Annotated in this window: 55 protein-coding genes, 8 pseudogenes and 1 riboswitch (1 of these 64 cut by a window edge); of the genes and pseudogenes, 29 read left to right on the top strand and 34 right to left on the bottom strand. The window is 65.1% G+C overall.

Annotated elements, in window-relative coordinates:
- Positions 1–740: 740 nt before the first annotated feature.
- Positions 741–1214: a hypothetical protein gene (locus NMI01S_RS32670; protein ID WP_063002608.1), complete on the bottom strand. Its 474-nt coding sequence runs from the start codon at positions 1212–1214 to the stop codon at positions 741–743.
- Between the two features lie 445 nt (positions 1215–1659).
- On the opposite strand from NMI01S_RS32670, the gene NMI01S_RS32675 reads away from it, so the two are divergent.
- Positions 1660–2538 carry a pentapeptide repeat-containing protein gene (locus NMI01S_RS32675; RefSeq protein ID WP_167669980.1) on the top strand — a complete coding sequence of 293 codons (879 nt, stop codon included), beginning with the start codon at positions 1660–1662 and terminating at the stop codon, positions 2536–2538.
- Between the two features lie 150 nt (positions 2539–2688).
- Here NMI01S_RS32675 and NMI01S_RS32680 read toward each other — a convergent pair whose 3' ends face one another.
- From NMI01S_RS32680 to NMI01S_RS35225, 8 genes and pseudogenes are all read right to left on the bottom strand, one after another.
- A complete protein-coding gene (locus NMI01S_RS32680; protein ID WP_157126490.1) occupies positions 2689–3234 on the bottom strand; it encodes a hypothetical protein in 546 nt (181 codons plus the stop codon).
- A gap of 96 nt (positions 3235–3330) precedes the next feature.
- Positions 3331–3835: pseudogene (locus tag NMI01S_RS32685) on the bottom strand (recombinase family protein); the annotation flags it as partial.
- Between the two features lie 156 nt (positions 3836–3991).
- Positions 3992–5209 carry a PucR family transcriptional regulator gene (locus NMI01S_RS32690; RefSeq protein ID WP_157126491.1) on the bottom strand — a complete coding sequence of 406 codons (1218 nt, stop codon included), beginning with the start codon at positions 5207–5209 and terminating at the stop codon, positions 3992–3994.
- An 85-nt stretch (positions 5210–5294) separates the two neighbouring features.
- The gene (locus NMI01S_RS32695; protein ID WP_157126492.1) at positions 5295–6347 is read right to left on the bottom strand and encodes an NAD(P)H-dependent amine dehydrogenase family protein; all 1053 of its coding nucleotides are present in this window, start codon (positions 6345–6347) and stop codon (positions 5295–5297) included.
- The gene (locus NMI01S_RS32700; protein ID WP_063002613.1) at positions 6344–7237 is read right to left on the bottom strand and encodes a phytanoyl-CoA dioxygenase family protein; all 894 of its coding nucleotides are present in this window, start codon (positions 7235–7237) and stop codon (positions 6344–6346) included. Before NMI01S_RS32700 ends, NMI01S_RS32695 begins: the two co-directional genes overlap by 4 nt.
- Before the next feature lie 408 nt (positions 7238–7645).
- Positions 7646–9271, bottom strand: a complete 1626-nt coding sequence (locus NMI01S_RS36140; RefSeq protein ID WP_501193601.1) for a hypothetical protein — start codon at positions 9269–9271, stop codon at positions 7646–7648.
- Between the two features lie 105 nt (positions 9272–9376).
- Positions 9377–9694, bottom strand: a pseudogene (locus NMI01S_RS36650) (AAA family ATPase); the annotation flags it as partial.
- A gap of 277 nt (positions 9695–9971) precedes the next feature.
- On the bottom strand, positions 9972–10205 hold the full coding sequence (locus NMI01S_RS35225; RefSeq protein ID WP_157126493.1) for a hypothetical protein: 234 nt from the start codon (positions 10203–10205) through the stop codon (positions 9972–9974).
- Between the two features lie 1341 nt (positions 10206–11546).
- Here NMI01S_RS35225 and NMI01S_RS32720 point away from each other — a divergent pair.
- Together NMI01S_RS32720 and NMI01S_RS35680 are read left to right on the top strand one after the other, a co-directional pair.
- Positions 11547–12125: a recombinase family protein gene (locus tag NMI01S_RS32720; RefSeq protein ID WP_063002617.1), complete on the top strand. Its 579-nt coding sequence runs from the start codon at positions 11547–11549 to the stop codon at positions 12123–12125.
- 49 nt (positions 12126–12174) lie between these two features.
- Positions 12175–12945 (top strand): N-acetyltransferase, encoded by a 771-nt coding sequence (locus NMI01S_RS35680; RefSeq protein ID WP_063002618.1) that lies wholly within the window; start codon positions 12175–12177, stop codon positions 12943–12945.
- A 476-nt stretch (positions 12946–13421) separates the two neighbouring features.
- Here the strand turns inward: NMI01S_RS35680 and NMI01S_RS36470 are convergent.
- The 3 genes and pseudogenes from NMI01S_RS36470 to NMI01S_RS32745 all read right to left on the bottom strand — a co-directional run.
- A pseudogene (locus tag NMI01S_RS36470) lies at positions 13422–13574 on the bottom strand (pentapeptide repeat-containing protein); the annotation flags it as partial.
- 94 nt (positions 13575–13668) lie between these two features.
- A pseudogene (locus tag NMI01S_RS36475) lies at positions 13669–14742 on the bottom strand (pentapeptide repeat-containing protein); the annotation flags it as partial.
- Positions 14743–14873: 131 nt separating this feature from the next.
- On the bottom strand, positions 14874–15155 hold the full coding sequence (locus NMI01S_RS32745) for a hypothetical protein (protein ID WP_063002622.1): 282 nt from the start codon (positions 15153–15155) through the stop codon (positions 14874–14876).
- Between the two features lie 235 nt (positions 15156–15390).
- On the opposite strand from NMI01S_RS32745, the gene NMI01S_RS32750 reads away from it, so the two are divergent.
- Entirely contained in the window at positions 15391–16536 is a 1146-nt protein-coding gene (locus NMI01S_RS32750; RefSeq protein WP_063002623.1) for a hypothetical protein, read from the top strand.
- Positions 16537–17332: 796 nt separating this feature from the next.
- Here NMI01S_RS32750 and NMI01S_RS32755 read toward each other — a convergent pair.
- Positions 17333–18826: a ribonuclease H family protein gene (locus NMI01S_RS32755; RefSeq protein ID WP_063002624.1), complete on the bottom strand. Its 1494-nt coding sequence runs from the start codon at positions 18824–18826 to the stop codon at positions 17333–17335.
- 96 nt (positions 18827–18922) lie between these two features.
- On the opposite strand from NMI01S_RS32755, the pseudogene NMI01S_RS36150 reads away from it, so the two are divergent.
- Positions 18923–19104 (top strand): annotated as a pseudogene (locus NMI01S_RS36150) (SDR family NAD(P)-dependent oxidoreductase); the annotation flags it as partial.
- A 92-nt stretch (positions 19105–19196) separates the two neighbouring features.
- On the opposite strand, the gene NMI01S_RS36155 reads toward NMI01S_RS36150, so the two are convergent.
- The 5 genes from NMI01S_RS36155 to NMI01S_RS32775 form a co-directional block, all read right to left on the bottom strand.
- On the bottom strand, positions 19197–19352 hold the full coding sequence (locus NMI01S_RS36155; protein ID WP_245717131.1) for a hypothetical protein: 156 nt from the start codon (positions 19350–19352) through the stop codon (positions 19197–19199).
- 281 nt (positions 19353–19633) lie between these two features.
- Positions 19634–19870, bottom strand: a complete 237-nt coding sequence (locus NMI01S_RS36160) for a hypothetical protein (RefSeq protein ID WP_245717128.1) — start codon at positions 19868–19870, stop codon at positions 19634–19636.
- Positions 19871–19872: 2 nt separating this feature from the next.
- A complete protein-coding gene (locus tag NMI01S_RS32765; protein WP_063002625.1) occupies positions 19873–20661 on the bottom strand; it encodes an HD domain-containing protein in 789 nt (262 codons plus the stop codon).
- The gene (locus NMI01S_RS33835; RefSeq protein WP_084513461.1) at positions 20658–22649 is read right to left on the bottom strand and encodes a nitroreductase family deazaflavin-dependent oxidoreductase; all 1992 of its coding nucleotides are present in this window, start codon (positions 22647–22649) and stop codon (positions 20658–20660) included. Before NMI01S_RS33835 ends, NMI01S_RS32765 begins: the two co-directional genes overlap by 4 nt.
- Positions 22606–23241 carry a nuclear transport factor 2 family protein gene (locus NMI01S_RS32775; protein ID WP_157126495.1) on the bottom strand — a complete coding sequence of 212 codons (636 nt, stop codon included), beginning with the start codon at positions 23239–23241 and terminating at the stop codon, positions 22606–22608. Before NMI01S_RS32775 ends, NMI01S_RS33835 begins: the two co-directional genes overlap by 44 nt.
- A 156-nt stretch (positions 23242–23397) precedes the next feature.
- On the opposite strand from NMI01S_RS32775, the gene NMI01S_RS32780 reads away from it, so the two are divergent.
- The 4 genes from NMI01S_RS32780 (at position 23398) to NMI01S_RS35230 (ending at position 27159) form a co-directional block, all read left to right on the top strand.
- A complete protein-coding gene (locus NMI01S_RS32780) occupies positions 23398–24102 on the top strand; it encodes a winged helix-turn-helix transcriptional regulator (protein WP_063002671.1) in 705 nt (234 codons plus the stop codon).
- A 377-nt stretch (positions 24103–24479) separates the two neighbouring features.
- A complete protein-coding gene (locus NMI01S_RS32785; RefSeq protein ID WP_157126496.1) occupies positions 24480–25079 on the top strand; it encodes a DUF6642 family protein in 600 nt (199 codons plus the stop codon).
- A 777-nt stretch (positions 25080–25856) separates the two neighbouring features.
- Positions 25857–26273 carry a DUF6283 family protein gene (locus NMI01S_RS34555; RefSeq protein ID WP_281186788.1) on the top strand — a complete coding sequence of 139 codons (417 nt, stop codon included), beginning with the start codon at positions 25857–25859 and terminating at the stop codon, positions 26271–26273.
- 331 nt (positions 26274–26604) lie between these two features.
- On the top strand, positions 26605–27159 hold the full coding sequence (locus NMI01S_RS35230) for a hypothetical protein (protein ID WP_157126498.1): 555 nt from the start codon (positions 26605–26607) through the stop codon (positions 27157–27159).
- Between the two features lie 386 nt (positions 27160–27545).
- Here the strand turns inward: NMI01S_RS35230 and NMI01S_RS34560 are convergent, their stop codons facing one another.
- The 6 genes from NMI01S_RS34560 to NMI01S_RS32815 form a co-directional block, all read right to left on the bottom strand.
- Positions 27546–28475, bottom strand: coding sequence for a DUF4145 domain-containing protein (locus NMI01S_RS34560; protein ID WP_084513462.1), 930 nt, complete (start codon positions 28473–28475; stop codon positions 27546–27548).
- 3 nt (positions 28476–28478) lie between these two features.
- Entirely contained in the window at positions 28479–28775 is a 297-nt protein-coding gene (locus tag NMI01S_RS35235; RefSeq protein ID WP_157126499.1) for a DUF8608 domain-containing protein, read from the bottom strand.
- 114 nt (positions 28776–28889) lie between these two features.
- The gene (locus tag NMI01S_RS32800; protein ID WP_063002630.1) at positions 28890–29132 is read right to left on the bottom strand and encodes a hypothetical protein; all 243 of its coding nucleotides are present in this window, start codon (positions 29130–29132) and stop codon (positions 28890–28892) included.
- A gap of 927 nt (positions 29133–30059) precedes the next feature.
- On the bottom strand, positions 30060–31172 hold the full coding sequence (locus NMI01S_RS32805; protein ID WP_063002631.1) for a hypothetical protein: 1113 nt from the start codon (positions 31170–31172) through the stop codon (positions 30060–30062).
- Positions 31169–31597, bottom strand: coding sequence for a hypothetical protein (locus NMI01S_RS32810; RefSeq protein WP_063002632.1), 429 nt, complete (start codon positions 31595–31597; stop codon positions 31169–31171). Before NMI01S_RS32810 ends, NMI01S_RS32805 begins: the two co-directional genes overlap by 4 nt.
- A 306-nt stretch (positions 31598–31903) precedes the next feature.
- Complete coding sequence (locus tag NMI01S_RS32815; protein ID WP_157126500.1) at positions 31904–32149, bottom strand: hypothetical protein; 246 nt, start codon at positions 32147–32149, stop codon at positions 31904–31906.
- Positions 32150–32359: 210 nt separating this feature from the next.
- Positions 32360–32440, top strand: a riboswitch (ZMP/ZTP riboswitch).
- A gap of 149 nt (positions 32441–32589) precedes the next feature.
- Between NMI01S_RS32815 and NMI01S_RS32820 the strand changes: the two genes are divergently transcribed.
- Together NMI01S_RS32820 and NMI01S_RS32825 are read left to right on the top strand one after the other, a co-directional pair.
- Positions 32590–32961: a GNAT family N-acetyltransferase gene (locus NMI01S_RS32820; protein ID WP_063002634.1), complete on the top strand. Its 372-nt coding sequence runs from the start codon at positions 32590–32592 to the stop codon at positions 32959–32961.
- 132 nt (positions 32962–33093) lie between these two features.
- Complete coding sequence (locus NMI01S_RS32825; protein ID WP_063002635.1) at positions 33094–33753, top strand: nucleoside/nucleotide kinase family protein; 660 nt, start codon at positions 33094–33096, stop codon at positions 33751–33753.
- 16 nt (positions 33754–33769) lie between these two features.
- Here NMI01S_RS32825 and NMI01S_RS34565 read toward each other — a convergent pair.
- The 6 genes and pseudogenes from NMI01S_RS34565 to NMI01S_RS32845 form a co-directional block, all read right to left on the bottom strand.
- Positions 33770–33983, bottom strand: a pseudogene (locus tag NMI01S_RS34565) (transposase); the annotation flags it as partial.
- A 137-nt stretch (positions 33984–34120) separates the two neighbouring features.
- The gene (locus NMI01S_RS32830; protein WP_063002636.1) at positions 34121–34441 is read right to left on the bottom strand and encodes a hypothetical protein; all 321 of its coding nucleotides are present in this window, start codon (positions 34439–34441) and stop codon (positions 34121–34123) included.
- Between the two features lie 177 nt (positions 34442–34618).
- Positions 34619–34813, bottom strand: a complete 195-nt coding sequence (locus tag NMI01S_RS32835) for an SDR family oxidoreductase (RefSeq protein WP_063002637.1) — start codon at positions 34811–34813, stop codon at positions 34619–34621.
- Positions 34780–34861 (bottom strand): annotated as a pseudogene (locus NMI01S_RS36620) (hypothetical protein); the annotation flags it as partial. The gene NMI01S_RS32835 and the pseudogene NMI01S_RS36620, both read right to left, overlap by 34 nt.
- A 616-nt stretch (positions 34862–35477) precedes the next feature.
- The gene (locus NMI01S_RS32840; RefSeq protein WP_063002638.1) at positions 35478–36782 is read right to left on the bottom strand and encodes a cytochrome P450; all 1305 of its coding nucleotides are present in this window, start codon (positions 36780–36782) and stop codon (positions 35478–35480) included.
- Between the two features lie 46 nt (positions 36783–36828).
- Positions 36829–37728, bottom strand: a complete 900-nt coding sequence (locus tag NMI01S_RS32845; protein ID WP_063002639.1) for an alpha/beta hydrolase — start codon at positions 37726–37728, stop codon at positions 36829–36831.
- Between the two features lie 607 nt (positions 37729–38335).
- Between NMI01S_RS32845 and NMI01S_RS32850 the strand changes: the two genes are divergently transcribed.
- The 7 genes from NMI01S_RS32850 to NMI01S_RS32880 are packed head-to-tail and all read left to right on the top strand — an operon-like array spanning position 38336 to position 46137.
- The gene (locus tag NMI01S_RS32850) at positions 38336–39190 is read left to right on the top strand and encodes an ABC transporter permease (protein ID WP_063002640.1); all 855 of its coding nucleotides are present in this window, start codon (positions 38336–38338) and stop codon (positions 39188–39190) included.
- A gap of 6 nt (positions 39191–39196) precedes the next feature.
- Complete coding sequence (locus NMI01S_RS32855) at positions 39197–40507, top strand: MlaD family protein (RefSeq protein ID WP_063002641.1); 1311 nt, start codon at positions 39197–39199, stop codon at positions 40505–40507.
- On the top strand, positions 40504–41541 hold the full coding sequence (locus NMI01S_RS32860; RefSeq protein WP_063002642.1) for an MCE family protein: 1038 nt from the start codon (positions 40504–40506) through the stop codon (positions 41539–41541). The genes NMI01S_RS32855 and NMI01S_RS32860 overlap by 4 nt, the downstream gene beginning before the upstream one ends.
- A 7-nt stretch (positions 41542–41548) precedes the next feature.
- Positions 41549–42601, top strand: coding sequence for an MCE family protein (locus NMI01S_RS32865; protein ID WP_063002643.1), 1053 nt, complete (start codon positions 41549–41551; stop codon positions 42599–42601).
- Complete coding sequence (locus NMI01S_RS32870) at positions 42598–43713, top strand: MCE family protein (RefSeq protein ID WP_063002644.1); 1116 nt, start codon at positions 42598–42600, stop codon at positions 43711–43713. Before NMI01S_RS32865 ends, NMI01S_RS32870 begins: the two co-directional genes overlap by 4 nt.
- A gap of 25 nt (positions 43714–43738) precedes the next feature.
- A complete protein-coding gene (locus tag NMI01S_RS32875) occupies positions 43739–44863 on the top strand; it encodes an MlaD family protein (RefSeq protein ID WP_063002645.1) in 1125 nt (374 codons plus the stop codon).
- Positions 44860–46137, top strand: coding sequence for an MlaD family protein (locus NMI01S_RS32880; RefSeq protein WP_063002646.1), 1278 nt, complete (start codon positions 44860–44862; stop codon positions 46135–46137). Before NMI01S_RS32875 ends, NMI01S_RS32880 begins: the two co-directional genes overlap by 4 nt.
- Before the next feature lie 33 nt (positions 46138–46170).
- Here NMI01S_RS32880 and NMI01S_RS32885 read toward each other — a convergent pair whose 3' ends face one another.
- Positions 46171–46728: a TetR/AcrR family transcriptional regulator gene (locus tag NMI01S_RS32885; RefSeq protein WP_063002647.1), complete on the bottom strand. Its 558-nt coding sequence runs from the start codon at positions 46726–46728 to the stop codon at positions 46171–46173.
- A 93-nt stretch (positions 46729–46821) separates the two neighbouring features.
- On the bottom strand, positions 46822–47463 hold the full coding sequence (locus NMI01S_RS32890; RefSeq protein ID WP_063002648.1) for a TetR/AcrR family transcriptional regulator: 642 nt from the start codon (positions 47461–47463) through the stop codon (positions 46822–46824).
- Positions 47464–47585: 122 nt separating this feature from the next.
- Here NMI01S_RS32890 and NMI01S_RS32895 point away from each other — a divergent pair, with 122 nt between their 5' ends.
- From NMI01S_RS32895 to NMI01S_RS36485, 8 genes are all read left to right on the top strand, one after another.
- Positions 47586–48329, top strand: coding sequence for a hypothetical protein (locus tag NMI01S_RS32895; protein ID WP_063002649.1), 744 nt, complete (start codon positions 47586–47588; stop codon positions 48327–48329).
- Complete coding sequence (locus tag NMI01S_RS32900) at positions 48326–49096, top strand: hypothetical protein (RefSeq protein WP_063002650.1); 771 nt, start codon at positions 48326–48328, stop codon at positions 49094–49096. Before NMI01S_RS32895 ends, NMI01S_RS32900 begins: the two co-directional genes overlap by 4 nt.
- Positions 49096–49704, top strand: coding sequence for a cytochrome c oxidase subunit 3 (locus tag NMI01S_RS32905; RefSeq protein ID WP_063002651.1), 609 nt, complete (start codon positions 49096–49098; stop codon positions 49702–49704). The genes NMI01S_RS32900 and NMI01S_RS32905 overlap by 1 nt, the downstream gene beginning before the upstream one ends.
- A 4-nt stretch (positions 49705–49708) precedes the next feature.
- Entirely contained in the window at positions 49709–50020 is a 312-nt protein-coding gene (locus NMI01S_RS32910) for a cytochrome C oxidase subunit IV family protein (RefSeq protein ID WP_063002652.1), read from the top strand.
- A gap of 197 nt (positions 50021–50217) precedes the next feature.
- A complete protein-coding gene (locus tag NMI01S_RS32915; RefSeq protein WP_063002672.1) occupies positions 50218–51084 on the top strand; it encodes an MlaE family ABC transporter permease in 867 nt (288 codons plus the stop codon).
- Between the two features lie 57 nt (positions 51085–51141).
- On the top strand, positions 51142–51789 hold the full coding sequence (locus tag NMI01S_RS32920) for an Rv1363c family protein (protein ID WP_157126501.1): 648 nt from the start codon (positions 51142–51144) through the stop codon (positions 51787–51789).
- Between the two features lie 74 nt (positions 51790–51863).
- A complete protein-coding gene (locus NMI01S_RS36480; RefSeq protein WP_218021194.1) occupies positions 51864–52247 on the top strand; it encodes a helix-turn-helix domain-containing protein in 384 nt (127 codons plus the stop codon).
- A 169-nt stretch (positions 52248–52416) separates the two neighbouring features.
- Positions 52417–52929 carry a DUF6301 family protein gene (locus tag NMI01S_RS36485; protein WP_369689944.1) on the top strand — a complete coding sequence of 171 codons (513 nt, stop codon included), beginning with the start codon at positions 52417–52419 and terminating at the stop codon, positions 52927–52929.
- A gap of 3 nt (positions 52930–52932) precedes the next feature.
- Here NMI01S_RS36485 and NMI01S_RS32925 read toward each other — a convergent pair.
- Positions 52933–53636, bottom strand: a pseudogene (locus NMI01S_RS32925) (DDE-type integrase/transposase/recombinase); the annotation flags it as partial.
- 497 nt (positions 53637–54133) lie between these two features.
- Positions 54134–54763, bottom strand: coding sequence for a TetR/AcrR family transcriptional regulator (locus NMI01S_RS32930; protein WP_063002654.1), 630 nt, complete (start codon positions 54761–54763; stop codon positions 54134–54136).
- A gap of 261 nt (positions 54764–55024) precedes the next feature.
- Between NMI01S_RS32930 and NMI01S_RS32935 the strand changes: the two genes are divergently transcribed.
- The 3 genes in view from NMI01S_RS32935 to NMI01S_RS32945 are tightly spaced (each overlapping or abutting the next) and all read left to right on the top strand, a layout consistent with a single transcriptional unit that may run on beyond the window.
- Positions 55025–55792: an SDR family NAD(P)-dependent oxidoreductase gene (locus tag NMI01S_RS32935; protein ID WP_063002655.1), complete on the top strand. Its 768-nt coding sequence runs from the start codon at positions 55025–55027 to the stop codon at positions 55790–55792.
- Complete coding sequence (locus tag NMI01S_RS32940) at positions 55789–56406, top strand: carboxymuconolactone decarboxylase family protein (protein WP_063002656.1); 618 nt, start codon at positions 55789–55791, stop codon at positions 56404–56406. The genes NMI01S_RS32935 and NMI01S_RS32940 overlap by 4 nt, the downstream gene beginning before the upstream one ends.
- Positions 56403–56581: the beginning of an aromatic ring-hydroxylating oxygenase subunit alpha gene (locus NMI01S_RS32945; protein WP_063002657.1), read on the top strand. Its footprint extends 1111 nt past the window's final position; 179 of the gene's 1290 nt are visible here — the first part of the coding sequence; its start codon is at positions 56403–56405; its stop codon lies off the right edge, out of view. The genes NMI01S_RS32940 and NMI01S_RS32945 overlap by 4 nt, the downstream gene beginning before the upstream one ends.

Below are 56581 nucleotides of genomic sequence, written 5' to 3' on the forward strand. Positions count from 1 at the left end.
GATCGGCCTGATCGTGTACTTCCTCGGGGCCGTGGCCACAGTGCTGCGAGCCCGCGCTTACACACACATCGCCTACCCACTGCTGTATCTGGTGCCGGTCGTTGCCGCCCTCGCACTGGGGTACGCCGCCGCCTGAGCGCCCACCAGTCCCGTCCGCCGCATACCCCCCATGTGCGGCGGCACGGTGACTGCGCTCACCGAATCTCCCGACCGGGCTCGCCGAAATGCCCCACCCAACGACCTCGAGCCGTCTGCGAAGCAGTGAGAAACGTGGTTCATGGTCAACCGTCAAAGCGGAAACGGAGTGCCAGCGCGCTTCTGGCCTCCGATAAGTGGGCGGAATCGGAGGTCATTCCGAAACAGCGCACCTGCCGACCTGCGGCAACAGCGTGCCAGTCGCGCACGAAGCGGCCCCGTTATCTGGGGCAAGCCCAAATGTGTTGTTTTCTCGCCGGTTACTACCAGAACCCGACAAGGACTGACGAGTTGGATCAGGCGTAAGAATCCCAGGCGCACAGGCCAGATCGAAACCCGCATCGACTTGCGGCCGCGGCCGCGAGAGATGAGACACGCTTAAGCGACGCTGTTACCTGCTAGAAGGGGGATCGACCGCGTCGAGGTCTTCGGCTCGCGCGCTCTGCAGCGCTTCGAGTTTCGCATCAAGCTCGACGATGGCCGATGTGGTTCCCAGGTCCTCTCGCAGCGCCTGGCGGAGTAGCTGCACCGCAGCGATCGCAGAATCATCCAGTCACCCGATGCAGCCTGGAAATGGCTTCCCGATTCGCGGCCCCGAGGACGGCGTTGTGCAGAACCCGATAGGCATTCCCCAGTCCAGTGTCCACCTCAGAGGCAATCGTCAACAGTCGGTCGGTGACGATCATTTGGGCCCGGGCATACATCTCCTGGTACTGGCTGCGGACCGCCTCAAGCCTTTCGACATCGACATCTGCACCACGCTCAAGCGCTCGCACACCGTCATGCAATGCGGTGCGGTAGTTCCGCGCGGACTCGTTGAAATGCGAATAGACAGAACGCTTTTCTTCACTTTGCTGCTGCTTGGCGCTCTCAACTCGCTGTTCGGAGAGATGAGAGCGCTGGATCTCAGCCTCAACGCGTTTGCTGCGGATCCCAGCCCATTGCGCGGCCACGGCAGCCCCGAACGTGCCGACCACGCCGATGCCTGCGACGGCCAAACCAACCAGGTCTCCCCCCATAGCACCCCATTATCGACTACACGAAGCTCCCTGTCCTCGATTGCGAATGCACTAGGTCACCATAGGATTCCGCCAGAGCCTCCGCCCGGCCTCACCCTGTCTCGAAACCTTGGATTCGAGACAGCATGTGTGCGCAGTTGTCGGCGCTTCAAAGTCGCTTGTGGGCTGGTCTCGGAATTTGGTTTCGTTTCGGGTGTGGCCCGGTCTGGGATGCCCTGGGGCACTGACGCAGTCGGCCCTACTTGAGTGGGGCGCGCGTGACCTAGGCGCATCATTGACACCGACAACAGCGCAACCGTTGGAAGGGCGGGCTCGGATGGCAACGGGGGGAAGACCACACGCGAGGCGGCAGCGGCTGGTCGCAGGCCGAGGGCGGACACTGCATCGGCCATCACCTCCGGTTCCTTCCGCTCCTGCTGAACCGGCGGCGCCACCAGAACCTGTGGTGACACAGCAGAATTCGCCCTCCGCCGCAGAGTCGAACACGTCCGGTTCGGCGGCGACGTCGGCGTGGACGAGGGTGACCGCCCTGGCAAGCGGGGGTGGCACACTGCTGGCGGCCTTGGCGGCCACTGGGGCTCTGTGGTTCACCGGGCAATCGCTGCACGCCACCAACACCCAGCTCGACACGTCCCAGCAGACTGCGGCCACAGATCGTTTCCGTCTGGCCGCCGAACAACTCTCCTCGGACAAGATCAATGTCCGTGTCGCCGGTATCTACCTGTTCGAACGCCTGGCCAAAGACTCACCGGCAGATCATGCGACCGTGTACTCAGTCCTGACGGCATTCGTACGCACCCAAGCCCCTGTCAACAACTGCCCCACACCTCCAGAGTCGGCGGTGGCGCCTGTCGACATCCAGGTCGCGATGACGGTGATCGGCCGACGAGACTCCTCCCGGGAACAATTGGTAGATAAACCCGATCTCAGCGGAACTTGTCTCGTCGGCGTTAACCTGAGAGATGCGCACCTGGACGAGGTGAATCTGCGGGGCGCGAACCTGGAACACGCGAACTTGACCGGCGCGAGCCTGGGCATCACGCACCTGGACCGTGCAAACCTGGCATGGGCGAACCTGGAATGGGCGGATCTGTCCCTCACCGGCTTGACCGGCGCGAACCTGGAACACGCGGACCTGTTCACCGCGCACCTGGAAGACGCGCAGCTGGACGACGCGAACCTGAGGGACGCGGACCTGACCAATGCGCGCCTGACCGACGTGGATCTGCAGAGCGCGAACCTGGAACACGCGAAGCTGACCGGCATACGGTACGGCGAATGGATGAAATGGCCGGAGGGTTTCACGCCCCCTCCGTCACGTTAATACGTGTACGGGGTGTCGTAATTCGATCGGTTTCCCGACACTGTCCGCAGGGCGTTATGGCGCCCAGGTCGGCCGGTCACTTCGTTGTCGGTGAATCGTGTCGAGAACCGTCGCGGATTGTGATGGCGGATTCCTGCAGGCAGTGCTGCGCTACGGCTTCGTGTCGGGTTTCTTGTCGTCGGCCGATGACCTCGTGGGCGAGGTCGGGAAGGGGTTGTACTTCTTGGGCTCGGTCAGGACGATGAACAGGATCAATCCGGGAGTGAGTCCGATCGTCCACCACCAGAAGTGCGGGTCGTGCAGGGCTGTTTCGACTCCGCCCGTGCGGGCGTACAGCGCGAGCACGACCGGGGTGGCGACAGCTTCGACGAACGCGGCGGTCCTGACCAGCTCCCAGAATTGTTCTCGCCGGGCGAGGAGGTCCTTGCGCCTGTCGATAGCTGTCCGGAGGTCGTGCACGGCTCGTTCCAGATCCGATCTGTTGGAGGCGTTTTCGGGTAGCGCGTTCAGCTTCTCGATCAGCCCGGCCAGGGTGGTCAGCTGATCACCGAGCGACTTCTCGGTGTTCGCTCGGGAGGCGCTCGCCGCGATGAGCGCACCGATAATCGTGGCTACCGGTGCGGCCAGTCCCACAGCGATCGTCAATGCCGCACTGCTGCCGCCACTTTCAGCGGCAAGGATGTCCCACCCGTGCATCCGCCCATCATCGCAGGATCTTTGGACACCGCTTGGCTTGTCGACAGTTTGCGGTGCCCGGTCGAATTCGCCGGTCCGTGAATGGTTGCCGGGCTCTCAGCTCGTGGCCGGCGCGGACCGCAGGTAGGCGTAGACGGTTTCGCGGCTGATCCCGAAGTCCTTTGCCAGCACCGATTTCGATTCGCCGGCCGCCGCGCGCTCACGGAGCTGGGTGGCTTGTTCGGTGGTGAGGGCGGGTTTGCGGCCGGTGTATACGCCGCGGGACTTGGCCGCGGCGATGCCCTCGCGCTGACGCTCGAGGATCAGGGCGCGTTCGAATTCGGCGAAAGCGCCCATCACCGACAGCAGCAGGGTAGCCATGGGCGAGTCCTCGCCGGTGAAAGTGAGGCTCTCTTTGACGAATTCGACCCGCACTCCCTTGGCGGGGAGGGTTCGCACGATCTGACGGAGGTCGTCGAGGTTCGGGCCAGGCGGTCCATCGAGTGCACGATCACCGTGTCGCCGTCGCGCACGAACGCGAGCGTCTCGGCGAGCTTCGGCCGCGCCGAGTCCTTCCTGGAGGCTTGTCGGTGAAGGTGCGTTCGACGTCGACGCCGTCAAGTTATCGAATTCGTTGTCCTCGCGCAGCGCGTCGACGATCGAGCGCAGTTCGCGCAGCGATTCGACTCCGGGCTCGAGGCCGAGGAAGTCCTCCCTCGGTCACAGGCCGACCCCACTGCCGATCCCCCACGATCGGGGATAACCCGTTCGCGCAGTCTCAGTTCGGCAGGTCGGGGCGGCGGCGATGTGGGTCTGTGATGGGAGCGGGGTAGGTCACGATGCGCTGGGCGATCCGCGAGGCCATGAGGGTGGAGACACCGCTGGGCAGCGAGGGATCGTAGCCGGTGAGCTCCGCGATGCGGGAGAGCCGGTAGGTGACCGTGTTGCGATGGATGAACAGTGCCTGGGCGGCGGCGCTGTGGTTGAACTCGCTGTCGATGAACGTATCGAGCGTCTCGAGCAGCGCGGGATGATCGGCGAGCGGATCGAGCAGCGCGGCCAGGGCCGCGAGCGTGGCGCCGCCTGCAGCCACGGAGTATTCGAACATCATGTGCCTTCGGGTGCAGATGGTTTCGGGCCGGGCCAGAGCGCGGGCGGTCTCGGCGACGGTTTGCGCCTCGGTGTAAGCCCGGGGGATATCGGCGCGGGTGAGTGCGGTCGCGACGCCGATCCAGCATCCGGGCTGAACGGCTCTGCTGGGCAACCCGATTCGGCGAGCCAGCGCCGCTGCCGGGTCGCCTTCGTCGACCGGGCGCCGAGGGACGAGCGCGATCCAGCCACCGTTGTCTCGGTAGAGGAAGGTACCCGGAAGCAGTCCGAGCCGATTACGGATAGTTGTGAGGGTGCCAGGCGCCGGTTCTCCGACCCGTACCGCGGCAACCAGGAACGCTTCCGCGATGGGGATTTCGGGCGCGCCGGTCCATTTGACCTCGCGTCCGGCGAGCAGGTCGGCGGCGATCTCGCCTTGTCGTTCCAGGATGTCCCAGCGTGGTTGCCGACTGTCCTCGACCAGTGCGGCGGCAATGTGCGCAACTACCAGGTTGAGGTAGTTGGTCAAGCGCAGCCCGAGTTCCGGGAGCAGCGTGTACTCATCGATTTCGAGGGCGGATATGGACTGGCGCCATAGGAACGCGGTGCCGACCCGGTAGTTGGTCAGGATCTCTTCGAGGGGCATGCCGTCGCGGATCAGTCGCAGTGCCCGCTCCACGAGCGGGCGTGTGTCTTGCCGGGACAGCTCGTCGTCCATGGTGAGCGACCGGAAGAACAGTGCGACGTTGAGCTGGACACTCGGCACGAAGTCTGCGTCCAGCATGGAGCGTGGCAGCAGATCATCGGTCTCTAGTGTGGCGGCCAGGCCGGCCGTCCGGGCGTGTGCCCGCTCGATCACCTGCTGCCACCGCTCGTCGCGCGCGGGTGCGCGTCCGTCGCCGGGCACTCGACAATTGGAGGTGGCGGGAATCCCGGCCTCGGGCCGTATGGCGAGCACTCCCCCGCGAAGGCGGCCGAAACGCCGCCACCGGCTACCTCGCTTTCTCCTGGTTCGCGCGGGCGCCCTTGCTGGCGAGGGCGGACACCGGGAGATCGAGGATGGTGCGGAAGCCGGGTTCGGCCGCGGCGACCGCGGACACCGCGTTGCAGGCCATGGCCACTGTCGACAGGAAACTCTCGTAGCCGCCCGGTGCGCTCACCTCGATCGTCTGCTCGCGGCCGACGATGGTGAGGGAGTCACCGCGGGCCACAGGGTCGTCGGCCTCGAAAATGCCGAAGTGCGTGGCGAATTCGATGACCGGCTCGCCGGCCCGGATACCCCGCGCCCGATGGACGACGCCGGCGACCGTGCCGGCCGGGACGGCGACGTGCTCGCCCGCCCTGTCGGCGGCGGCGACGAGGTGACGCTCCACGGGGTCCACCTCGATGCTGTCGAGGGTCCACTCGAGGCCACGTGCCAGCGCGGCGATGCTCTGGTCGAATCCGACATGCCCCATCACCCGGCCCGACCGCTGCCGCGCGTCGAACTCGTCCGGGGTGAGCCCGAGGCCGAACTTCTGCAGAATGGCGCCGTAGCGACTCATATCCGCCGTCCGGCGCACCGCCACGCGCTGGACCTCGGTGGTCAGCCCGCTGAGCACCAGCGGCAGCGTGTCCATGAGCATGCCGGGGTTACAGCCGGTGCCCAGCACGGAGACGCCGTGCTCCCGCGCGACCCGGTCGAGCCGAGCCACGATCTCGGGGTGGCTCAGGCTCGGCTCGCGCAGCTCCTCGCAGATGGACACCACATTCATCCCCCGCTCGAGGAGCACCGTGATCGTGGGCTCGATTCCATCCAGCCACGACGACGTGGCGACGACGGCCACATCGGCACGCGGCAGCTCCTCGGCCGACGAGACGACCGCCACCGCGGGTGCGTGCGCGACCAGCGACGCCAGATCGACGCCCGAGAGCGCTGGCCGGATGTCCAGCGCCCCCACCAGCGCGCAATCCGCACGGGGGACGAGGGATTCGACGATGGCGAGACCCGTGGCGCCGAGACCGACGACCACCACCTCCAGCTCCGGCGGATCAGCGCGCATCATGCGTTGTCGAACTGCTCGAACGGGTTGGCGATCTGGGCGTTGTCTTCGTCGAGCAGGAAGATCGGATCGGCCATGGTTCCCCGATGCGCGACGAAACCGGTGCCGGGAGGGCAGGTCGACCAGCCCAGGAGCTGCTGGATGTCTTTGTCGAAGGTCTTCACGACTTCCGTCGGGTAGGTCAGGTAGGCGTTCTCCTCCTGGCGGAGGTAACCGAGGTCGAGCCCGATGGTCAGCCCGATCCGGTTGCTGTCCGAGGCGTTGGGACCGCCGCCGTGGAAGGTCCCGCCGACCCAGATCAGAGCGGAGCCGGCGGTCATGACGGTCGGCACGGCCTCGTCTGCGCGAGGACCGCGGTCATCTCCCCAGAGATGGCTGCCGGGAACCACCATGGTGCCGCCGTTCTCGGCGGTGAATTCCGTGACCGCGACCATGATCTGGACCCGCGCTTGGCGGTAGCCCTCGGGGTGGCGCCACTGCCAGACCGCGTCATCGCGGTGGAGAGGCTGCGCGCCCTCGCCCGGGTGGATGTCGATGATCGAGCTGACGCCGACGGCGTAGTTGGGCGCCAGCTCGACGTTGTCCTCTCCGATCCAGATCGGCTGAGGTTGCTCGAGGAAGTGCGAGGCGATTCCGGCGTAGTGACGGTGCCGCACCGCCGTGGCGGCATGGCGTGTGTGCTGGAAGATGCCGTAGAGCCGCTTCGTGCGGTGTCCTGAGAAATCGTCTTCGCCCCAGGGGACAGCGGCCAAGACTTCGTCGATTTCGGAGCGCAGCTCGCCTAAGGTCTCGCGGTCGAAGAAGTCCCGGATGATGACGCCGCCGTCGCGTTCGACAACAGCGACCGCCTCCTCGACCGGCACAGTGGGATCGAGAGTGGTCAGAGTGCGCATCGCGCTGCCTTTCTGAAATGGGTTGGTTCGGTGGTCGCCACCGGTGATGCGGCTGATCGAGCGCCTCGGCGTCGACGCAGGCCAGGCTACACGATCAGTTGACTTGTTCTAGCGACTTTATCAGGTGATCCACTTCGTGGAGGCGCTTTCTCCACCACGGGGTCGGCGACATCGTCAATGGGATGGTGTTCCGACGAGGAACCACGGCGTCGCCGGCGTCCGATCCGGATGCGGGTCAGCCCGAGGTGGACGCACCTGCCCCTGATCCGGACGATAACGATCCGCCCCATGCGGATCTCGCTGCCTGACAACCACCGGCCTACGGAGTATTCGCCCGTAGACCAGTGGCAAGCCCTCCCCGCCGAGGGGAGGGCGCGGCAGCCCTTCGAGACCGCATCCTTCGCGTTCCTACAGGCCGAGGTCGTAACCGGGGTCGGCGCCGGGGAATTCGGTGCCGGGCAGATCGAGGTCGGCCGGATCCGGGGCGGCAGTGAGTTCGCCGGTCCAGTCGAGCAGGCCAGCGGCGGCGAGGAATTCGTCGGCGTCACTGCCGCTCGAATGCTCAGGTGCGGATTCGGGCTGATCAGCGATGCCGATGTCGTGGTGGGCGTCGAGTTGTTCGGTGAGCCGCCACCGCAGCGCGGCCGCGGGCTGCTCGTCCGGCAGCGGCCGGGCCATCGCGGTGTGTAGGGCCTGGTCGATGTCGAGGCCACCGCGGTGTGCGGTGTCGAGGCGTTCGGCGAGCACGGGCCAGTACGGGTCGCGGGGGAGGCGGTCGTCGAGTTCGCCGGCCAAGGCCGCCCAGCGGCGGGCGGGACCTTCGAGGTCACCGACAGCCGAGGCGACCGCGCGCGAAAGATGCTGCTGGGTGCGGTGTTCGGCGGCGGGGAAGCGGTCGGGGCCGGTAGGCCGGCGGTCGTGGTCGGGCACTTGCTGGGCGGCTCGCCACACCGCGAGGTCGGCGACCAGGTCGCGGTCGGCGGCCAGCAGCGGTTGCGCCCACTGCGGCGCCGAATCGGCATCCCATGCCGCGGCGGTGGCGCGGATGTCGGTGGCGGCCTGGTGGATCACGTCGTAGACCTCACACAGGTACGCGGCTTCCGGCGTATCGGTGAGGGCGTCGGGTACGGCGGGAACCCACGCGAGCGACCCGCCGGTGGGATCGGGTCGGTGGCTGGTGGGATCGAGTCGCCAGTCCAGGACGGCGGCGATGTCGTCGGCGGTGCCGAGTTCGCGGGCGGCGGCTGCGGCGGCGAGTTCGTCGATGGGGTCGCGTCCGGCGACGGCGATGAGGGCCAGGTGCTGGCGCAGCACCGGCCACGCGTCGGCGTCGGTCACTCCGGGCGCGATTCGTTCGGCGGCGGCGGTGATTTCGGCGATCCGGTCGGGCCCGAGGTGGAATTCGGTGACGGCGCCGAGGGCGTCGAGGTAGGAATCGACCACACCGGCGAGCTGTCGGCGTGGATCGGCAGCTTCGCGGGCGGCGGTCGCCGCGCTGGTTCGGGTGCCGTCGCGGCCGAGGATGTCGGTCAGCAGATCCACCGCGGTCGGTGGGTGGATCGCGTTGTAGGTGTAGGCGGAGTGCTCGTCTCCGCCGCCGGCGGTGCCGAGGTAGGCGTAGGCGCCGGCGCGGGCGCGGGTCATCGCGACATACAGCTGGGCGCGGTGTTCGCGGCCGGTGAGCACGGTGTGGCTGGTGTCGACGGTGAGGCCTTGGCTGGAGTCGATGGTTCCCGCGTAGCCGAGGGTGGTGTGGGCGGTGACGTAGTCGGCGGGCAGGGTGACCCGGCGTCCGGATCCGATGTGGGCGGCGGTGATCCGGCCATCCGGATGAACGGTCCGCACCTGCCACCGGTAGCCGTTGCGCACGTGATCGGTCGACGAGATCCGCAGCTTGTAGTGGTTGCGGCGGGTCGTGATGAGGTCCCCGGCCGATGCTGAGAGCCCGTCAGCGAGTTCGACTTCCGGGCCGTCGAGGCCTCCGGCGGCGGTAAGGCGGTCGGTGCGGGCGCGGGCGTTGAGGGCGCGGACCATGTCGCGGGTCGGGGCCAGCAGCACCGTATCCAGACCGGCGGCGGTATCGGCGGCCCACGCCTGGTAGGCGCGTTCGGTGACGTCGCCGAGAACGCCGACCTGCACGCGGGAATGGTCGATGTAGTAGCCGATCGCAGCCGGGTCCCCTTCCCGAAGAGCCAGGGAGGCAGCGGATTCGGCGGGGTCGGCGAATCGCATCACCTGGGTGAGCTCGGTCGCGCCGGCGGTGTCGATGATGTCGCGGATGACTCCACCGGCGGCGACGGAGGACAGCTGGTGGTCGTCGCCGATGGCGCGGATCGTCGCACCGTGCTCGGCGAGCCAGACGATGGCTTTGTCGAGGGTGAGGGTACCGGTTTTGGCGATCTCGTCGATCACGATCAGCGTGATCGGGCCGATCGCGGCGGCCCATCCTCGGCCTTCGCGTCCGTGCCAGCGGGCGCGAAGGTCAACCCTCGCTTCGGATTCTTACGTCTCGAATTATACGGCGGAACTACTGAGTTACTGAACTTCGGGAATACGCTGAATTGCACCAGCCGCGAATACAACAGGAATTTGCACGCCGAATTGGTACCAGGATTCGGCGCGCTACACCGCTCCTACCAGTCGCTCGGAGGAGCCCTCTCGTCTTGTCTGCCTGTGAGCAGGCCAGTTCGATGTGCCGGTGCCACCCGACCGATGCGATCGCGTCCGGACTCGGTCAGCCCTCGGCGCCGTAGATCGAGCGTTGATGGTCGCGGTGCTGCCGGTATGTGATGAGCTGCCAGAATCCTGGCGAGTAGACGCGCGTGCCGTAGGCCTTGCTCTGGACCTTCAAGACCCCGGAGTTGTAGATGGTGAAACTGTCGTCGTCGCCGATCTCGAGCCCTGCGGGACTCGCATCTTCGGCTGTGTGCACGATGAAGGCCATGCCGCCGATTATGAAGTCGCCCACCGACACTCGCCTTAGTTGGCTGATACTGGCGCAGTGAACAGCACCGAACCTCACAGTCGGGATCACTCCCCGGCCGCGTGCCGGTACCGAGTCGTGGTGGAGGTGCCGACGCCGGACGACTACCTCTACGACGAGGCCACATCCCTGTTCGTGCTTCGAGTGACCAGCCCGTACCTGCCGCGCGTGGGTGAGGAGCTCCACTTCGACGTTCTCGACGGACTGGACCTGGCTCTCACCGTCACCGGTGTGACCCACAATTTCCGCCACGAGCGCGATTCACCGCCCGGGAGGGGAACCGACGTCGTCACCGAACCCCAGCAACACGACGTCTCTGTGGCTCAACGGCTTCTGGTCGATCCCGAGCTGCTCCTCCGATGGGCTGACCAACTGCCGGATGTAGAGGTCGAGCCCATCCCCCTCCTCGTCAAGGTCGCCACCATGTACCGGGAGCGCCCCCGAGGTAGGGCTCACAGCCGCCCCGGACCAGAAACCTGCCGATTAACAGTCGGTGTGGCTCTCCGGATTCGTGACCGCCAGCACCGAGGCTGCCGCGCGAGGAAACTGCAGCTAGCGGCTGAGCAGTGCCGTCAAACATGTTCCACGGACAGCCGTGAACTATACTTCGAGCAGTGTTTCATTTTTTTGGGTGACACATCTGGTGTGGCTCTCAGACAGACAGAAACACGAAGAGCCACCGCCCTCCTGACAAGGGCGATGGCTCCGGCTCGGTGGTGGTTACCGCCATCCGTGCATGACGATTACGAATCTGATCACAGCGGTCGCAAGCTTGATCATCGAGGCCGCCGCGGACATTGCGTCCGTGGCGGCTTTCGTAGTTTCGTCGTAGCGACGAAACCGCTTTCGCCTCTTACCCATACTCACCTCCTCCTGCTCGGAAGCCGGGGGAGGTCCGGCCGCTCTGACGGGCCGGTCCCGGCTTCTCGGTTCCGGACCCCCACGTTCAGGAGAGGTGGTACTCGGTGTAGCTGAGGCGGTTTCTCCGCTGCGGCAATCTTAGCGTCAGATTCTGAAACCCTGTGTCAGAGAACCCCGTCCACGAGATTTCGAGAGTGCTTCTCAGTGATCGTGAAGGTATCTCCGGTTCCTCCCGGGCGCCTCTCGTGACCTTTCAGAACTTCCATGTGATACGTGCCACACTGCACTGGATGGGGGAAATGATCGCTGCCGATCTGTTCGGAAAACGGCCGTTTAACGAACACCTGCCGATTCGACGGCCGTGCGAACGGACCCGCAGGCGCGGGTGTTCGGAAACTCGTTCGTATTCCGGTAGTCTCGCACCAGATTGTCGAACACGTTTCCCGAACGGGTGGAGGGGTTTTCATGGCGTTGGTCGGTCTGGTCCGGGTCAGCACGAGCCGACAGGAGACCGCGCGCCAGCACGACGATCTCGATCCGATCTGCGTGAAAGTCTTCGAAGAGAAGGTCAGCGGCAAACTCAAAGTCGCCGACCGGCCCGGCCTGCAGGCCGCGCTCGACTACCTTCGCCCCGGAGATCTGCTCACCGTGCAGGAAGCCGACCGGCTCGGCCGCAACCTGCTCGAAGGCCTGATCGTGCTCAACGACCTCTTCCAGCAAGGGATCTCGGTCAAAGTGTTGCACGGGATCGCCTCCGGCGAGCACACCGAACGCAGCCTCATCCTGGACCTGGCGCTCGCGCTGGCCGAGGACCGGCGCCGCGACATCGCCCGCACGACCCGCGACGGCCTCGACGCCGCGGCCCGGCGTGGACGCAAGGGCGGCCGGCCGCGGGTCGTCGACGCCGACAAGCGCCGCGCGATCCTCGCCCGTCACGCCGAGGGGCAGTCACTACGCGAGATCTCCCGTGGGGTCGGGGTGAGCCTGGCGGTCGTGCACGGCGAAGTGAAAGCCGCTCTCGACGCGGCGGCCACGACTGCCTGAGCGGCAATGCCCCCGCATCAGAATTCGAGCGGCAGCGAGGACGGAGCACATGGACCTGAACACCATCGACTGGTCGATGTTCACAGTCGACGTCGATCTGAGTGCCTCGATCGTCGGCAATGCCGATACGGATCCAGGGATCCACACCTGGTGGGGCTCAGCGCGCTATCTCGTCGGCGCCGAGGCCTACGACGACGAGGACCGCTCCGACACCGACAGTTCGCCCCGATGGAACGCCGCGATCGACAAGGGATTCGCCCTGTCCATCGACGGAGACCACGACGAGGACTACGCCCAGTGGACCGTTCTGAGCATGAACGGCGTCATCGTCGACAAGTACCTCATGACGCACTCGATCCCGAACGAGCTGGACGGGATGTCGGCCGACTACGGCTCGATGGCGACCATATTCCGCGGCAACGACTTTCACCCTGACCTGCTCGAAATGATTGAGGGCTTCGGCGGCCGCACCATTCTGATCGACCGCGCGGCAATCGCGCCCGCATGGCGCGGTCAGGGCGGTATCGGCCGTCTGCTGATCAGCAGGATCCTGCGACTGATCACCGCGGATGTTGCGGTCGTCGCCACGATCCCCTTCCCCATCAATCTGTACCGGGAGTGTCCCGAACCAACCCGACATCCACGCTTCGACGAGGAACGCCGCCGCGTGCGCCGAACCTGGGAATCACTCGGCTTCAGCCAGTACCAGGACGGCGAGGTCTGGGTGATGGATGCCGTAACCCTCGACCACGACGAGGCTGTCCGCGAGATCGAAGCCAACTTGCCCGGACTGCAGCAGAGCGTCTCCAACGACCAGTAGGTTCCGACCCCGCGTCCGCCGGCTGGCTGATCATGTGCCCGTGACGGCTGTTCTCGGACTCTGGACACCGTCGTTTCACAGGACCGTACGAGAAAGGGCTGACAGAACTTCGCGGACACCAACACTTTTCGACACAATCTTCCGACACTTGCCCGCGGGACCCAACCTCGGCGATTCGATCCCCGAGCTGCGGTGACGGAAATCGATCGATTTACGACACCCGCTTCACCGCGAATTGGCCTCCGGCGTCCCACGACCGGCGGCCAATCCTGAGGTTCGACATTGGCGGGTTTCAGAGTGATGTCCGCAGACCAGTCGAAGACCGGTTCCGGTGGTCCCCATCGTTTGGGGTCGGCGAACGAGATGCGCTGTACGCCAAAGTCCGCATTTCCAAACGTGCAGGTATCGGAGACGGCGGCACCGTCGAACGAGGTGTCGCCGGAGAAGGTGGCGCCGACGAATCGGGTGGTGCCGGAGAGGGTGGCGGCGTCGAACCGTGTAGTGCTGGAGAAGGTCGTACGGACGAACGAGGTGGTGCCGGAGAGGGTGGCGCCCTCGAACGAGGTGGTGCCGGAGAAGGTGGCATGGTCGAACGAGGTGTCGCCGGAGAGGGTCGCGCCTATGAAGTAGGTGTCGGAGAAGGTGGCGCCGTCGAACTGGGTGGTGCCGGTGAGGGTGGCGCGGAAGAACTCGGCGCCGGAGAGGGTGGCTGTCGAATCGAGTGGTGCCGGAGAAGGTGACGTCGTAGAACCGGGTGGTGCCGGAGAGGGTGGCGTCGTAGAACCGGGTGGTGCCGGAGAAGGTCGCGCCGTCGAACGAGGTGTCGCCGGAGAAGGTGGCGCCGACGAATCGGGTGTCGCCGGAGAAGGTGGCGCCGCCGAATCGGGTGGTGTCGGAGAGGGTGGCGCGATCGAACGAGGTCGTGCCGGAGAGGGTGGCGCCGGTGAACGAGGTGTCGCCGGAGAGGGTGGCGCTGTCGAATCGGGTGTCGCCGGAGAAGGTGGCGCCGTCGAAGTTGGCGTCTTCGAGGTAGGCAGTGCGGAAGTCGAAATCGTATGCCGACCAGCTGTATTCGGCTTCCGAGCATAAATGGGCGGCGATGACACGAACGATAGTGGCGCGTACTTCGCGGTCGTAGTTGCGGTACTCGTGATGTTCCTCTGTCTTTCCTGGGTCGTCGAGGTCCTCGACCTGGGGATTAGGCACGGTGACTACACGTTTGGTCCGGCCACTACCGCCGTGCGCAGCGTCGTAGGGCAAGCGGAGATACCCGCACAGCACGTCGATGCACTGCTGGCGGCGCAGACCGTCGGATTCGTCGGCGACGCCGGCCATCGCGTACACCCCGGCGATCCGCACCGCGACATCGGTCGCGCCGAGCTGCGCGGCCGCGGCGCCGAACCGTTCCACGAACCGGCCCTGCTCGACATCCCGCTGACGGCGGTAGGCGATCACCAGCGCCACCACCCCACCGACGCCGCCGACCACAGTCAACGCCAGCTTCGTGACATCCACCGAGGTACCGCCGCGCTGGGGATGGAACGCGGCGAACAGGATCCACTCTGCAACCGCAGCGATTACCACTCCGGTGAGCACCGCTAGAGAGACCGCGGTCGACAACCGCATCCGACCCGACCACCGCGCCGCCGTCCTCGACATCCTGCTGATCTGTGCGCCCGTCCGGCGCATCCTCCCCATCACTGCTCGATTCTCACCGAAAGACATCCCGCGCACCGAAATTCGGCTGTCAGCCGCCGATTTCGCCCACTTATCGGAGGCCAGCAGTGCGCCGGGCATGCCGTTCGACCGGGCGCGATATCGAGATCAGAATCCGAGATTCCGGGACCTGCTAGTTCAGCGACCCTCGACCGCTGGCCGCGTCTGTCTCGAATCCGAGGTTTCAAGACAGACACCTTCGAACACAGTCGTCAGTCGGGTGCGAAGCCTGCTACTTCGAAGTTGATGACGGCGGGTGCGAGCAGGCCTCCGGTGATGGTGGCGGTGATGAGGTATCCGACGGTGATGCGGCGGGTTCGGGAGATCACGGCAGGGACGGCGGCGGGTGACAGCAGTACGGCCAGTGCGATGGCCCAGCTGATCCAGTACGAGGATGCGATCTGTTTCGGGGTGGCGCGCAGGTGGCTGGGTGTCGGGTCGATCGCGGGAACATGTAACGCGTCCTGGAGTTTCCAGGTGGCGGGGATGAACACGATCAGCGCGGTCAGCAGGGCGGCGGCGACACCCCAGCCCGCGCTCCAGCGCGCTGGAACGTGGGCTGGGGGTGTGCTCGTGGTGGTTACCTGCCTGCTGTTCGGCGTGGGTCAGCGGGGACCGGACCAGGATTTCACGGTGGCGCAACAAGTCCCAACCTGCGTCGATCCAGGTAGGCGTGCCGGAACCGACGTTCGATCGACGTCGACGCAGCGTGGGTGATCTACTCGATTCATGATGGCACGGGACACTCCGGTGACGCTGACCGAGGCATTGTTGGCGGGCCCACGCGGTCGTCGTCTGCTCCTCGAGTACGCGCGCGTCGCCGACGAGCGTGCGCGCGTGGAACACACGCAGGACTGCTTCTGCTCCGGAGTGTTCTACGCCGCCCATCAAGTCGATGCTGGAAGCGGGACCGCGCGCGTCATCTACGGATTCGGCGCCGACCAGCCCCTCCCGAGCGTCTCGCCCGAACAAGTCGCGCGACGGCTGGCGGACGTGCCGCTGCCTGATGTGACACAAAAGGACCTGCATACCGTCCTCGCGGCGACCACTGATGCCGCCCGGTACTGGCAGGAGCCCGAAGGCGAAGATGTTCTCGCCATGACGGACCCGATGCTTCGAGAACTGCGACGCGTCGCCGAACACATCAGTGCGTCGGAGCACGCTCGGTGGTGGACCACCGGCGTTGTTCGCGACGAGCAGTGGTCACTGCGATGGAGCAACCGACACGACAGCGTTGCTCCGGTGGGGAAAGTGCTCACCACATGGCTACGCCGGGTTGTCGCGGAGGAGAAACGCGCGGCGCGGGAAAGCCCCACCGATCCGACTGCCGCCTACTCCGGCGTGTGGTGGTCGGCGCCGCTCGGCGTTGCGTTCTCCACGCGGGCACTCGATGACGGTTCGCCGGCGTCCCTGTGGTTCGTCGAAGACTCCGCGGGTGAGGATCGGGCCTGGGCTCGGCGACAGATCGTCCCGGAAGACATCGATACGTTCGAAATCGACGGCGCCGCCGCCTGGGCGGATCTGTGTCGGCGGTTCCCGCTCGAGGTCACGGCGCAGAAACGCCACGACTGGTACCGCACCACGGGCCGCGACGGACGGTGGGTTCTGCCCGACTGGCATGCCGTGGCCGGGGAGTACGGGGGAGTGCACCTCACCGTCGCCGGCTATCTCGCGGTTGCGGGCATCGCTATCGAGGTCGACGGTGACACGGCGTCGGTGATCGCGGGATGGGCACCCGACGAAGCGTTCTGGCTCACCGGTGACGTCCGCGCCGACGGTGACATCGTCGAATGGGCGCGCGACGACATCGACGAGACGTGGTCCAGCATCCGAAGCGGGGATGAGGGCCGCAGGGCGAATTCCGGCCACAGCTGATGTGCTGCAAGGTATTCGGTGAGGGCAAGACGCCTGATCGGTAGGCTCGTCGCGGCCGGGGCACCGATCGACCGATGCTGCCGGGTGCTGGAGGTAGCCCGGCAGAATCACTACAAGGCCAAACGGCGCCCGACCACACCGACACAGTTGCGGCGCCACCGGTTGACCGGGCTGATCCGTGAGATCCAATTGCTTCCCGAGGTACCCACGGCTACCGCAGGATTCCGCCGAACTGACCATGGCGATGGACATCAAGGTCTGCTCCCGCACGGTATCGGTTCTCATGAGCTTGGCCGGCATCCGCCGGATCGCCTGCCTCGCCACGGACCGAGAACTTCGCAGTGTCGCAACCGCAGCGGTCCACACGATGGCGAAGCTCGTCCGACGGCGACCCGATCTGCTCTGACTGCGGAGCAACACTCGGGAGGGACCGATATCACAGCAGGGGAAGGGAATCGCCCATGGCTTGACCGGCCTTGCGGAGGTCGTCTGATGGTCAGCGATTCCACGACGTCCTGTCGACGTTCTGTAGGCCTGTATGAATCGGCGTCCGCGAGTGGAACAATCAGTTCCTGCCGTATCGAAAATACTTCTGAACTGCGGGTTTTCTGTTCATTGAACCGGGGCAGAACGGAGTGGGCGACGGACTGCCCCGGTCTACTTGCGTATCGAGAGCATCTGGAAGGCGGATCACCCCTCGAATGACGGGACGCAGTGCCCTTCTGCTCGTCGGGGCGGCGCTGGTCGAGTTCATTTGATGTAGCTCGCGTCGCCATCACCTACGCGGGTGTGGGGTTCAGTGGTGGCGGCGGGTGCGGGCGAGGCGGTGGGCGCGGTCGTGGAGTTGGTGTCCGGTCCGGCTGGCGATCCAGTGCGCGGTGAACGGGACGGGTCGTTGGATGGCGGCTCTGAGGCGGTCGCGGGCGGGTGGTGAGGTCGGAAATGCGCCGACGACGCCCGTGGTGAGCGCGCTGGTCACAGCGTCGACGGCTGCTGTGCAATCGGACAGGATGCGCAGAGGCCGGGTGCGGAGTTCGGGTGCCAATGCGGCTTCGCAGATCGCGATGACTTCGCCTTCTGTGGCCGAGTTTGCCGCTGTGCAGTGTCCGCTTCCTGTTCGTCCATCAGCGGCGGTCCAGCCGTAACCGCCGGTGGCGGCGTAACCTGACGCGTCCACGGCGACCTCGAGGAGTTCATGGCTTGTGTCGTCGAGAAGGTTGTCACTCGTGGTCGGGTCGGCCGCTATGCAGTGTTGTGCGGCCCAAGGGATTTCGGCGAGCAGCTCCTCTGCGAGTTCGGCCGCGGTACTGAAGTCGAAGGCGTCGTCTTCCCACCGGGCTCGATGGGCAATCACGACGCTGCGAATGCTCTGCCACAGAATCGGATTCGCCTCGGCGAGCGCCGCTCTCGCATGAGCGTGGCACTGCTCGACGAGGCCGGCCTCGGCGGCTTTCACGCTGGCAGTCACGGCGTCGCGGAGTTCGTTGTACAGACGTTGAGCGACGCTGCGGTGAACTCGCAGTGACGCGAATTCCTCATACAATTCCCGCAATCGGCTCAACTGGCCTGGGCTCGGACTCGGGCGCGCTCGTCGGGCGCGGTCGCGGATGTGCTGCATGTCTGTTCGTACACGGACCTCGACCTGGCTGAGTGCGCGCCACCAACGCTCGATTACGGCGTGCTCGTCGAGGCCCGCGATGTATTCCACAGTGAGGGAGCGCCGTACTGCCCGGGCGAATGCGTCGTCGGAAAGTGCGAGCAGCCGCTGCGCATGCGGAGAGATCGTAGTTGTCATCCATCCGTGCTCGACTGCCCATGCCCACCAATTGTGCGTGGGCAAACGTCCGCGCTCGGGCATCACGCCGGCGGATTCCATCGCGAGGTCGAAATGGCGCGAATAGTCCTCGGGCACTATCAGTTTCAGTAGCCATGCCGACATGAGGTCGATGTCTCGGGGCGGTTGGGTGGCTCGGTGTCGATTGCCTCGCTCCGCGCGCAGTTCCTTGATGACTGCCTCGCGTAATGCCTGCGCTCGCTGATACGCGCGGACCACGGTCTCGCGTTCGCGAACCCTGTGGGAGAGAGCGAGGATTTGCAGCTCGCCCTCGAGTATCGTCTGCGCGTAGTGCAGGCCGTCGGCGCGCGAAGTGCGAAGGGACGGGCTGTGCAGCGTGGTGATGGTCTTCGGTGATGCGGTGCCCTCGATCTCCGACCAGCAAGCGGCGGCCAAGACGTCGAAGTCGGACGACAAAGAGTCCAGCAGCGACGTCGAGATCTCGGCACCTGTCATGGGGCGAACATAATCGGAGGCACCGACACATTCGGCCCATCGCCGGTGCCTTCGCGGGACCTGCCTTCACGACTGTCGCGCCCCTACGCGTCCACGCTCGACATGAGCGAGGACGAATGGCAGACGATGCTCGACATCAACCTGACCGGCGTGTGGAAGACACTCAAGGCGTCGATGCCGCCGTCGTCGCCGGCGGCCGTGGCGGATCCGTGGTGCTGATCAGCTCGCTCGCGGTGCTCATCCCGACCGCGAACATCGGGCATTACTCGGCTGCCAAGGGGTGCGCTGGTGCAGGCAACCGGAAAACGGGCTGTTCATCGTGGGTGTCTGCTCGATCTGAGCGTCGCGATGCGGGTTGTGCCGGTGGCACTCAACGAATCACGGCCGTCTTCAGCAGAATTCGGGAACGCGTGAGGTCGGCTACGGCCATCGCGATGGCGGGCATCGTGAGCAGTTCGGGGATGATCTCCGCTTCGAGCCGGTCGGTGTAGACGGCGGGGTCCAGCCGGAACCAACCGGAGGCCAACGCGATACGGGCGTGGTCGAATCACCACAGGCGGTCCGCGTCGCGAACGAGGGCATCCTCGCGCGAGTGGGCTTCCGTCCGGGTGTCGTGCCCGTCGGTGATGGCACAGACCTCCTCAACAACTCGGCGCCGTATCCGAGCGGTGGAAGTACCTCTCGCGCAATGCGGCGTTCGTGCTCGAAACGGATCGCGGCCCTGCGCCATTCGCCGGAGAAGACCCCGGAGAAGCCTTCGGAGAGAATGCGGTCGTTGTCGACGTGGCCCCAGCCGGTGTCGTGCAACTAGGTTGCGATGCGCACCAGTAGCCGGTCGGCGTGCGGGAAAGCGGTGCAGAGGCGTTCGGCGTAGGCAAGTGAGATCGGAAGGTGGATATCGTTGGCGCGGGCACGGGTCTCGGGGAGGACGGCTTGCCAGATCGGATCGAGGTCGTCGCTCTCGGCGGGGGTGAGGGTGATGGGGGACCTGTCGACCGGCCCGGGAGCGGGAATCGGACGGTCTGTGGGCAGTGCGGTGGGCATGATCATCCCCTCTCGGTAGTAGAGCCGCGACCGGGGCACCTCGACGCGGCGACCGGGTTGAGGATGATGGGGAGTTTCATCCCGGCCTTCCACAGCACTGCAATGCGTGAATCGGGGCGTTCGCGAGCTTCCCTGCTGAGGATGCTGGACAGTGTCGAGGCGAAGTGCGCGCGGTGATGGAGGGTATTCACATGGCGGAGCAGGTGTGGGGGGATATCACGGACGCGAGCGCCGACGACGTCCAGCCGCGCTGCGGCGTGCAGTAGGTAGCCTTCGACACCGGTTTCAGGAGGCACGGTGACGTCGAGGTGCGCGGCGATGGCTTCTTCCACGGTGTCGCGGAAGTCGGTGTCTGCTCCCCATGTTTGGAGCGTTCGGCTGGCGACGGTTGCGCCATGGATGGCGAAGCAGGGCGCGTCGGCGGGTGTGGGGCGATAGTGGTCGGTGAGTGCGATGTCGTGCAGTAGGCATGCGACGTAGAGCAATTCGGGATCGTGGTCGCGGTGCTCGAGTTGGGCGAACAGGTCGGCGAAGTACCAGCATCGCAGACAGTGCTGGAGGAGTTCGGGCCCGTAGGTGTCGCGGGCGAGTTCTTCGGCGCGACGGGCGTAGCTGCCGTCGGGTGGGTCGGCGTGCAGTTCGAGGGCGCTGTCACGGCTGCCGAATCCCAGGACGGCCGCGAGGCCGCCGGGTATTTCCCGGATCTGGCCCAGTACGGCACGCCGGGCGAACGCGAACTTCTCGGCTCGGGTCAGATCGATCCGGACCGGGTGGGATCGTTGCGAGTTCATGGCATCGACCTTTCACCGGCGGAGGTCGAGTCGAGTTCGACGCCGAAGTCTTCATGTTCGTTATGACGGGCCGGCGTCGAGTTCGACGACCCTGCGGGTGGTGCTGGTGTCAGTCGTATGACGGGGATCGTCCGTCCATGTGCCGCCGCGGTTCGACGGAATTTGGCGTAGGGCGCGAACACGGCTCTTCCGAGGCGCCACAACCGTTCTCGCTCTGTGTCGTCGTGAACGACCGAGGCCCGCATCGGCATTCCGGCGAACTTTACGTCGGTGTGCTGGCGCAGGTTGTGATACCAAGCTGGGTCTGTCGATCGACCGCCGTTGAGGGCGATGACGATCACGTCGTGGTCGTCGTGGAAGTACAGGACGAGATGTCGTCGTGGTTCGCCGGTTTTGGCGCCCCGGGTTTCCAGAACAGCGGTCGGCAACATCAAAGCCAGCCCGAAACGTCCTCTGGTTAGGGCCATCACGTACGGATCGAGTTTCCAGAACAGACTCGGCATGAGCCGCCGGACCGGTTCGGCGCCGATGAACCGGGCGTAGGCGCGGTACACCTTGCCGCGGCGCCGGTGGGGATCAACATATTCGGGTCCGCGACTCATTGGTGTGGCCGGCGACGATTGTCGCCGACGGGATCGCCTCGTGAGTAGTGTCCTGGTCTTCGTCTCGGTGGGCATGTCGACTTGGTGAACCGCGTCATGGCGTCCATACGGTCGGACAGTTCGCCGCGCAGGGTCCGATGCCACTTCGGTGGCACCGACCGCGGCATAGAAGCCGGTCAGGGCAACCATCGCGGCACTCACCCGCAACGGCACGTCTCGCCGCAGGAGATGGGCGAGGCCGGTGAGTGTATCGGCGACGTCGACACCCAGCGCGAGCCGCTTCCAGCGCTCGCGTTCTTGGTGATGTGCGGTGAGATATCCCAGGCCCATGGCCATGGCTCGGGCACCGTAGATCCTGGTCATGTAAGTCAGTTCCGGTGAACTGGTGACGCCGGCGAGTGCGGCGAATCGGCGCGGTGCTGCCAGGGATATGACTGCCAGCCCGATCCGGCCGATCGCGAGCAGGGGCGATGCGCTGGCCATCGTGTCGACAGGCGCGTGGTCGATGATCGCGGCGTCGTCGAGGAGCCGGTCCAGATGAGGAGGTCTGAGGTCGGCGAGGCCCGTTGTCCGCTGTGGGTCGACGACGTAGTCGTATTCGTTGGTGCTGGCCAGGTATCGGCAGAACGCGTAGTTCTGGCCCGTCGCCGCTGAGATGAGCGCGGCGTCGAGCCGGGGAGTGGCCAACGGGGTCGGCACGATTATCGGGCGGCGGCCGAGCCGGGCCGCGATCGCGCGAAGCAGTTGTTCGTGGGTGGGTTCCGCGCTCGCGGGGGCGTCGAGAATCCGGCCAGCGAGGTCCTCGCGCGTGCCCGCCGCAATGATCGCCTCGGTGACGGTGCCGGGGTCGATGACCGCGACCCGGTTCGACCGCCACGGCCCCAGTGGGATGATCGGGAACCGTTGCACCACGCGTAGATACGGCAGTATTGCCCGGGAGCCGCCACCGACGACCATGCCTGCCCGCAGCGTCGTCATGCCCGGGATCCCGTCACGCAGGATCTGCTCCACCCGGAGCCGATTGCGTTGATACCGCGGCGCAGCGATTCCCTCGGGCGGGGCCAGCATGGTGAAGAAGACCCCCCGTGCCAGTCCGGCCCGGCGGGCCGCGTCGACGAACCGGTGCGCGGCGGTGATGTCGTGCTGGTCGGTGCGGTTGTCGGTCGCGTCCAGAGCGTGCACAAAATAGAACGCGACATCGATACCGTCCAGTGCTTCGTCGAGCCCGGTCCCGGCGACGACATCACCGGTCACCACCTCGTGCAGTTCTGGTATCGCCTTCTTCGGGTCGCGGACCAAGCCCCGCACGATATGACCCTCGGCGACCAACCGGCGGGCCACGTTACCACCGTTGTATCCGCTGGCACCGACGATGAGAGCCCTCATTTGCGAACATCCTTCCCAGACAGCGTATTCCGTGAACCAGATGCCAGCACTCGGTCGGGGGTTGTCGAAGCACCTTGCGGCCCAATGTGTTTGCGTTGCAGACGGAGCGCGGAAACGGCGATGCGGGAGCGGTGATCAGCACACGGAACTGGGCCCATTGTGATGTGCGGGGCCGCGCATCCAGATGCACCGACAACCAGTGGTGGACTACCAGTCCGTCGCGGAAGGTCCAGATCTCGGCGCCGGTCACGCACCCTCGGCCACCGAAGGTGAGCACCACGCATTCATCCGTGGCGCACCGCAGATGTTTGCGCACCCGAAACCGGTGCCGACGCCAGAGCTCGGCCATCAGCATCGCGGCCGGTCGAATCGCATCGATCCGCTCGTGGCGTTCGCGAGCGCCGTCCACGATCCAGTCGGCCACCGCATCCGGGTGATACAACCCCAGCCACCCCTCGGCCGATGCAAGGTTGGTCAGCTGCTGTGCTCGAGCGGCGAACGCGGCCCCATCGACGACCGTGCCCTCGCCGCTCGCCACGTCCTCACAAGCCGAAACAGACACGCGGACTCCCCTCTCGATGATGGCGCCCACGCTGCCGCACAGCTGAAAGCCGCGCCGCCCCAGGCGATTCGGAGGTGTAACCGGTCCGGTAGGGCCACCGATAAAGAGGGTAACATAAGAAATAGAAGTGAAGATAAGAGTTAGAACTAGAGTTCGGTTTGATATCCCACTGATAGGGTGGCGAGCGTGGCGCGGCGTACATATGAGCAGTTCTGCGGCCTGGCGCATGCGCTGGACGTGGTCGGTGAGCGGTGGACCTTGCTGATCGTGCGGGAACTGATGTCGGGCCCGAAGCGATACTCCGACCTGGCCGCGGCACTCGACGGCATCGGCACCAGCCTGCTCGCCACGCGGGTCCGCCAGCTGGAATCCGACGGCATCGCCCGGCGCAGGCTGGGCACCCCGCCGGCCGCCTCGGTGGTCTACGAACTCACCGCGACCGGGCGAGAACTGGCCCGTGCCGTGATCCCGTTGGCATTGTGGGGCGCCCGGCACTATATGAGCGATGAATCAGCCTCCGGCGAGAGCTACCGCCCCGAGTGGGCGCTGGTCTTCCTCGCCGACGACCTCGACCCCGCAACCCTGGCAGGGGTGACCGCCGACTACGACTTCCATATCGACGAGAACACCGTCCGCCTCCGCATCGCCGACGGACACGCCACCGTGACCGCCCCCGAAGAGGCGCCCGCGGACGCCGAACTGACCTCCGACGCAGCCACTCTCGCTGCCATCGCCGGCGGCCGCACCACCATCGGCGACGCCGTCACCAACGGACGACTCCGAGCAGGAGGAAATCCCGAAGCGCTGCAGACGCTGCTGTCGATCCTCGACACGCAGCTGACGGGCCACCTGACCCGAATCGAGGGCCCAGGACACCAATCCGAGCAATAGGTAGTCACCGACACCGGACAGGCGACGTTCGTCGAACGCGGGAATTCGCCCGACACACCGGGCCGACTAAGTCAAACCACGGGACCCACAGTTGACACACAGTTGGGTGCGGACCCGGCGAATTGCATCTTTCGCTCGGAATATACTGTCGCACAGTCAATTCGCGATACGACCCTAGCCGTTGTACGCATTGACTTGCTCGGCGCGTGGCGCTGATCACGGCCAGTTCCACCTCCTAAGTGCGAAGGGGCACGCGGTGCGATGCTCATTCGTGCCTGCGCGGGCTTTGGGCCTACCCTGGGATTGGTGATGGTCGCCCGGGGTGGGCTTGCCGGAAACTGAAGTGGGACTTCAAGAATTGAGGGACGGAGGCCACAGTGAAGCCGCCGGGTGTGTTGTGTCTGGAGGGGGACTGGGAGGAGTCGCTCGAGAGCCGGCTCAGCATCGAGTCCGCGCTTCGGCTGCTCGAGCGTGCCGAACTAATTCGGTTGGTCCACCGTGACATCGGGACGTATGCAGAATTCGAGTACTACGTCAACCGCTGGCTGGACGGCGAGTTGAAGGGGTACGACTTCGCCTATTTCGGCTTCCACGGCACTGCCAACACGCTCTACGTCGGTGGTCGTGACGTCTCGCTCGCCGAGCTTGTCGAGCTGGTCGATGGGCGTTGTGCTGGGAAGACCCTCTCCTTCGCATCGTGTAGGGGACTCGCGGCTGCGGACGAGACTTTGATGGCGTTCTGCAAACAAACCCGCGCACGGGCAGTGGCTGGCTATACCCGCAATATCGAATGGGTGGAGGCAGCCGCTTTCGAACTTCTGATGGTCTCCGATCTCACGTACTCAGCCAACATGAAATCGGCCTACTACAGGCTGCGGAAGAAGCATCCCGAGCTGACGAAGAAGCTGGGATTCCGAATGGCTCACTCGCAGTGGGCCTCTGAACGCTCGATCGCTGCGGCTGCCTTGAGTGAGTGAGCGCCGTGCGGGCGGTCGGCAGGTTGCTGTTCGATTGCGCATCGCGACTGCCCGAGAAATCCTGAGAACATCGGTGAGGTCCTTGCGGTGAACCGCTCGCAGCGGTAGTGCAGGCCCCCCACGGTGAACGCGTCCCCGTGGGCGCGGCCAGCGGTGTACCTGCCCGCGCTCGGTCGGATAAGGCCTGTACCACTGGTACCTCACGGCCGGAGCCACGGATCGCTGGGACCGAGTACTCTTTCTGTCCGCCATAGTATTCAACCGATCGCAGGGCGGATGCGCGGCTCATCGCGCCCGCGCCGGATAGAGCGCTGACAGTGAGCTTGGCGCCCGCGTATTCGTCCGTTGCCAGCGAGGCCGCCCTGAGACCATCGATGTACGACACCCACTGTCGGCCCGTTTAGCGGCTGCGGTTGAAACCTTCGAAGCCCAGCCTCGTTCCGGTCGCTCCGGTAGTTGCGGGCTCCAGACGGTGGGGCGTTGCAGGTCGCGCAGATGGCGGCCGAGCACGCCGCGGACATGGTGAGCCTGCCGAAGCGGATTCCGCATCCTCGACGCGTCTCAGCACTCGCAGTTGGTGGTCGGCGTCGTAACATGCGTCGTCGTTCGCGAAGGGGCAAGCTGCCGGTGAACCGTGCCAGTCGCCAGCCGTGTGGCGTTGGCGATGTGCGGTGCACTTGGTGTGTCGATGGCACAATCAGTACTGGAAGGAGTTGTTGCGGCTGGTGAACGATCGAAACGCTTCGGACGCCATTGGTGCGCCGGGTCCCGGACGAGGTGAACCCGCCTGCTCCGCGGCCGTGTAGTTCGTGCCCATACCGGCGTGATGTGCCAAGTGGGGTTTGGGATGCCGGTGAGTACGACAAGTTGCGCGAGTACGACAGGGAGATGTCGGATCAACCGTTGGCTCTGTTTCAATGCCACCAAACCGACGCCGACAGCGACCTGCGTCGCGTGTGTGCCGGCTGGGTGGGGTGTCACGGTGACGACCTTCTCGCGCTTCGTCTTGCGCTGATTCAGAGACGAATCAGTCCCGCCGTGTTCGAAGCCGCCGTCGGTTACCGCTCGCCCACACCGCTGTTCGAATCCGGCACGGAGGCCGCCGAACATGGACAACGTGACATCGGCGCTCCCGGTCCTGCTGCGGTCCACACAATGGCGAAGATCATCCGACGACGACCCGATCTGCTCTGACCGCGTGGCAAGACGGGGGAGTCTGAGATCGTGGACGAGGTGATGGAGCGCATCTGGCTTGACCGGCCTTTCTGAGGTTGCCTGATCGCCAGTGATTCTGCGATGTCTCGTCGACACAACGCCTATGGCGTGTGGTGGACGGCCATGAGGTGGTGAAGCTGCGCAGAGGCAGGACCGTGGAGGTGTCGGTGCTTCCAGGGACGCATAGGGTTGAGTTGACCGTCAACTGGTCGGTGGCCAGTCGGCATCCATCAACCTTGTGGTGGTGAGCTCTGCCAAGTAGCGTCATGATGCTTGGCCCGAAAGTTGAAGGCAAACAGGGGGTTTCGAGGTGCTTGAGGGCACGGATATCGCACTGTCAGCGGGAAGCGCAAATCCATACTGGTGGGCGCAACCCCTCGCGACAATTTTTGCGGCCGCTATTGCCCTGTTAGCAGCATGGATTGCCTGGCGAAACGTAACGCGCCAGCTGGGCAACGAACGACGGAAGGAGCGCCGGGCTGAAAGGTTAGCGGCGGCCGTCGAAGCCGTGGAGGCTATGCGGGAAGGGCTGTTCAACATTCGGCAGCGCAAAGCCGCTGGTCAACGTGATCGAAAGCATCGAACCGACGAAACGCGCGAAGCGCGCAGCGACTGGGAGAAGCAAGCGGCCTCTCGACACGCCCGAATCGAGATTGCTAAGGCCCGACTCCAACTGCTCGACATGAGTGGAGCGGCGCCCGCTTTCGAGCAGGCATGTCTCGCATTGAATAGGTACTCACGGCAAGGCGGTCAGAATCCGGAACTGTTCGCAGCGGCGGAAGCAGCGATCCGTGATTTAACCAGCGTGCTGGCGTCGGAACTCGCTGTTCTGCCGCCGGGACCACTTCAGGTTCCTCAACAGTGAGTAAGCCTTGTTCTGCGCCCCTTCGATGAAGCGGCGTCAGCGATCCGCACCGCAGCGGCGTTAGCGCGATACAGGGTTCGGCAATGCCGCGTACTGCGCGGTTCGAAACGGCCACAGTCGCTTTCAAGGCTGATCGGGTGGGCTGAACTGCGCTGCGGTGGTCCTGATGCTTCCGTGAACTTAATTGTCATGAGGCGGACGCTCTTCCAGAGATGGGCCCGAACGTAGGGGTGAGTTCGATTCCTCGGCGATCCGTATCTGTTCTACGAGGCGGGCGAGGGTGGCCACGGCGCCGGCGCCGACCGGGAGGAACAGGCCCGGACCAGCGCGCTTGCCGCCTTTCGTTGGAGCGTGGCGTCGATCTGGCTGAGCCTGTCTTTTTGACGTCAGCCTCGCGCGCGACCTCGAGCACCGCATCGAAGATGCGGTTGAGGCGATCCGAGCGCCAGTCGCGCCCGCATGCCCACCAGAACCGTGTATACGAACCCCGGATAATCGAAATCCAGGCCGCCGGCGGCATACTTCCAGCGGGCATCGAAAGCGAAGCGTTCCACCGCTTCTCGATCCGACAGGCCCTCGATGCGCTGCAACACCATCACCACCGCCACGATCATCAGCGGCACCGACCGTCGCCCGACATCGGTGAACAGGTCGGCGAACATCACATCAGGGAACAACCGACCGCATTCACGGTGCAGCACACCGTAAATCGAATCCTCGGCCACCCGACCCGCGCAGAACTCCACCGTCGACCGCAGCAGATCACCCTGGCACGGCACACGCCCCAAACTCACCCCAGCATTCTGCTCGAGCAGGCCCGCCACCGCACGAAAAACACCAGCCACCTGGTCGGTATCACCCGAAGGCGGTTGCCGCCTCAGACCCCTGTTGATATTGATCTGAGCTGCGCGACTACGGATTTCAGAGTCATCTTGCGGGTAAATCTCGCGAAGTGCATGCTCGACGAACTGCGCCGTTTCGAGGGCTTCCTTGGTTGATATGGGCGTGGGATCGTGGATACCGTCGTTTCCAACCCACTTCGCGGCTTCCAGTAACGTACCTGGGCTCGGCTGGACTTCCTTGAATATCTCCAATCGTGAATGCAGGGAGATCCATCCACCTTTGGTGTTCTTCGTTGGTATGTCGTGGTTGTCCATCACGCGCTCGGCAGCTGAACGCAACGCGCCTACAGCGGCCGGGGGATCAAGCCACACTAGCTTTGATGCCCGCCGGATTTCGGCAGCAACGAGTTCTGGCACTGTGGCGGTGAGTTCGATGATCTGCGGTGCTGGAAGCAGTGTTTGGACAGTCACCACGGCCTATGTATCGAGCTTATCTCCAAAGACTTGAGGAGTGATCTCGTAATCGGTTTTGTAGGTTCCGCTAACTGCTACCCAAGCGCCACAGCGGCGTCGGTTGCAAACCAAGTGTCCGTGGAAGCATCCCTGGGGCGCGGTGGGGTCACCGTCGTACGGGTCTGAGTTTTCCTCGGTGGTGTGATTCTCGTACATGAATCTGCCGACGTTAAGCGCGCCTTCTGTACAGGTCGGGCATGGCAGCGTCGGCCAGTCGCGTTCGCTGAAAGGTTCTGCCAGTTGCTGGATCTGCGCGCGCATGCCACCTGCTTCACGTTCGAGTTACTGCTCTGTCGGTGCCTTCGACGGATCGCCGCGTCGGCACGAGGAATGATCGCACGGGCTGCGCAGTGGTTACTACAAAGTTTCGTTCGATCAGCGGCCCAGTGTGGTCAGTTTCTTGGTGTGCTCGACAGCTTCAGCGAGGGAGGCGCTGGTCAATAGTTGGTCCAGCAGCACCCATAGCCGCGCGGCGCGGTAGGGTTTGCTGGTGGGAATGGGCATGCCGGGCAGTTCGGGTCCGAGCGAGTAGACCACGTGTGGGCGGTTGATGTTGGGGCCGTCCGGGAAATCTGGCCAACGCTGTTTCAGTGACTGGACGACCTCGGCGTGGGTCACGCGGTGAACCCTTTGCACCTGGTTGCTCCACCGGAACGCGAGGAAGTTCGGAGGAGTTTTCGGCCAGCCATTGCCCCAGCCGAAAGGATGGAAGTAGGCGTTCTCGTGAAGTACATAGTCCCGAAAGTCTTTGAGCCCTGGTTGTTCGGTACATCATCTGAGACCACGACACAGTAGGTCCATCCGTCTGCGGGATCGGTCATGGGAGCCGCTTTCCTCAAGTAGTTTTGGAATTCGTTGAGCCATAACCGTTCTGCACCGTGGGCGTGGTCGCGGGCGTCGACGACTATGTCCTGGATATCTTTCCAGGAGACGTGGTGGACGGGGATGCCGTCTATTGGGGAGGGCAGCGTGCGGCGAGCCCACGCTGGGCTGGCCTGTGACAGGCTCACCAAGGCTCCGCCCGCTCGGCGTTTGACCCTCGGCGCGTATTGCTGCAGCTGGGCTTCCCCCCGGAACGAGCCATCCGCGCTTGGCTTCTACGACAAATCAGATCGGTTCCCGTGTCCAACTCCAAGTCGGTGCGGCCGACCGCTTCGCGGGCTTCCAATCGGGCAGTCACATCACAGTTCACCGCCCCTATACCGACGGCTTGCAGGAACAGTGCGAGTAGGTGCGGACTTCGCGTGAGGGTTAAACCCAGTGCTGCGGTGATGTCGTTGGGGCTGCTGCAGGGATAGGTGACAACTGACGTACTCCTCCGGTCTGAGCGGGGAACCGTTGCACATGCTGTGGCGGCATCTCGAGATTCCGGGCGATAACACTGACCGGCTCACCGGCACGCCACCGGCCCCACAACTCATCCTGACGAGCAGCAGTCATCCCGTATTCCCGCCCCCAAACCTCCACGCCGACATGATTATCCACGTGGTGATGCAGTGATCACTCGAGCCCAAGATCGATTCTCGACACCGAACACCACGGATTTCACCGCGCGCGGATTTTCGCGGCACCGACTCCAATCATCCCGACACTGGCGCCGATCACCGCGATGCCGAACGGTACGGCGTGGCCGAGGATTTCCGCGATACCGAGGCTGATCCCCGCGACGCCGGCGCCGATCACTGCGATGCCGAACGGTAGGTCGTGGCCGATGGTCGCCGCGATACCGACGCCGATCCCCGCGACGCCGATGCCGATCACTGCGATGCCGAACGGTAGGTCGTGGCCGATGGTCGCCGCGATACCGACGCCGATCCCCGCGCCACCGATGCCGATCACGGCGACAACGGTCAGTACCGCGCGGTCGCCGATCGTCGCGATACCGAGGCTGATCCCCGCGACGCCGGCGCCGATCACTGCGATGCCGAACGGTAGGTCGTGGCCGACAATCTCCGCGATACCGACGCCGATCCCCGCGACGCCGGCACCGATCTCCCCGATGCCGAACGGTACGGCGCGGTCGCCGATCCCCGCGATACCGAGGCCGATCCCCGCGACACCGGTGCAAACCATGCCGATGCCGAGCGGTGCGGCGCGGCTGAGAATCCCCGCGATACCGAGGCCGATCATCGCGATACCGGCGCCGATCATAGCGACAGCGGTGTATTGCAGTGTGGCTAGTTCTCTTTGGTCAGGTTCGGCCACGAACAAGATGACGCTTGCGGCGACGATCCACAGGACGGCCGGGACGACGATTTGCAGCGACACGGAGATATGGGGCAGGGCGGCAAAGACTGTCATCGCCGCTGTGTAAGCCAGAGCAACAGTTGGAAGCGCCGCGCGGCGGGCCCACGACAGATGAGAATCTCGTCGGGCCGTCCACGCCATCCAGAGCACCACAAGCACGGCCGCGGCGATCTGAACCTGCACCCCCACCACGTGGTCGAAATGGAAGAGTATCGACGCCAGCAGTGCCGACAATAGCGGCGGCGCAACATGTCTGACGAAATATCCGCCACGTTCCGGTGGGTGGTGGTGCACGGTGACGTAGGCATCCCGCGCAGCCTGCACGGTGGTGTTCTGGCTGCCGGAAATTTCGGCGTGCTGCTCGACCGGCGACTCGGGGACGGCGCTGGCGTCGTCGGGCGGACCGGTCACGACGTGGGCGGGTGCCCAATCCGGGCGTCCTGGCCGGCCTGCACAGTGGTGTTGCCGCGTCCGCGAACCGTGGCGGTCTGCGTGATCGCAGCGACGCTGCTGCGGTCACCGACGCTGAGCCGGGGAGTGAGCTCTCCGCGCAGGAGCTGTTCGAGTTCCGCACGCAGAGCGGGGTTTCCGGCGATCGCTCGCTGCAGGCGTACTCGCCACATTCCCGCCAGCGCGTCTTCGGTCGCGGTGTCCTGCGCCGCCCGCGCGGCTACCACGTCGGTGCGCAGCTGGTCGAGGTCCGCGGCGACCTGGTCGGCCTGCGCCGGATGGGCCTTGTGCCACCACCGCACCACCGCTGACTTGGCGGCAGCCCAGGCGTCGGTGGCCATTACCTTCACCACCGCGGTCCCCGCCTCGATCACAATCGGATCCATCGCCCCACCAGTTTCGCTCTACGGCCTGTAAGTCCGGTCAGCAGCACATCGCAGACGCCGCCCCGAATGTGACATCGCGACGATACCGCCGCGCGCGACGGTAGGGGACGGAATCTGTCGGGTGAATATATCGGCGTAGACCGGGATTTCGGATGGCTAAGCGAGGCCGCGACGATGTCGAGCAGGGCGGACGTACGAACGGTCTAGCCATCGAGTTTATTCCGGGGTCACTCACCGAGCCGTACGATCGGCGCCGAAGGCGAAGTAAGCGCACGGACCGATCTCCGGCACCCGCTCTCAGCCCATCTAGCGGCTGCGATCGAAACCTCCAAAGCTCCAGCCTCGTTCCGGGCGCTCCGGTAGGAGTTGCGGACTCCAGACCGTGGGGTGCTGCAGGTCGCGCAGCCGCCGGTCGAGCACGCCGCGGACCTGGTCACTGAGCTTCGCGAGTTCGACCCGCTCATCCGGCGGGAGCGACGCCCGCTGGAGTTTGTAGTCGAGGGAATCCAGCTCCTTGGAGAAGGTCCCCGTACACCTGGACAGATCGTTCACGCCGATCCAGGTGGCTGAGCCGGGACCGCACGTCCTCGTACTCCTCACGAAGGCTCGGCATAGCGATCATCCCCCTGCAGTTCGGTGTCCTCTTCGAGGATAAGCGACAGACAGACGCGGATCGGGTTGTGCCACGGCATATCTCACGCCCGGCCGAGGGCCGATTCGGTGTGCCGCCATACTATGGGGCGATCGGAAGCCCGATAGCCTCGGTGGTAGGGCGACTGGCGTCGGGTGGGTGACCACCGGGAAGCGTGACGAGTAGAAGCATCGACCGCCTGGGTGCTTCTCGGTTTCGGCTACAGGAGTCTTGCGTGCTCGAAATCGTCCGCGCCCAGGCCGGCGATATCGATCGCGTCATCGGGCTGCGTCATCGCGTTGAAGATTGACTGGCGAGCCGCCGGATCGTGCAATGGACTCCACGTGAAATACCGGAGTCGGTGTTCTGTGAACAGGTCGCCGCCGGCGAGGCCTACGTGGCACGCATCGAGGACCGGCCGGAGATTGTGGCTGCATTCCGGCTGCTCTGGAGCGATCCCGCCATGTGGCAGGACGAAACCTTCGCCGGATATGTTCACGGGCTGGTCGTCGACCGAAACCATGCCGGCAAGGGGACCGGCCGCGCTCTACTCGGCTGGGCAGGCCAGACCGCCCGCGAAGCGGGCGCGGGCCTGTTGAGGCTGGACTGCGTTGACACCAATACCGCACTGTGCGCGTACTACCGCGCCGGTGGGTTCATCGAAGTCCGCCGCCGCAGCCTCGGCGGTGGACGCGGTGTCGTTCTGTTTCAGCGCTCCCTCACAAACCGCTAACCACCGATTCCGCCCACGTATCGGAGGCCACCGGCGCCCGGGCACTCAGGATCGCAGTTGCACTCTCGCTGGCGATGGCGGGTCGAGGTTGTCGAGCGAACCGCAGGGCGTACACGAGTCGATACTTGTTCCATGGTCGATGTCTTCGGAGCGGTCGCCGCACGGATAACTGAAGGCGCCACGTCCGGACGTACCCTCGTCGCGATCGACGGCGTCGATGGCAGTGGGAAGACCACGTTCACCGCGGAACTCGTGCGGCGGTTGCACACTCGGCAGGTCATCGTGTTGCACGCCGATGACTTCCTCAACCCGTCCGCTGTCCGGCATGCACGGGGCCGGCGATCCCCGCACGGTTTCTGGCTCGATTCCTACAACTACCGCGCACTGTGTCGTGATGCTCTCGATCCGCTGCGTCCCGGCGGTGACGGCTGGTATCGCACCGCCTCCTACGATCCGGACTCCGACACCATCGTGCGCCGCAGCGCACGATGGGCACCACGCAATGCGATCGTGGTGGTCGAAGGGATGTTCCTGCATCGAGACGAACTCGCAGACATCTGGGATACGTCGATCTTCCTTGATGTCCCGTTCGATGTGACGGTCGCCCGAATGGCCGAACGCGATGGCACTCACCCGGAACCAGCACACGAGACGATGCGCCGATACGTCGACGGACAACGTCTGTACTTCGCACGATCACAGCCGTGGTCACGCGCTGGCATCGTCATCGACAACACCCGCTACGACCAGCCGAACATCATCGCCCCGGGACATGCTCACGCTGCCCGGTAACCGAACCCGCATCGAACAACGCTCGATCAGTGATGACCGAGAGGGACTGCCGTGAAACCTCGGCGCCATAGACCTCGGCAAGATGCGCGCTGATCTCACCGCGGGTCAGGCCCTTGGCCGACAGCGACAGCACCATCTCATCCACCCCGGTCAGCCTGCGCTGGCGTTTGCGGACGATCTGCGGCCCGAACGGTGCGGGCGGTGTCCCGAGGAACCTTCACCTCGATCGGCTGGACCTGTCTTCGAGGAGATCGAAGTCGAATACCCCAGTCCACGAGTAGACAGGGTTACCGATCGTGACTGCACGTCATGAGTGCCGATGCCCTCCACTCGACCGAGGTTCGGTCGATGTCCGATCCGTCTGCGATTATCGGAGGCGCCGTCCACGAGCCGGGGAACGGCGTTGCCCCGGGCGCAATTGGCGGGTGATCTGCTGGACCGACTCGGCGAGGACTTCGGCGAACCGGGAGCGGCTCATGCCGAATCGCACGAACAACTCCTCGTCCGGCGGGCCGCCGAAAGGTGACCACGCCTCGGCGAACTCCACGATCTGCCAGGCATCTGGCCGGGGCCCGCGCCGGGCCTGCGGTCCTGCCGGGATCCGCTCGCGCGGGTGAGGCCGTCGATGGTGCGCGGGGATGCCCCGCTCGGCGGTGATGGCCTGCCGGTTCGGTTGAAAGGTCGTCATCTTCGGTGCCCTGTTCGGTAGCGACGTGCGAATCGCACTCGGCGGGAACGCTTTCGGGTGCGGGCGGAGCGCAGGCCGGACCCGGAGAAGCGGAGGGGCTCCCCGGGGCCGTATGCGGATGCTGTCGAACCGATGGTGGAGTGGATCAGGGCAGGTCGGGGTTCGACAGGTCGGGGGTCACTGGCTTTCGGCCGTGGTCATTCCGAGGTTGCGCATGTCCGGGACGAACGGCTGGTGGGCGAGCAGGCCGCCGTGGACCCGGATCACCTCGCCGTTGATGCCGCGCGAGTCGTCGGAGGCGAGGAACAGGTACGCCTTGGCCAGTTCGGTGGGGCCGTTGAGAGCCGCACGTCCGGTTCGGCGGGCGGCCACGGGAAACGGACCCGTGGGCAACCCGGGCACCGCGCCCGTGGCCGACCCACCTGTTCGGCGACCCTTGAGCGGATGAGTCCGTTACGAGTTCACCGCCACAGCCCGAGGATCAACCCTGCTCTGGGGGATCGACCACCTTGGCACGGGACGAGAAGTTCATGTCACTAGGAAAACTTGAGACCGCGACTGACTTCAATCGCCCCCGCCGTATAGAAAATCGCGTTGAACTGCGGATTTGCTGTCCGCCGAAGCGGGATAGGATTTGGAATCGTCAGATTTGCCCGTCGGACTTGATTTCAGCTTTGCTGAGTGCGGCGCGTAGCTCCTCAACAAGGCATTCGTCGTCGATTTGCCTTTGGAGTTCGCTATTCTGGCGCCGGAGAATTCAATTCGTCACCTCGGCTCGCTGGCGTGGGGTATATGTCGAATGCGGCCGAGGTGATAGTGCGCTGACCTGGTGGTACGACGTATCGGAATCGGGTCGGTCCGAGTGGCGGTAACCAGTGAGACCGGACCGGATAGTCATCAGTTTTTCAACAATGTGCGCGTCAAGCCTGCACGCTTGCAAGAATGCTTCGATCTGTCCCCGGGTGGTGGGCACCGGCACATTCTTCTCAGACACGAAGTGGTAGGCCGTGCTGCGGGGAAGGGAAGATGCTGAGTTTCATGCGCCGGAAGGAACGAGGCGAATTGGAAGCCGGGTCGGTCCCCGCAGTGAACTGTTGGTCGACCATGTCGTGGGTCCGGTCGCGACTACCCGTTCGACGCGGTTGATCAGTTGCTGGAGCACCGCCTGTGCCTCCATTCGGGCCAGTGGTGCACCCAGGCACATGTGGGAGCCGTGACCGAAAGCCATATGCGTTCGAGGGTTGCGATCGGCGCGATAGTGGTCCGGGTCGACGAAGGCCGCCGGGTCACGATTGGCGGCGCCGAAGGACAGCAGCACACGGGAACCGCTCGGAATCGTGACATTGGCGATCTCGAAGTCGGCGCGCGTGTAGCGGTAGAGGTTCTGGATTGGGCTCGAGATGCGCAACTGCTCCTCAATCGCCATGGGGATCATCGTGGGATCGGATCGGATGAGGTCGTACTGGTCGGGATGGCGGGCGAGTGTGTCGAACATTCCGCCGAGCAGATTGGTGGTCGTCTCGTTACCGGCGATCAGCAGCAGCATGGCGATGTAGAAGAGGTTCTCGTCGGTGAGGCTCGTCTCGGGATCGGATTTGAGCAGGCGGCCGAGGATCGTGTCGGAACCTTTGAGATTGCCGGAACCCAATTGGGCGCGGAAATAACGTCGTAGTGCGAGAACCGCGCGGACCGACCGTGCCGTACCGGCCAATCCGGCCGGGGTTGGGGAGAAGTCGATGACCTTGACCGCATTCTCCGACCAGTTCCGGAAATCCTCGATATCGGTGTCCGGCACGCCGAGAATTCCCGCGATCAGGCGAAGCGGCATGGGGACCGCAAGGCGTTGCACGACATCGGATTCCGGTTCGCGGAGCATCGCGGTGACGAGTTCTTCGGCAATCGAATCGCTGATCAACCGCCAGCTCTCCAGCGCCTTCTTCGTGAATCCGGGCTGAACCTGCCGGCGCAGCTGGGTATGCCGTTCACCATCTGTCAGGACGAGGACATCGGCGGCCATTCTAATTCTCGTCACACCTTGGGTGCTGGTCATCTGGTCGGTGCTGCGCAGTGCCGTACGGATATCGTCGAGCTTGCTCAGAATCCAGGTGGCGCGCCTGGGGTTGTAATGGACCCTGCCGGTGGTGTGCAGTGTCCGGTAGGCGTCGAAGGGGTCGGCCGCCGTCACCGGATCCAGGGGGTCGTAGTCGGTGTTGGTCGCACCGGTCCAGGCTCGGTAGCCGCGGCGGCGGTTCAGCACCGCGCCAGCGACGTTCATCCGGACCGCGGAGGTGACGGGTTTGAGCGCGGCGGTGGCGCCTCGGACGTTGTGTACTACAGTCATTCGATTTTCCTTCGGGAGTCGGCCGCCGGTTACCGGTCAGGATCCGTCATCGAGTCGTCAGTGCCGCGCGCAGGCCGGCGCATTGCCGGGCGAAGAAGTCTTTCGCCACCCCGGTCCGGGGCGATATCGAATCGAAGCCGTGAAATGCGCCGTCGATGACATGGACATCGCAGGCGACACCGGCATCGATCAGGCGATGGGCGTAGGCGAGGTCCTCGTCGTGGAACAGGTCGAGGGAGCCGACTCCGATCCAAGCCGGGGGCAGGCTAGTGAGGGTGGCGGCTCGGGCGGGAACGGCGCGTTCGGGTGCGGTGTCGCCGAGGTAGGCGCGCCAGCAAAATCGGTTGCTCCGCTGATCCCAGAGGCGGAAATGGTCGGTGCCACCGGCCGGCCACCCGTATCCGGAGCGGTCGTCGAGCATCGGGTAGGCGAGCAGCTGATGGACCGGCTGAACTCCACCCGCGTCGCGCAACCGCAGTGCGAGCGCCGCGGCCAGCCCACCGCCGGCGCTGGCCCCGCCGACGGCGATGCGGGACGGGTCGACCGCCGGCAGATTCGCCAGCCAGTCGAATGCCGCATGACAATCGTCCAGCGCGGCCGGATAGGGATGTTCGGGCGCCAGCCGGTAACCGACCGAGGCGACGGTGATGCCGAGCGTGGTGGCGAACCGATGGCACTTGTGGTCGTCGAGCCGGGCGTTGCCGGTCGTGTACCCGCCGCCGTGCATCCATAGCAGCGCCGGAGTCCTGCCCTCCGGCGCAGGGGGCCGGTGGAGGCGCACCTCGACCCGATCATGCACCCGCACCGTCCGCACGCCGGGAGTTCGTGGGCGGTGCAGCGGTGTCAGTGCCCGCATCGTTCGCAGCGCGACGCGGTGCGGGACCACTCCACGGGGGAGCAGCCGAGCCGCGGTGCGCAGCTCCGGATGGAAAGTGCTGTTGGCCATGGCGTTCCGATCTGCTTCTGAGCCTTCCGGACCGAAAACCGGGAGCTGGTCGTCCGGAGCCGGCGCGCCGGACGGGGTGGGTATCGGCTCGGTGGCGAAATCACGCTCGATACCTCGGTCGTCGATTCAGGCTGAAATGCGCCGATCCGGTCCGTCAACGGTGCGGGCGAAAGTTGCAATGGGCACCCCGCCGCGGGCCGGTGCACGCTTTCGCACGGATTCGCGGCGACCTGGAGTTCGGTGTAGAAATGCTCCGGACGGAATTCTCACGATGATGAAGAAGCTTTGCCGCACCGTCGTTCCCGACAGGCAGCTGACATCGTCATTCGCCTCCGGCGGCCCGCGGCGGATCACTGTCGGCCCGTCCGGTTGCCGGTTCGCCGAAATTTCTCGTGGTGAGAATCCATGATGGTTTTTCTTCCTCTTCTGTGCTGATCAACAGCTCGGCCTGAGAGAACGCCGGGCGCGAGCCGCGCACCGGGCACCCTCAGTTTTCCGTATGGGTATTGACCGCGGATTGGGCCCTGTTCACGCTGAGATCCATGTCAGCCAAGGCCATCTCGGTGGGCGGGAGATCCGCCCGGCACGGTGACGTGAGGAGGGCGTGATGGCCTCGCGGTACTACCCGGCCGGAGTTCGCCCGGCACTGATCGCCGGTAATGCCATCTCGACGCCGGTGATGCGGCTCGGGCACATGGCGAGCTTCTTCGTGCGGATTCTGGGCGGTATTCCGGTGGTGCTGCGGCATTATCGCGCCGAATTCCTGAAGATGCTGTCGAATGTCACCTGGGGAAACGGCTCCATCGTGGTCGGTGGTGGTACCGGACAGGTGATCACGGTGCTGGGCGCGGCGGCCGGAGCGATCGTCGGTATCGAGGGCTACAGCGCCTTGAAATTGCTGGGCATGGCACCGGCCACCGGCATGATTGCCTCGACCGCCGTGACCCGGGAACTGGCGCCGATCATGGCCTCGATCGCCTTTGCGGCACAGGCGGGATGCCGGTTCACCGCACAACTGGGATCGATGCGCATCTCCGAGGAGATCGACGCCCTCGATGCGATCGCGATCCGTCCCATCCCGTATCTGGTCACCACCCGGATGCTGGCGTCGATCGTGGCGATGATCCCGCTCTACCTTGCTTGCCTGGCCTTCAGCTATCTGGCGGTGGAAATCGTCGCCGGACTTTCGGGCGGGACGTCGCCTGGCACCTACCAGCACTATTTCCGGATCGTGCTCAGCGGCACCGACATCGTCTATTCCCTGTCGAAGGCGGTCATCTTCGTCATCCTCACCAGCACGATCCAGTGCTACTACGGATTCTACGCATCCGGCGGCCCTCAGGGGGTCGGTGTCGCGGCCGGACGCGCTATGCGCGCGGGCATCACCGTGATGATCTTCGTGAATCTCTTGATGACGATGACGCTGTGGGGCTTCGACGCCGGCGCGAGAATCAGTGGGTAGCTACAGATGTCGATTGCTTTCGAATCCGATGGCCGGTTCGTGCCGAACTGGCAACTGCTGTTGCGCGGACTCGCCGTCATCGTCGTCCTCGCGGTGATGGCGGGCCTGATGATCGCCAGATCCCGGGGCGCGTTCCGCGAGACGGTACAGGTCACCGCCGATCTGGCGAATGTGGGCGACGGTCTGCCGGCCAATTCGGATGTGAAGTACCGGGGTCTGCTCGTCGGCCAGGTCTCGGGGGTCGGACCGTCGACGGTCGGCGGACTCAACCACGTCCGCATCGACCTGCTGCCAGACCGGGCGCACGGGATCCCGTCGACGGTGACGGCGCGGGTCGTGCCGAGCAATGTGTTCGCAGTGCCGGCTCTCGAACTCGTCGACAACGGCCCAGGCGCACCGCTGGCCGTGGGCACCCATATCGCCGAGGATCGGAGTCTGGACACAGTGCGGTTGCAGACCTCGCTCACCGCACTGAGCCGGATAGCCGCGGCCGCCGGACGTTCCGCCGGGGACCCGACGCTCGGCATCCTCACCACGGTCGAACGTGCCGCGGCCGGCCGTGGCAGCGAAGCGGTGCAGGCCGGTGCGCAACTGGTCCGGATCTCCCAGGCGCTCAACGATGCCATGGCACCGGACGGCACTGGTTCGACGCTCGACACGCTGTCGCAGGCGTTGAACGGACTTCGGAACTCGTCGCCGGATCTGCTGGCCGCCGTCCACAACGCGGTTGGTCCGCTGCGGACCGTCGCACAGCAGCGCACCCAGCTGACGAACCTGCTCTCGGGTGGGCTGACGACGTCGGCGACTGTGGCCACCGCACTGGAGAACAACACCGCGACCATCACCGGCATCACCGGCAAGCTCTCCGATCCGTTGTCGGTGATCGCTGCGGGCAGTGCGCATTTCGCGCAGATGACGACCTCGCTGGCACGATTGTCCGGACCGTTCTCCGGCATGTGGGATCCGCAGACCCAGACCGCCACCGCCAAGATCATTTTGGAGCTCACACCGCACCGGCAGTACACCCGCGCGGACTGCCCGCGATACGGCGACCTCGCGGGGCCGAGCTGCGCCAGCGGCCCCCCCGGGGATGCCACCATCATCGGGCCGAACGCGGCACCGGCCAGCAGTCCCACGCTTATCGGTGGGAACGTCGGTGAGGTGGGCAGTCCGCAGGAGCAGCAGCGGATCGCCTCGATCCTCGGCGGTGTGCCGGGCGCCGCGGCCGATATCCTGTTCGGCCCGCTGCTGCGCGGAAACAACGCCGAGGTCCGGCCCGGCCCAGCCGATCAGGCTCCGGCGGGAGGTCCGCGATGAGCTACCGCAAACCACTGATCGTGCTGACCCTGTTCCTGGTGGTCTCCATCGGCCTGACCTGGACGATGTATGTGACGCTGGCACGCAGCGTGAGCGGCAGGACCGACAACTACTCCGCGATCTTCACCGACGTGTCGGGCCTGCACGCGGGTGACGATGTGCGGATGGCCGGGGTGCGGGTGGGCCGGGTGCGGGCGGTCGACCTCGACGGCGTCCGGGCCAAGGTGAACTTCGAGGTCCAGCAGGGACAGCGGCTCTACGGCAACACCGCGGCGTCGGTCACCTACCAGAACCTGATCGGGCAGCGATATCTCGGATTGTCGTTGCGGGACTTCGGCGACAACAAGGTGCTGCCGCCGGGCGGCCGGATCCCGGTCGAGCACACCGAACCGTCGTTCGATATATCTAAGCTGCTCAACGGTTTCGAGCCGTTGTTCAGCATGCTGGATCCGCACCAGGTCGACAACATCAGCGCGGCGGTGGTCCGGGCGCTGCAGGGCGACGACGGCGCGATCACCACGCTGATCGCCGAAACCGCTTCGCTCGCAGAGGCGTTCGCCGGGCCGGACCAGATTCTGGGTCAGCTCATCGACAACCTCAGCGGGGTGGTCGGGGATCTGTCGCGGCAGAGCGGGAATCTGCGCACGGTCCTGCAACAGACCCACCGGATATTCGACGGTCTGACGCAGCAGCGCGACCAGCTGTTCGGTCAGATCGACGCGATCTCCGGCACCCTGGGCCGGGCCGCCGCCGTGGTGCAGAGCGCGAGTCCGGCACTGAACCAATTCGTCGACCGCGACCCGGGATTCGCCCAGCACTTCATCGACAACAAGGACAAGTTCGCATACGTGGGTTTCAACCTGCCGCTGCTACTCAAGGGTCTGGCGCGCATCACCGACAACGGCGCCTATCTGGACGCCTACGTTTGTGACGTGCGGGTCAGCATGATCCCAGGGATCGACCCGCTGATCGCGACGATTCTCGGACAGGGCACGCCCAGCGGCAAGGTCGAACACTCGGGAATCTGCAGGTGAGGCAGTCATGAGACACGCAGTGGCCCGGATCTGGGCACGCCGGCCGACCCGGCCGCTCGAGGACTACAGCGCACTCCGGATCGGTCTGGTCGCCCTCGTCGTCCTGGCGGCGGTCGTCGGGGTCACCGTCTTCGTGAATTCGCGGCATCTCGGCCAGGAGACCTACCGGGCCGATTTCGCGCAGGCGGCCGGGGTGAGCGCCGGCGACGGCGTGACCCTGGCCGGTATCCAGGTCGGCACCGTCAGCGGTACCCGGCTGGCCGGGGACCACGTGGTCGTGACCATGAAGTTGCGGCGTGGGCTGCCGGTGGGCGCCGACACCGGGGCGGCCATCAAACTGACGACACTGCTGGGTTCTCGCTACGTCGAACTCCGCCCAGCGGGCCCGGGACATCTGCTGGGTAACACCATTCCGCTGGCGCACACCGAGGTTCCCTACGATCTCGAGACCGCGTTGCAGAATGCCACCACCACCTTCAGCGGAATCGACGCCGATCGGATCGCCCAGACGATGAGCGCGCTGACCGATCAGCTGCGCGGTGCTCCGGCCGTGGTGCCGGAGACACTGCGCAACATCAAGACTCTCGCCTCGGTCATCGGTGACCGGCGTGCCCAGCTCGGGCAACTTCTCACCAGCACCGACCAGGTCACCACGGTGCTGCGCGGCCAGCAGGGGGAGCTGGCGGGAATGATCAGTCAGGGTCGAAATGTGCTGCAGCAGATTATTTCCCGTCAGCAGGCCCTCGTGGGATTGCTTGACGCCGCCACCGGTCTGGTCCAGGAACTGAAGTCGATCGCGGTGGACGACCAGCCCGAGATACAGCAGCTGCTCGACAATCTGTCGCAGATGGCCGGAATGCTCGCCGGACACGACGATCTGCTGCGCAATATCCTGCAGATTCTCCCGGTGCCGTGGCGGCTGTTCGCGAATGCCACCGGCACCGGCCAGGAACTGGTGGGCAACGGTCCCGACGGCGCCTTCATCGACTCCTTCATGTGCGCGCTGAGCGGATACGCGCAGAAGGTCGGTAAACCCACCTATCTGCAGGACTGCAAATGACGAAAATCCTTCGAGCGGTGCGGCTTTCGGTGCTGATGATCATCAGTGCCGCACTGGCAGGATGTGCGAGCGGGCCGATCGCCGGCGTCACCGACCCGACGATCACCCTGACCGCCCAGTTCCCGAGCGCGAGCGGACTGTATGTGGGAAATTCCGTCGACGTGCTGGGGATGCGGGTCGGCAAGGTGGTCGGTATCGCCGATCACGCGACCCGGGTCGATGTGACCATGAAGGTCGACAAATGGCTCAAGATCCCGGCCGGCGCGCAGGCGGTGACCGTCTCGGACTCCCTGCTGACCGATCGGCACGTCGAACTCACACCGGTCTACCGGCAGGGGCCGGTACTGCACGACGGCGCGGTGCTCGGGCTCGATCACACCAAGGTTCCGGTCGAATTCGACAGCCTGCTGGCGATGGGTGACAAACTCGCCACCTCACTCGGCGGCGACGGCAAGGGCCAGGGTCCGGTCGCAGGGCTGCTGGATGTCGGCTCACATATCGCGGCGGGCAACGGAAACGACCTGCGGGACGCGATGAGCGAGCTCTCGCGGGCCTTGCGGCTGGGTCCGGACAACGGACAGGCGACCCGTGCCGCGGTGACCCGGATCGTCCAGAACCTCGACACGCTCACCGCGGCGGCGTCGCGCAACGACAAGGCCTTGCGCGAATTCGGTTCGGGCCTGCACACACTCAGCGACATCCTGGCCGATCAGAATCTCGGATCCGGCGACACCGGGGCGAAACTGAACCAGATCATCGTCGCGATATCCGGTCTGCTGGAGCACAATCGAGGCGCGCTGCAGAAGCTGGCGGCCAATGCGGGCACCACGACGAAATCACTGGCCGACTACAACGACAACCTCGCCGAATTCCTCGATGTGTTCCCGCTGGTGACCGACAACGCCTACAACGCGATCGACCAGAACATCGGCGCCCTGCGCGGCACGGTCGGTCTGGACAAGTTCTTTCTCGACGGGCAGATGCTCAAGGAGGCCTGCAATCTGCTCGGCCTGAAAGAGCTCGGCTGCGCGACCGGAACCCCGCGCGACATGGGACCGGATTTCGGACTGGGCCAGATGTTGTCGGCCATCGCGGGCGTACCGCCGAAGTAGCAGGCGAAGGCGAAGTAGGAGAACGATGTTCGATTCGAGGCAACGCAGGCAGCGGTACCGCCCGGCCGTCGTCGCCGTCGTCCTGGCGGTCTCGGCTGTCACCTGGTCGGCCACTGGATGTTCGGCGAGCCTGGACCGGCTTCCGCTCCCGGCGCCGACCGTCGAGGGCTACCGGTTGACCGCCACTTTCGCCAATGCGCTCAACCTGCCCACCAAGGCCAAGGTCCGGCTCAACGGCGCCGATATCGGCCAGGTGGAATCGATGCAGGCCGAGAATTACACGGCCGTGGTGGCGATGCGTATCCGATCGGGGGTGCTGCTGCCCGCCGGCACCACCGCCGAACTGCGCTCGGCCACGCCGATGGGTGATGTCTTTGTGGCACTGACACCCCCGGCGCACCCCGAACTCGGTGCCCCGGCACTCGGTGACGGTGCGAGTATTCCCTTGCCGGCGACATCGGCGGCCGCGACAATCGAAGAAGTGCTGACGAAGGCATCGCTGCTGGTCAATGGCGGTGCAATCGAGAACGTGACGAGTCTGGCCAACAGTCTCGGGCAGTCGGTCGGTGGGCGGGGCGATCGGCTTGCCGTCATGATCAGCCAGACCCGCGATCTGGTGAACAATCTGGCGGCCCGCTCGGACCGTGTCCGCGAGATCCTGGCGACCGCCGGTGATCTTAGCGCGACGGCGGCCGCACAGCGCGGTGATATCGACGACGCGATGTCGGCGGCCGGACCGGCATTGCAGGTCGTGGGCGACAACACCCAGCAGCTGGTCGATCTCACCGGGCAGGTGAACCGAATCGCGCAGGAACTCGCCACGTACCCCTCGATCAACGGGACCAGCGACCGCAGCATCGTCGAGACCGTGAACATGCTCGCCGCCGGATTGAACGCCGCCGCCACCGATCCCGGCGCCGATCTCGACAACCTGAACAGCATTATTCCGATCATCCTGAAGGTCACCGACGCCTCGTCGGCGCACGTGACCGTCGATATCGTTCGGCTGGCGGCGGGCGCGGTCGCCGATCCGAACACTCCCGCCGATCCCGGCGCCCGGCTGCCCGACGGGTCGGATTGGACCAACTTCATCGGTTCGCTGAGCTACACACTCAACCGGTTGAAGAACAAAGTGGAGACGCCGCGATGAGGAAGATTTCCGTGAGTGCCGCGCTGGAACCACCGGCGCGAGTGGTGGTGTTCACAGCCCGCCAGCTGTCCCAGCATCGCATCCTGACCTCGTGTGTCGCGCTGCTGCTGGTGCTGATCCTCGCCGTCGGATATCTGCTGCTCGGCTCGCTCCAGATCAACCCGATGCGATCGAATTACCAGGTACGGATCGCGCTGGCGCAATCCGGCGGTCTGCTTCCCGGCCAGGACGTCACCCTGCGCGGCGTGCGGATCGGGCGTGTGCGCTCGGTGGACGCGGACAGCCACGGGGTCGTCGCGGTCGCCGCCATCGACTCCGGTACCCGGATTCCGGTCAGCACGCACGTGCGGGTCGCATCCCTGTCGGCCGCCGGTGAGCAGTACCTCGATTTCCACCCCGAGTCCGATGCCGCACCGTATCTGTCCGACGGCGCTCTGGTCGACCAGCGCAACACCTCGACCCCGACCACGTTGGCCGGCCTGCTGGGCAGCCTCAACGGCACCCTGACGCAAGTCGACCCGGCGAAGGTCGAAGCCATCGTGCGCGAGCTCGGCGTCAGCTCGGCCGGGCCGGACAAACTGGCGGCGGTCGTCGACGGCGGCATGTTCATGCTCTCGACTCTGGATTCGGTACTGCCGCAAACGGCTTCGCTGCTGCACAACAGCAAGGCGGTGCTCACCATCCTGGGCGAGACGGCGCCCGGGCTGCAGTCGACCGCTCAGAATCTGTCTGCGACCATGGCGGGAGTCTCGACGATGACCGGTGGTTACGAGGCACTTCTCGGCAACACCCCCGGCGCTCTCACCGCAGTGGATTCGATCATCGCCGATAACTCACCGACCATGGTGGAGCTGCTCGGCAACCTCACCACCACCTCGCAGATGGCCTACGTGCACTCGCCCGCACTGCGGGAGTTCTTCTTCCCGCAGCAGCGCGCGGGCTCGACCCTCGATGCGATCGGCACCGGCCTGCACGACGGCGCCGCGTGGGCGCTGGTGAGCGCGTACCCGAAGTACTCGTGTGACTACGACCTGCCCCGGCTGCCGGGCTCGATTCCGAACTATCCGGAACCGTATCTGACCGCACGGTGTACCGATCCGGACCCGTCCGTCCTGCCACGTGGCGCCGCGAACGCGCCCCGCCCGCCCGGCGACAATACGGCCACCGCGCCGCCCGGTGCGGATCCCCGGCAGCGCGCCGATCCCACGCCGAGAGGCCCGCGCAGCTACGACGGTGGGCCGGCGAGCCGGGGCAATGTGCCGCCGCCGAAATGAAACGGCCGACTCGCGGTGTGTCGTCACGGGTTCTCAGATGCTCTCCGAAAAGCTTGGTGCGATGAACTGGCGAATCATGTCGTATTCGGTCTCGGGGTCCTTGATCGGCCAGCGCCACAGCGCGAAAACCACCCGGATGAGCCATTGCGCCGCCGCGGGCTCACGTAGGGGGCGGCCGAGCATCTCCTGGGCCAGCCCTTCCACGATCGTCGATTCGATGAGCCACTCACCCTCGTGCTTGTTCATCATCGAGTTCATCATCATCGGGCCCAAGGGGTCGGACCGGATGCGCTCGAGGGAAACGGCGATGGCGGTGACGATGCGCTCCGTGCCGTCGAGATGATCAATGCTACTTCTGACCAGCTCGACGATCCGGGCGGAAAACAGTGTGAGCACGACTTCGCGAATCGCCGCTTTACCGCCCGCGTGACGATAGATGGTGGCCGGCGAGCAATGGATCTTCCTGGCGAGCGCATCGATACTGAACTTGTCGAAACCGTCGCGCGCGATGAGTTCGGCCGCGGCGGCGTAGATACGCTCCGACGCCTCTCTGCCGCGGTCACGCCCGATCAACCAATCCCTGGACGTCACAATCCCACCAACCCTTCTGAGTTGCGCGTCCTCCGTACCGGTCAACGCTGCACAGTACAACCCGGATTCGCACGGCTATCCGCTTTCGGGCCCCTATGTGAGTGCCTCGACGATGGCGGTGACCTGAGGCGCCAGTGCTGGTGTAAGGGGTTGTTTCCCGAACCCTGAAGCGGCCCAGTAGCGTACACCGTCGCCGACGAGCACCTGTGCGATGCGCGCGGCCCGCACCACGTCGAGACCGGGAGGGAGCTTACCGTCGCGTTGCGCTTGCCGGAAGGGCTCCAGGAACAGGTAGGCGAGCTCGGCCTCGGTGGCGCCGCCGGCGAGTGCGCGCCGCTCGAGCCGATAGGCCTCGAGTACGGTCTCGAAGACCAGTTCCGGGGGATAGATGCGGGCTCCTCGTTCGAGGGTTTCGATGACGGCGGTGATGACATCGATCAGCTCGTAAGGGCCGGAGACCACAGCTTCGGCGGCGTGGTGGGCGTCGTCCATCGTCAGAGTCTCGGCCTCGAGCAGGACATCCTCGCGGCGCGCGAAATACACGTAGAAGAGCGCTTTGGACACCCCCGCGGCCTTGGCGATGTCGGTGACCGTGGTTTCGGCGAATCCTTTGGTGCGCCACAGTGCCATCGCCGCCTGGACGATGGCCTCCCGGCTGGCCTGCGAGCGCGCGCGCACCGGAACAGTGCGTTTCTGACTACCGTCATCGCTGGATTTGGTCGAAACATGGTTCATATCAACGATTCTACCTCAAGCAAAACATTGACTACCGTCAGATTGGCTGCGATGCTTGAGGGACGTCGTGGCGCGGCGGCGTCTATTCGCTGATCGGGTGCACTCCTGACGGGAGAGAACCGTTGCAAGCTTTGATCGAGAACGAGGATCCGGTGGTGAGCACGAATCTTCGTGCCCAGCAGGCCATTCTGTGGTCCACGCCGGTGATCGCACTGGCCCTGCTGGTGCTGTTCGCCGCATTTCCCGGCTTCTTTCCCCCGATGTCGCCGAATATGACCGCGGCGCAGGTGGCACAGTTCTACGCGGACAACACCGCGTTGATCCGTTTCAGTCAGGTCGGGTTCAACCTGTTCGGTGTGCTGATCGTGCCGTTCTTCGTCCTGATTATGGGCCGGATGACGCGCATGGGCGGCCAGAGTCATATCTTCGCGTTCTCGTATCTGGGAGCGATCGTCGCCGGCGTCACCTTGTTCGCGTTGTCGAACATCGTCTTCGGCGTCGCGGCCTTCCGGCCCGATCGGGGTCCGGAACTGGTGCAGACACTCAACGATCTGGCCTGGATCCTGTTCATCGCGCCGATCGGAATGCTCGTAGCGCAGTTCGTATTGCTGGCTCTGGCAGTGCATTTCGACGATGGGGAGCAGCCGGTTTTCCCGAAATGGGTCGCAGCCTATTCGCTGATCACCGCGGTGGCGATGGCGCCGTCGGCGGGCGCGGCGGTATTCCGGGACGGCCCGCTGGCCTGGGACGGTTTCATCTCGTTCTGGTTGCGCAACAGTGCCTTCGCCGCTTTTGTCGTGGTGATGTTCTTCGTCGTGCGCGCGGCCCTGCAACGCGAGGCCCGGGACGAAGCGGGTGTGTCGTGACCACCACACCGCGTCCCCCGGTGGATACCGGCGCCGGGATTCGCACGCGCGGAAGCGGACTCGACGTGTGGATCACGTACTGGACCTTCGCCGTCTTCTACGCGGTGCTGTCGATCCGCGTCGTCTTCTTCGGGCGGGCGACTCCGCCGCCCCAGCCCGATGTGACCGATCTGCAGGTACAGCAGTGGTTCGACAAGCATCACCTGGGCATTCAGATCGGTTTCGGCGTGCTGCTGGTCCTCGCGGGTGGGGCCGCGGTGTCCAACGGCATCATCGGCTACTTCATGAAGCGGATGTCGTCGGGGCCGGTGCTGGCATATGCCTACATCGCCGGGATGGGAGTCGGTGCGGTCCCAGGATTCCATCTGCTGCTGGTGTGCTGGCTGACGGCCATTTTCCGGCCGGGCCGCGATCCCGCGATCCAGCACATGCTCTACGACTTGGGGATGTTGTCCTACAACGGCTCGCTGGGCTGCTTCACTGCCGCCTATACCGTGCTGGCCATTGCCATTCTCTACGACCGCAACCGGGTATTTCCGAAGTGGTTTGCCTATATTTCGGTATGGCAGGTCGTCACCGAGGTCTTCGCGACCCAGATGTGGGTGTTTCACTCGGGTGCGTTCGCCTGGAACGGAATGATCACCTTTTACGTGGCGATCATCGTATTCGCGCTGTGGGTGGGGTGTCTGCTGCCGATTCTGCACAACGCCTCCCGCGCCGAAAACGGCAGCGCCCGGCCTCTCTACGCCGGAAAGGGGGTGGCCTGATGACCGTCTCGGATGAAGAGCCTTCGGTCGGGAAATCGGTTGCGCCGAAGGATATCCCGCGCGCACCCCACCTGCCCGGTGATCCGGACATGTGGGTGATGGTGCTCGGTGATCTGTTCTTCTTCGGCTGCTATTTCGTCGTCTACATGGTCTTCCGGGCCAGGTCGGCGGCCGACTTCGCGGCCGCGCAACAGCATCTGAATCTGAGCATCGGTGTCGGAAACACCATCGTTCTGCTCACCAGTTCCATGTTCGTCGCCCTCGCCGTGATCTCGGTCCGGCAAGGTGCCGTCGCGTCCGGGCGCCGGCTGCTGGCGGCGGCCGGCGGGTGTGGCGTGGTGTTCGCGGTGCTAAAAGTGTGCGAGTGGTATCTGGAGATCTCCCGGGGGCATACCGTCGGTACCGAGTTCTTCAGTTTCTACTACGCGCTCACCGGAATTCACCTGGCCCATCTGCTGCTGGGCATGCTGATCCTCGGCATCGCGGGCCGCGAACTACGCAATTCCTGCCGACCTCGGGTCGGCCTCGTCGAGCAGGGTGCGGTGTTCTGGCACATGGTCGACCTGCTCTGGATCGTCATCTTCGCCATCGTCTACCTGATGAGGTGACCTCGTGGTTTCACTCACCGATACCAGTGACCCGGCACGCCACCGTCGCGACAAGCGATTGATCATCTACTCCTGGGCGGCCCTCACGGCGATCACCGTACTCACCTGGCGTCTCGCGCCGGGCCCCCCCGAAGCTCATGAGACCGCGGGCGGCAAAGGACTCGTCGCCGCGATCGTCGTCCTCGGGATGATCAAATGCCGCGTGATCACCTACTCCTTCATGGAGGTCCGGCGTGCCCCGCGCTGGCTCGGGATCGTCACCGATACATGGCTGGTCATCGTGTGGGTGGTCCTGCTCGGCATCTACCTCTATTGAATGCGGTGCGGTCATAAAGCGGATCGCAAGCAAGGGAAAATTGATGTTCTTGCGATTGAAGAGTGATATTCTCGCTCAACGAGACATGCTCCAGAGCAGTCAGTGGGGCGCCTCGCTGGGTCGTTCGCGCCCGGAAATCTTCGGGAGGAATCGATGGTCGATATCCAGGAGTCTGTCGCCGCGAAAGCGGGCCCGTGATGGCCGCGCCGTCTGTGCCCGCGGACGGGGTCGCTGGGCGGTCCGCTGTCGGTGAGATCGGGGAGTGGGTCGCCGGGTACTTACGCCGGCATCCTGGAGCGTCGCTGGAAACCGTTGGGGGGCAGTTCGTCCTGGGTGTGCGCGCTGTCCAATATCTGATCGCGGACATCGCGAGAGGGCGCTTCCCGTTTCGGGAATTCGTCCAGCAGGCGGTGTTCATGGCCAAGACCGCCTACGTCCCGACCGTCGCGGTTGCGCTGCCCATCAGTGCGACGATGTCGATCCAATTCGGGCTGCTGGCCGGTCAGGTCGGGGCGACATCACTGGCCGGCGCCGCGGGCGGTCTGGCCGTGATACGCCAGGCCGCGCCATTGGTCACCGCAATACTGCTGGCCGCCGCCGTAGGGGCGGCGATCTGCTCGGATCTGGGCGCCCGGAAGATCCGGGAAGAGATCGACGCCATGGAGGTCATGGGAGTATCGGCCCTGCGTGCGCTCGTCGTGCCACGGCTGGCGGCTTGTGTCGCGGTGGCCATCGGACTGACGGGACTGAGTGCTTTCGTCGGATTCCTCGCTGGATACCTGTTCAACGTCTACATCCAGAACGGCACGCCGGGAAGCTATCTGGCCACCTTCTCCTCGTTCGCACGAGTCGGCGACCTGTGGCTGGCGATGGTGAAGGCCGTGGTCTTCGGCACCATCGTCACCATCGTCTCCTGTCACAAGGGGCTGACCACTAAGGGCGGTCCGGGCGGCGTCGCCAATTCGGTCAATGCCGCAGTCGTGGCCACCATCATTCTGTTGATGCTGGTGAACGCCGGCTTCACCGAGCTGTACACGATCCTATTTCCGAGAACGACCCTCTGATCGCGTGCGTGAGGCGATCAGCCAGCTGAAACAGCCTGGGCGACAACGGTTGAGCACATGACGATGGGCAGGACAATGGACAAGACCGCAGTCGTGAACGCCGACGAGGGTGACACAGTGGTATCGGCCGAATCCGATGTCGCAACGGCCGAGGCGATCGAATCGAGTGAGGGCGCGGCGCGGGCGGCGGAGCCATTCGAGGGCAGTGCGGTAGCGACGTGGCGCAGGAGGCTGCCGCGGCCGGTGACCACGGTGCTGATCGTGCTGTTGGTAATCGCGATCGCGGGGTGCGTCGTGTTCGGATCGAAGTTCCGCACTCTGCACAATCGCGAGGATGCCGGCCGCGCGGCATTGGCTGCGGCGAAGGACTACGCAGTCGCGTTGACCAGTATCGACTTCGCCCACCTCGACGCCGACACCGCGACCGTCTTGAACGGCGCAACCGGCGAGTTCGAGGTCATGTACCGCCAGTCCGCTGATCAGCTGAAACCTCTTCTGTTGCAGGCAAAATCGGTAAGCAAAGGCCGTGTGGTCGCCGCGAGCGTCCAGTCCGAGTCCGAGAGCCGCGCGGTGATCATGCTGTTCGTCGACGCCGAGATCACCAACGTGACGAACCCACAGCCCCGTCTCGACCGCAACCGCCTGCTGATCACCATGGATCGTGTCGGCGGGCGCTGGCTGGCGAGCAAAGTCGAGCTGCCATAGACCGGGCCGATGACCAGCCGCATCCCGTCGGCCGGCTTCGGGCGACGACCTCCGCCGCCGCGCCGGGTGCTGACGTGGCAGTTCCTGCGAAATACAATGCCGAGCAACGCCGTATCATCGTCGCCGCCTTCGAGTTGTTCGCCCGGCACGGCGTCGGCGCGACCTCGTTGCAGATGCTCGCCGATTACATCGGTGTCACCAAGGCGGCGGTGTACCACCAGTTCAAATCCAATTGGCCGGCCGTCGACCGAACACGAGCAGACATCACAGGGCGAGAGCTCCCTCGCCTTCGCCATGGCGCCCGCTCTTCGCCATGGCGTGTGGAATCACCCGGTCAACGACCGGGCGAACCTACTCAACCGGATCGAATCCATTTCTCCACATCGGGTCAAGCCGTCATGGCAACCGGAACAGTCCGGCACCTGGCGTACGCTCTTTCGAGCCGCGTGAGCGAATAGCGCACGTGCTCAGGGTGGCACAAGGGCTCCGGCATTCGCCCGGTGCTTAGTCGTCCTCGTCGTGGGCGTCCGAATCGCGCGGCGGCCGGTGGCGTCGGTACGCACGTGGCCGGTGTGTACGGGCCGGGTGGGTGCAGCGATGTCGTGGTTGTGGAGGCGTTGACCGGGCATGCGGGGCATCCGGATCAAGATATGCCGACGATATCGACAAGCAGCGGGCCGCGACGGGGGTGACGATGAGTCCGGTGGATGCCGGCCCGCTGTGCGGAAAAGCCGTGTGTGGCACGGGCGCCAGCCGAGGCGGGCGGCGGCAATCTGCGAGTGGATCGACGCCGACACCTTCGCGCGCCTGGCCTGGAGCGGCGCACTCGCCGCCATCCAGGCCGCGACGCAATTCGACTGGACCTGGACCGTTGACGACCTGCCCACGTTCAGCGAACGCATAGGCTGGCAGTCCAGAAGCCCCGACTACAAGTATCCGTCCCTGACAACGAATCTCGACGTCAACCGCACCGAAGCCAGCGTGTCGGTCGATAGCACCGCCAGGCCCGATGTTCGGTGTCCGCTCCAGCAGATGTGGTTTTTCGCCAGTGACGTCGTTCTCGATGACCCTATCTGTCGCCCGGAATGGGTTGACTCGCCGATGGTCTGGTCGCCGCGCTCGCTTCCGTCTGCGGCCTGACTCGAGGGCGTGTGATCGTTGGTATTCGGAGTTCCATTCGCGGGCGTAGAGGAATTCCTCGGCAAGGATCCGGTTGTAGCGCTCGGCTTTGCCGTTGTGGGGGGCGTGTAGGGCGTGATGCGTTGGTGTCGTGCCCCGAGCAGGACCTTCGCGAAGTCGTGTGCGCGGTAGCAGGCTCCGTTGTCGGTGACGATGCGTTCGATCCGGACGATGCCGTGAGCGGCGAAGAACGCTCGCGCTCGGAACATGAATCCGATTGCAGTGACGGCCTTTTCGTCGGTGAGAGCTTCGGTGTAGGCCAGGCGGGAGTAGCCGTCGACCGCCGAGTGCAGATACGTGTATCCGGTTGTTGTGCCGCGTTTTTTGGTGCGGTCCACGGCCTTGGCTTGCACGGAGCCCTTGCCGTGGACACGCCAGCCACCGCCGTCGGGTATGCGGCCGACCTTCTTCACATCGACATGCACCATGTGCCCGGGCCGGCGGGCCACGATGGTGCGTGGTGCCCGGTTGAGCGCGCCGGTGGGGTCGATGAACCGGCGCCGGTTCAAACCCAGCCGATACAGATGCCGGGTCACGGTCCGTCGTGAGATATCAACGCCGGAGTTGTTGAGCTCGAGAGCAATCCGGGTAGCGGGCCATTTGTTGGATCGGCGCAGCGACGCGATGCGGGCCACTGTCTCGGCCGCAGTGGCGGTGGGTTGCCGACGATGGGTTCGCCGGACACCTCCGATCCGGAAATCGTCGGCGCCACTCGTACATCTCGCCGATCGGCAGCGCGTTGATCTTCGTGATGGGAATCCCGGGCCACCGGGTGGCAATTGAGCTCTTCTTTGCCCACTAAGTCAAAATTTCAGCCGGAGCCGCGGGCGGAAGCGACCGTACGGATAGGCGGACGGAAATTGGTGCCATCTTTGAGGGTCTTTCAGCGAGCGAGCGTGTCGGAGTCCTCAGGCACGCGCGAGTTCGGTTGCGCGGCAACCGGTCCTGGCGTGCTGGTCGAGACCGCCGAGGCTAGCGGGCGTCGTGTGCTCCCCGCGGGTGCGGGGATGAGCCGGAAACCGGTGGAGAAGGCCAACGAGATCACCGCGCCGAACAGCCGGACGGGCCGGCATTGCGCCACTCCCGCTACGCCACCCGCGCCACGGTCGAGGTGTGCGACCGTCCTCCGTGGAACCGAGAAGGTGGGCGAGGGGCATCGCGTCTTTCATTCGGGTTCAGGTATTCCGAGCCCTGGGCCGGTGGGGGTGGGGATGCGTTCTCCCTCGAGGTCTCGCAGCAGATTTTCGATGAGTTCGGTTACGTCTCGGTGGCCGAGATGCACGTCGAAGGCTTCCTCCATGCGCAGGAATCGCGAGATGCTCGACATCAGCAGGACGATCGCGCCGGGGGTGTAGCTATCGGACTCGAAGCGATACTCGGCCAATATCTTCGATACCGCATCGAGCTGTAGTTTCCGAAATCGCTTGGAGGACTCCGAGATTTCGGCGCGAATGGCTTTGCGATGATTGGCCAGCGCGATGAACTCCATGGTCAGAGCGGTCTGGGACTGGTCGTGAATCGCCTCCCAGAGCGCCCACAGTGGCTGCGGCGTCTTCAGGGCATCGAGCTGGCGTTGGTAGCTGCGGTCGGCGCCGCGCCGGAAGAGTTCGACGAACAGATTGTCCATGTTGCCGAAGTAGTAGTACACCAACGCCGAGTTCGCGCCCGCGCGGGTCGCCAACCGGCGGGTGCTGACTCCGGCGTATCCGTCCTCGAGCATGATCTGCTCGGCGGCGTCGAGGAACGCCGCGCGCGTGGGGGAGTTCTCTGGGTCCGCGTGGCGGCCCGGTTTCATCTGATGGCCTCCTGTGGACGCGATCCACGCCGCATCATCGCGGCACAACGGGGTGACCGCCTGCGACCACCTGTTTTGTCAGTGTACGACGCTCGATCAGCTCCCTTGACATCGCGTCGGCGAATGTGCCTGCGGCGTATGGCTATTGACATCGGCGCAGGCGCTGCCGTATATCTTAATCACTCGATTAATTAATCGTTCGATTAACCGCTTCTGAGCCTCTCGTGCGGGACCCGACCTATGAATTGAGGAGCGAATCGAATGACGAACGATCCTGTGCCCGGTTCCGGGCGCGTGGCCGTCGTGACCGGCGGGGCCTCCGGTATGGGGCTGGATATCTGCCGCGCCTTCGCCGGCCACGGTTACCGCACGGCGGTCCTCGATATCGATGGTGAGGCGGCCGCGAACACGGCGGCGGAGCTGCGCGGCACCGGCGGCGATGTGATCGCCTGCGAGGTCGATGTGACCGATCGCGGTGCGGTCGAGAAGGCGTTGGCCACGGTGCGAGCGGAATTCGGCGCGGTCGAGATCCTGGTCACCAGCGCGGGTGCGGTGGGCTTCGCGCCGTTCACCGAGATCTCGGAGCAGGAGTGGGACCGGGTTCTGGGCGTGAATCTCACCGGGACCTTCCACTGTGTCCAGGCCGCGATTGCGGATATGGTCGCCGGCGGCTGGGGACGGATCGTGACGATTTCGTCGTCCAGTGCGCAACGCGGCTCGCCTGGGATGGTCCACTACACCGCATCCAAGGGCGCCGTCGTCGCGATGACGAAGGCCCTCGCACGCGAGTACGCGGCCCGCGGCATCACCGTCAACACCATTCCTCCGTCGGGCATCGACACCCCTATGTCCCGGCAGTCGCAGGCAGCCGGACATCTGCCCGACAACGCGACCATGGCCAAGGCCATCCCGGTGGGCCATCTCGGCAGTGGTGCCGATATCGCGGCGGCGTGCCTGTTCCTGTGTTCGGATCAGGCCGGATACATCACCGGGCAGGTGCTGGGCGTGAACGGCGGGTCCGTCATATGACCACCGCCTCGCCACGGCGGCTGGCGCCGCTGCCGGCCGATCAGTGGGACGAGCGGGCCCGGAGCATGTTGCGCGGTCACGTGCGGCTGGCCGACCGGTATCTGTCCGGCCGTCCCGACGCACCGCCGATGCCCAATGTGCTCGGAATCCTGGGCCACCACACCGAATTGGCCGCTGCCTGGCTCGCCTACAACGGCGTGCTGCTCGAACAGCCCGCACTCGACCCGCGCTGTCGCGAAATGCTGATACTCCGGATCGCGCGGCGCACCGACTCGGCCTACGAATGGGCCCAGCACGTGCGGATCGGAGCCGAGTACGGGATCGGCGCGGCCCATGTCGACGCCGTCGCCCACGGTCCGGCGCACCCGCTCTGGTCGGCCGTGGACCGACTGCTGCTCACCGCCGCCGACGAACTGCTCGACCGGCATCGAGTCACCGACGCCACCTGGTCCGGGCTGGCGGCCCACTTCGACGCCCGGCAACTGCTCGAAATCCTGTTCGTGGCCGGGTCGTATCTGTGCCTGGCGCTGGTGTTCAACAGCGTCGACCTGCCACTGGACCCGGGCATGGACCGGGCCGCACCCACCCCGCCGCAGAAGGAGGAACAGCCGTGAGCGAGCGTGAACAGTCCACACCCCGCCGATGGCCCAAACCGCCCGAGGGCAGCTGGACCGAGCACTATCCCGAACTCGGCACCGCGGCCGTCTCGTTCGAGGATTCGGTATCCCCGGAGTTCTTCGAGCTCGAACGCGAGGCGATCTTCACACGCGCCTGGCTCAATGTCGGCCG

It is taken from the genome of Nocardia mikamii NBRC 108933, from assembly GCF_001613505.1.
GTDB classification, from domain to species: domain Bacteria; phylum Actinomycetota; class Actinomycetes; order Mycobacteriales; family Mycobacteriaceae; genus Nocardia; species Nocardia mikamii.

Bases quoted from the DNA above. Each gene is read 5' to 3' on its own strand.
- NMI01S_RS32750 (WP_063002623.1), top strand. From the start codon at position 15,391: ATGATGGCACGGGACACTCCGGTGACGCTGACCGAGGCATTGTTGGCG.
- NMI01S_RS32855 (WP_063002641.1), top strand. From the start codon at position 39,197: ATGTCGATTGCTTTCGAATCCGATGGCCGGTTCGTGCCGAACTGGCAA.
- NMI01S_RS32890 (WP_063002648.1), bottom strand. From the start codon at position 47,463: ATGAACCATGTTTCGACCAAATCCAGCGATGACGGTAGTCAGAAACGC.
- NMI01S_RS32880 (WP_063002646.1), top strand. From the start codon at position 44,860: ATGAGGAAGATTTCCGTGAGTGCCGCGCTGGAACCACCGGCGCGAGTG.
- NMI01S_RS32830 (WP_063002636.1), bottom strand. From the start codon at position 34,441: ATGACGACCTTTCAACCGAACCGGCAGGCCATCACCGCCGAGCGGGGC.
- NMI01S_RS32720 (WP_063002617.1), top strand. From the start codon at position 11,547: ATGGCGTTGGTCGGTCTGGTCCGGGTCAGCACGAGCCGACAGGAGACC.
- NMI01S_RS32755 (WP_063002624.1), bottom strand. From the start codon at position 18,826: ATGACAGGTGCCGAGATCTCGACGTCGCTGCTGGACTCTTTGTCGTCC.
- NMI01S_RS32765 (WP_063002625.1), bottom strand. From the start codon at position 20,661: ATGAACTCGCAACGATCCCACCCGGTCCGGATCGATCTGACCCGAGCC.
- NMI01S_RS32670 (WP_063002608.1), bottom strand. From the start codon at position 1,214: ATGGGGGGAGACCTGGTTGGTTTGGCCGTCGCAGGCATCGGCGTGGTC.
- NMI01S_RS32930 (WP_063002654.1), bottom strand. From the start codon at position 54,763: ATGAAACCGGGCCGCCACGCGGACCCAGAGAACTCCCCCACGCGCGCG.
- NMI01S_RS36140 (WP_501193601.1), bottom strand. From the start codon at position 9,271: ATGGTCCGCGCCCTCAACGCCCGCGCCCGCACCGACCGCCTTACCGCC.
- NMI01S_RS32870 (WP_063002644.1), top strand. From the start codon at position 42,598: ATGACGAAAATCCTTCGAGCGGTGCGGCTTTCGGTGCTGATGATCATC.
- NMI01S_RS32810 (WP_063002632.1), bottom strand. From the start codon at position 31,597: ATGGATCCGATTGTGATCGAGGCGGGGACCGCGGTGGTGAAGGTAATG.
- NMI01S_RS32700 (WP_063002613.1), bottom strand. From the start codon at position 7,237: ATGCGCACTCTGACCACTCTCGATCCCACTGTGCCGGTCGAGGAGGCG.
- NMI01S_RS32940 (WP_063002656.1), top strand. From the start codon at position 55,789: ATGACCACCGCCTCGCCACGGCGGCTGGCGCCGCTGCCGGCCGATCAG.
- NMI01S_RS32845 (WP_063002639.1), bottom strand. From the start codon at position 37,728: ATGGCCAACAGCACTTTCCATCCGGAGCTGCGCACCGCGGCTCGGCTG.
- NMI01S_RS32905 (WP_063002651.1), top strand. From the start codon at position 49,096: ATGACCGTCTCGGATGAAGAGCCTTCGGTCGGGAAATCGGTTGCGCCG.
- NMI01S_RS32860 (WP_063002642.1), top strand. From the start codon at position 40,504: ATGAGCTACCGCAAACCACTGATCGTGCTGACCCTGTTCCTGGTGGTC.
- NMI01S_RS32695 (WP_157126492.1), bottom strand. From the start codon at position 6,347: ATGATGCGCGCTGATCCGCCGGAGCTGGAGGTGGTGGTCGTCGGTCTC.
- NMI01S_RS35235 (WP_157126499.1), bottom strand. From the start codon at position 28,775: ATGCGCGCGCAGATCCAGCAACTGGCAGAACCTTTCAGCGAACGCGAC.
- NMI01S_RS36485 (WP_369689944.1), top strand. From the start codon at position 52,417: ATGCGGGGCATCCGGATCAAGATATGCCGACGATATCGACAAGCAGCG.
- NMI01S_RS33835 (WP_084513461.1), bottom strand. From the start codon at position 22,649: ATGAGGGCTCTCATCGTCGGTGCCAGCGGATACAACGGTGGTAACGTG.
- NMI01S_RS32865 (WP_063002643.1), top strand. From the start codon at position 41,549: ATGAGACACGCAGTGGCCCGGATCTGGGCACGCCGGCCGACCCGGCCG.
- NMI01S_RS36160 (WP_245717128.1), bottom strand. From the start codon at position 19,870: ATGCCCACCGCACTGCCCACAGACCGTCCGATTCCCGCTCCCGGGCCG.
- NMI01S_RS32850 (WP_063002640.1), top strand. From the start codon at position 38,336: ATGGCCTCGCGGTACTACCCGGCCGGAGTTCGCCCGGCACTGATCGCC.
- NMI01S_RS32825 (WP_063002635.1), top strand. From the start codon at position 33,094: ATGGTCGATGTCTTCGGAGCGGTCGCCGCACGGATAACTGAAGGCGCC.
- NMI01S_RS32680 (WP_157126490.1), bottom strand. From the start codon at position 3,234: ATGCACGGGTGGGACATCCTTGCCGCTGAAAGTGGCGGCAGCAGTGCG.
- NMI01S_RS35680 (WP_063002618.1), top strand. From the start codon at position 12,175: ATGGACCTGAACACCATCGACTGGTCGATGTTCACAGTCGACGTCGAT.
- NMI01S_RS32915 (WP_063002672.1), top strand. From the start codon at position 50,218: ATGGCCGCGCCGTCTGTGCCCGCGGACGGGGTCGCTGGGCGGTCCGCT.
- NMI01S_RS32920 (WP_157126501.1), top strand. From the start codon at position 51,142: ATGACGATGGGCAGGACAATGGACAAGACCGCAGTCGTGAACGCCGAC.
- NMI01S_RS32875 (WP_063002645.1), top strand. From the start codon at position 43,739: ATGTTCGATTCGAGGCAACGCAGGCAGCGGTACCGCCCGGCCGTCGTC.
- NMI01S_RS32840 (WP_063002638.1), bottom strand. From the start codon at position 36,782: ATGACTGTAGTACACAACGTCCGAGGCGCCACCGCCGCGCTCAAACCC.
- NMI01S_RS32935 (WP_063002655.1), top strand. From the start codon at position 55,025: ATGACGAACGATCCTGTGCCCGGTTCCGGGCGCGTGGCCGTCGTGACC.